General features: G+C 35.4%; 38 protein-coding genes and 1 tRNA gene (1 of these 39 only partly in view). 12 read left to right on the top strand and 27 right to left on the bottom strand.

Annotated features, from left to right (window positions below):
* Positions 1-18: 18 nt before the first annotated feature.
* Positions 19-92: transfer RNA gene (locus tag C245_RS0113990), tRNA-Arg, on the top strand.
* A 303-nt stretch (positions 93-395) separates the two neighbouring features.
* Here C245_RS0113990 and C245_RS0113985 read toward each other — a convergent pair.
* From C245_RS0113985 to C245_RS0113955, 7 genes are all read right to left on the bottom strand, one after another.
* Positions 396-1376 carry an alpha/beta hydrolase gene (locus tag C245_RS0113985; RefSeq protein ID WP_017497228.1) on the bottom strand — a complete coding sequence of 327 codons (981 nt, stop codon included), beginning with the start codon at positions 1374-1376 and terminating at the stop codon, positions 396-398.
* Between the two features lie 176 nt (positions 1377-1552).
* The gene (locus tag C245_RS0113980; RefSeq protein ID WP_017497227.1) at positions 1553-2281 is read right to left on the bottom strand and encodes a nitroreductase family protein; all 729 of its coding nucleotides are present in this window, start codon (positions 2279-2281) and stop codon (positions 1553-1555) included.
* 17 nt (positions 2282-2298) lie between these two features.
* The gene (locus tag C245_RS0113975) at positions 2299-3210 is read right to left on the bottom strand and encodes an AraC family transcriptional regulator (protein ID WP_017497226.1); all 912 of its coding nucleotides are present in this window, start codon (positions 3208-3210) and stop codon (positions 2299-2301) included.
* Between the two features lie 41 nt (positions 3211-3251).
* Positions 3252-4184 (bottom strand): NAD-dependent epimerase/dehydratase family protein, encoded by a 933-nt coding sequence (locus C245_RS0113970; protein WP_017497225.1) that lies wholly within the window; start codon positions 4182-4184, stop codon positions 3252-3254.
* Between the two features lie 87 nt (positions 4185-4271).
* Positions 4272-5633 carry an aldehyde dehydrogenase gene (locus tag C245_RS0113965; RefSeq protein ID WP_017497224.1) on the bottom strand — a complete coding sequence of 454 codons (1362 nt, stop codon included), beginning with the start codon at positions 5631-5633 and terminating at the stop codon, positions 4272-4274.
* A 26-nt stretch (positions 5634-5659) separates the two neighbouring features.
* Positions 5660-6709 (bottom strand): hypothetical protein, encoded by a 1050-nt coding sequence (locus tag C245_RS0113960; protein WP_017497223.1) that lies wholly within the window; start codon positions 6707-6709, stop codon positions 5660-5662.
* Between the two features lie 12 nt (positions 6710-6721).
* Complete coding sequence (locus tag C245_RS0113955; RefSeq protein WP_017497222.1) at positions 6722-7438, bottom strand: type 1 glutamine amidotransferase domain-containing protein; 717 nt, start codon at positions 7436-7438, stop codon at positions 6722-6724.
* Positions 7439-8194: 756 nt separating this feature from the next.
* Here C245_RS0113955 and C245_RS0113950 point away from each other — a divergent pair.
* The 3 genes from C245_RS0113950 to C245_RS0113940 all read left to right on the top strand — a co-directional run bounded on the left by C245_RS0113950 (position 8195) and on the right by C245_RS0113940 (position 13400).
* Positions 8195-12436, top strand: a complete 4242-nt coding sequence (locus tag C245_RS0113950; RefSeq protein ID WP_017497221.1) for a DUF6531 domain-containing protein — start codon at positions 8195-8197, stop codon at positions 12434-12436.
* 2 nt (positions 12437-12438) lie between these two features.
* Positions 12439-12783, top strand: a complete 345-nt coding sequence (locus tag C245_RS0113945; protein WP_017497220.1) for a hypothetical protein — start codon at positions 12439-12441, stop codon at positions 12781-12783.
* Positions 12784-12932: 149 nt separating this feature from the next.
* A complete protein-coding gene (locus C245_RS0113940) occupies positions 12933-13400 on the top strand; it encodes a hypothetical protein (protein WP_017497219.1) in 468 nt (155 codons plus the stop codon).
* A gap of 272 nt (positions 13401-13672) precedes the next feature.
* On the opposite strand, the gene C245_RS0113935 is transcribed toward C245_RS0113940, so the two are convergent.
* Positions 13673-14086, bottom strand: a complete 414-nt coding sequence (locus C245_RS0113935; protein ID WP_017497218.1) for a 3-hydroxyacyl-ACP dehydratase FabZ family protein — start codon at positions 14084-14086, stop codon at positions 13673-13675.
* A gap of 347 nt (positions 14087-14433) precedes the next feature.
* Complete coding sequence (locus tag C245_RS0113930; protein ID WP_017497217.1) at positions 14434-14979, bottom strand: hypothetical protein; 546 nt, start codon at positions 14977-14979, stop codon at positions 14434-14436.
* A gap of 204 nt (positions 14980-15183) precedes the next feature.
* Between C245_RS0113930 and C245_RS0113925 the strand changes: the two genes are divergently transcribed.
* Positions 15184-15588, top strand: coding sequence for a helix-turn-helix transcriptional regulator (locus tag C245_RS0113925; protein WP_017497216.1), 405 nt, complete (start codon positions 15184-15186; stop codon positions 15586-15588).
* Positions 15589-15641: 53 nt separating this feature from the next.
* Here C245_RS0113925 and C245_RS0113920 read toward each other — a convergent pair whose 3' ends face one another.
* The 7 genes from C245_RS0113920 to C245_RS0113890 form a co-directional block, all read right to left on the bottom strand.
* Complete coding sequence (locus C245_RS0113920) at positions 15642-16223, bottom strand: YkgJ family cysteine cluster protein (RefSeq protein ID WP_017497215.1); 582 nt, start codon at positions 16221-16223, stop codon at positions 15642-15644.
* A gap of 165 nt (positions 16224-16388) precedes the next feature.
* Entirely contained in the window at positions 16389-16880 is a 492-nt protein-coding gene (locus C245_RS23100) for a hypothetical protein (protein WP_051041446.1), read from the bottom strand.
* A gap of 10 nt (positions 16881-16890) precedes the next feature.
* Positions 16891-18066 (bottom strand): ImmA/IrrE family metallo-endopeptidase, encoded by a 1176-nt coding sequence (locus C245_RS0113910; protein ID WP_017497213.1) that lies wholly within the window; start codon positions 18064-18066, stop codon positions 16891-16893.
* A gap of 291 nt (positions 18067-18357) precedes the next feature.
* Complete coding sequence (locus C245_RS0113905) at positions 18358-19380, bottom strand: META domain-containing protein (protein ID WP_017497212.1); 1023 nt, start codon at positions 19378-19380, stop codon at positions 18358-18360.
* Positions 19381-19597: 217 nt separating this feature from the next.
* Positions 19598-19963 carry a Dabb family protein gene (locus C245_RS0113900; RefSeq protein WP_017497211.1) on the bottom strand — a complete coding sequence of 122 codons (366 nt, stop codon included), beginning with the start codon at positions 19961-19963 and terminating at the stop codon, positions 19598-19600.
* A gap of 2 nt (positions 19964-19965) precedes the next feature.
* Positions 19966-20421, bottom strand: coding sequence for a VOC family protein (locus C245_RS0113895; protein ID WP_017497210.1), 456 nt, complete (start codon positions 20419-20421; stop codon positions 19966-19968).
* Positions 20422-20490: 69 nt separating this feature from the next.
* Complete coding sequence (locus C245_RS0113890; protein WP_017497209.1) at positions 20491-21060, bottom strand: Crp/Fnr family transcriptional regulator; 570 nt, start codon at positions 21058-21060, stop codon at positions 20491-20493.
* Positions 21061-21341: 281 nt separating this feature from the next.
* On the opposite strand from C245_RS0113890, the gene C245_RS0113885 reads away from it, so the two are divergent.
* Positions 21342-21971, top strand: a complete 630-nt coding sequence (locus tag C245_RS0113885) for a DUF6506 family protein (protein ID WP_017497208.1) — start codon at positions 21342-21344, stop codon at positions 21969-21971.
* Positions 21972-22293: 322 nt separating this feature from the next.
* On the opposite strand, the gene C245_RS0113880 is transcribed toward C245_RS0113885, so the two are convergent.
* The 8 genes from C245_RS0113880 to C245_RS0113840 all read right to left on the bottom strand — a co-directional run bounded on the left by C245_RS0113880 (position 22294) and on the right by C245_RS0113840 (position 33076).
* On the bottom strand, positions 22294-22842 hold the full coding sequence (locus C245_RS0113880) for a hypothetical protein (protein ID WP_017497207.1): 549 nt from the start codon (positions 22840-22842) through the stop codon (positions 22294-22296).
* 351 nt (positions 22843-23193) lie between these two features.
* Positions 23194-24945, bottom strand: coding sequence for an alkaline phosphatase (locus tag C245_RS0113870; protein ID WP_017497205.1), 1752 nt, complete (start codon positions 24943-24945; stop codon positions 23194-23196).
* A 259-nt stretch (positions 24946-25204) separates the two neighbouring features.
* Complete coding sequence (locus C245_RS23095) at positions 25205-25612, bottom strand: hypothetical protein (protein WP_017497204.1); 408 nt, start codon at positions 25610-25612, stop codon at positions 25205-25207.
* A 9-nt stretch (positions 25613-25621) separates the two neighbouring features.
* Complete coding sequence (locus tag C245_RS0113860; protein ID WP_017497203.1) at positions 25622-26005, bottom strand: hypothetical protein; 384 nt, start codon at positions 26003-26005, stop codon at positions 25622-25624.
* Positions 26006-26095: 90 nt separating this feature from the next.
* Complete coding sequence (locus C245_RS0113855) at positions 26096-26794, bottom strand: hypothetical protein (RefSeq protein WP_017497202.1); 699 nt, start codon at positions 26792-26794, stop codon at positions 26096-26098.
* 203 nt (positions 26795-26997) lie between these two features.
* The gene (locus C245_RS0113850; RefSeq protein ID WP_017497201.1) at positions 26998-28422 is read right to left on the bottom strand and encodes an amino acid permease; all 1425 of its coding nucleotides are present in this window, start codon (positions 28420-28422) and stop codon (positions 26998-27000) included.
* 229 nt (positions 28423-28651) lie between these two features.
* Positions 28652-31969, bottom strand: coding sequence for a carboxypeptidase-like regulatory domain-containing protein (locus tag C245_RS0113845; protein ID WP_017497200.1), 3318 nt, complete (start codon positions 31967-31969; stop codon positions 28652-28654).
* A gap of 276 nt (positions 31970-32245) precedes the next feature.
* Complete coding sequence (locus C245_RS0113840; RefSeq protein ID WP_017497199.1) at positions 32246-33076, bottom strand: Sir2 family NAD-dependent protein deacetylase; 831 nt, start codon at positions 33074-33076, stop codon at positions 32246-32248.
* 380 nt (positions 33077-33456) lie between these two features.
* Here C245_RS0113840 and C245_RS0113835 point away from each other — a divergent pair, with 380 nt between their 5' ends.
* Both C245_RS0113835 and C245_RS0113830 read left to right on the top strand, forming a co-directional pair.
* Positions 33457-34218, top strand: a complete 762-nt coding sequence (locus C245_RS0113835; protein ID WP_157495869.1) for a hypothetical protein — start codon at positions 33457-33459, stop codon at positions 34216-34218.
* Between the two features lie 152 nt (positions 34219-34370).
* Positions 34371-35402, top strand: a complete 1032-nt coding sequence (locus C245_RS0113830) for a hypothetical protein (protein WP_017497197.1) — start codon at positions 34371-34373, stop codon at positions 35400-35402.
* A gap of 28 nt (positions 35403-35430) precedes the next feature.
* Here the strand turns inward: C245_RS0113830 and C245_RS0113825 are convergent, their stop codons facing one another.
* Positions 35431-36786 (bottom strand): MBL fold metallo-hydrolase, encoded by a 1356-nt coding sequence (locus C245_RS0113825; protein WP_017497196.1) that lies wholly within the window; start codon positions 36784-36786, stop codon positions 35431-35433.
* Position 36787: 1 nt separating this feature from the next.
* The gene (locus tag C245_RS0113820; protein ID WP_017497195.1) at positions 36788-37618 is read right to left on the bottom strand and encodes a restriction endonuclease; all 831 of its coding nucleotides are present in this window, start codon (positions 37616-37618) and stop codon (positions 36788-36790) included.
* Positions 37619-38090: 472 nt separating this feature from the next.
* Between C245_RS0113820 and C245_RS0113815 the strand changes: the two genes are divergently transcribed.
* Genes C245_RS0113815 through C245_RS0113800 form a run of 4 tightly spaced genes read left to right on the top strand, consistent with a single transcriptional unit; the run spans position 38091 to position 44836 of the window.
* Entirely contained in the window at positions 38091-40913 is a 2823-nt protein-coding gene (locus C245_RS0113815) for a TonB-dependent receptor (RefSeq protein ID WP_017497194.1), read from the top strand.
* A 27-nt stretch (positions 40914-40940) separates the two neighbouring features.
* Positions 40941-42143, top strand: a complete 1203-nt coding sequence (locus C245_RS0113810) for a DUF4876 domain-containing protein (RefSeq protein WP_017497193.1) — start codon at positions 40941-40943, stop codon at positions 42141-42143.
* An 11-nt stretch (positions 42144-42154) separates the two neighbouring features.
* Complete coding sequence (locus tag C245_RS0113805; protein WP_157495867.1) at positions 42155-43663, top strand: DUF6850 family outer membrane beta-barrel protein; 1509 nt, start codon at positions 42155-42157, stop codon at positions 43661-43663.
* 30 nt (positions 43664-43693) lie between these two features.
* A complete protein-coding gene (locus C245_RS0113800) occupies positions 43694-44836 on the top strand; it encodes a cytochrome-c peroxidase (RefSeq protein WP_017497191.1) in 1143 nt (380 codons plus the stop codon).
* 113 nt (positions 44837-44949) lie between these two features.
* Here C245_RS0113800 and C245_RS0113795 read toward each other — a convergent pair whose 3' ends face one another.
* On the bottom strand, positions 44950-46088 hold the 3' portion of the coding sequence (locus tag C245_RS0113795) for a SusD/RagB family nutrient-binding outer membrane lipoprotein (RefSeq protein ID WP_017497190.1). Its footprint extends 286 nt past the window's final position; the window shows 1139 of its 1425 coding nt (coding positions 287-1425); its start codon lies off the right edge, out of view; its stop codon occupies positions 44950-44952.

Here is a 46088-nt window from a genome sequence, read left to right as displayed (position 1 = left end):
CAATTGAAAAAACAAAAAGGCCTCGTGGCGCAACTGAATAGCGCATCTGATTACGGCTCAGAAGGTTACTGGTTTGAATCCAGTCGAGGTCACTTCTTAAAAAAAAGTTAAAACGAAAGTTTTAGCTTTTTTTTATGTCTTCTCTACACTATTTAACCATCTTTTACATCTAAAAATGAGAGATTTGTAAATCCTATCAAGTTAACTCCACTGGACACAAACCACCAGTAAAACATTGTAAACACTATATTTGCAACAAATCCATTATCTCTATATTAACAATAATTTAAGTTTGTGGAAATTGAAGAAGAGAAGTATTGAGGAAAATATCCGACTAATCATAAAAAAAAGAGGCCAGCAACTATGAGCTGACCTCTACACATTTTTAAGTTTTACTAACTAAATAAAGCCTTTTTTAAGCCCAAGGCAGCTTGTTCAGATGAAAATTTAACCGCATCAATATGATCTAATGGGTTTAACAAACCATAATCATGGATAAATCCGTTAAAGGTTTGAATTGTTGTAGGAACACCAGCCTCATCTAACTTACGGGCATAAGCTAATCCTTCATCAAAAAGAATATCATTCTCGGCTAATTGTACTAATGCAGGTGGCAATCCTTTCAATTTTTCAATTGAAGCACTGAACGGGGTAGCATAGTATTCTTTTCTTTGCTCTAAATCTGTAGTATAGTTATCCCACATCCATTTCATTAAGCTTGCTGTTAAGAATCTGCCTTCAGCATATTTTTGCCAAGATTCACGTGTAAAATCAGCATCTGTTACTGGCCATAAAAGTAATTGGAATTTTATTTCAGGGCCACCTTTATCTTTTGCCATAAGACAAAGTACAGCAGTCATATTTCCGCCAACGCTGTTTCCGGCGGCCGCCATATTTTTACCATCTACTCCTATCTGGTCTCCATTTTCTGAAACCCATTTTGTAGCCGCATAAATTTGATTAATAGCGGTTGGATATTTAGCTTCAGGCGATGGTGTATAGTCTGTAAAAACTGCTGCTGCCCCACTATTTACGACTAAGTCCCGTACCAATCTCCTGTGGGTAGGATAATCCCCTAATATCCATCCACCACCATGTGTAAACATAAATACTGGTAGTTTTTCAGAAACTGCATCGGCAGGTTTTACAATATGAATATTTACTGTATAACCATCTTGTGTAATTTCTCTTTCGGATTCAACAATATCTGAATAATCAAATTCTACTGACTTTTGAGCATCTATCAGTACTTGTCTTGCGTCTTGAGGCGTCATTGTTTCCAATGGTCTGCCACCACTGTTATTTAGAGCATTTAAAAAATCTCTAATTTGTAAGAGGATTTGAGGGTCTTTTTCTGCTGGAATTGGTTGTGCCATAAAAGTAAATTTTAATGATTAATATTTTTAAACAAAGTGCTCTAAGTAATTTTTATTCTTGACTTAGATTTTGATGAAACTTATCACTAACAAATTTCCTGATAAATTGGCAAGATTGTGTAACTGAATCAATTAAGTGTGTAACCAAATCTCTGGTTGAAATATATATATGAAAATTAATTTCTTATATATACTTCTTCAAAAGGAACTCTGTATCTTTCTCCCCAGATGCCTTCATTTTCTTTTCTAATTCCACATGAAACTACCATATTAATTTCGGCACTTTGAGGCAATTTTAAAATGCCCTTTAAAACTTTACTGTCAAAACCTTCTAAAGGACAGGTATCATACCCTTCGTTAGCCATTGCAATCATAAAAGTTTGAGCTGCCAAAGCACATGATTTATGAACAACTACTCTCATATCATTCTCAGAGACTTCTCTTGTAATAGTCCTGAATAATCCAATAATCTTTGTTAAAATTATCCTGAAAATTCCAAGTAACCCAAAAAAACGCGAATAGAGTAAAGGCATTATTTTACCATAGTATAATTCACGATCCTTAATTCTTTTCTCTTGACGTTCTTGCGGGCTATTCCGGCGAATATTCCCTTTTTCAAAATCTAAAACAAATTTCGCTCTCTTTCGAAATAAATCTCTTCTGGTTACAAAAATTACAATTTGTGAAGCTGTTGAAGTTGCAGTTTGGTCTAGACAAGCCTTAGATACTTGTTTTAATAATTCTGGTTTTGTTATATGATGAAACTCCCATAATTGCATATTGGAACTATTTGGAGCCAAAGTTGCCAATTCTAAGCATTCTTTTACCTTTTCTTCATCAATAGGTTTTTCTTTATCATAAACCCGAACGGAACGTCTAAAATTTAATATTTCAGTTAAATTCATCGTTATTTTAAATAGCATTAATTAAATGATTGTCTGAACTCTAAAGGCGAAATAGAGGTTCTGTTTTTAAACAAGCGGTGAAAAGACTGCGGGTGTTCAAAACCTAAATGATAAGCAATTTCAGAAACTGACAAAGAAGTGGTAGAGAGCAGTTCTTTTGATTTTTCGATAATTCTATTCTGAATATGCTGTTGAGTTGTTTGTCCTGTGTGAACTCTTAACATATCGCTTAAATAATTAGGACTTAGGTGTAATTCGTTAGCAACATATTGAACCGTAGGAATGCCATCTTTCTCCAATTTGTCATTTTTGAAATAACCATCAAGTACATTTTCCAATTTACTAAGTAAATCGTTATTGGCTTTTTTTCTTGTCAAAAACTGACGGTTGTAAAAACGATTGCAATACTTCAGAAGCAAATCGATATTAGACACTAATAAATCCTGAGTAAATGAATCCATGTTGGCATCAATCTCACTACTGATATTTTCAATTATGTCCATTATCGATTTTTCTTCCTTTTCAGATAGAAATAAAGCTTCACTGGTTGAATATGAAAAGTAGCCATAGTCTCTAACTATGGCAGCCAAGTTGTATCCCTGCAAAAAATCGGGATGTATTACCGCAACAAATCCTTTAACACCATTAAGAAGAACATCTTCAAACTGCAATACTTGATGCGGAGCTATAAAGTACATTATGCCCTCATCAAAATCATAATATTGCTGGCCATATTTACATTTGCCTCCTGCACACTCTTTTTTAAGAGCAACCACATAAAAATCAGTTGTTATTGTGCTTAAAATTGTTTCAGGCTCCAACTTTACATCATCAAAATTAAATACACTGATCAACGGATTAGAAGGGCTTTTTAATCCTAAAAATTGATGTAATGCACTTATTGATGAAACTTTTGAAGGAGTTTTCATTTGTTGAAATTCTGACTTATACATCACTAAGTTACAATTTTTTATTTTAATAATTGTTCATTCTTAATTTGTTCGATACCTTGTTTATATGTTGTCACCTGAAAATCAGGAAAACGCTTTTTAAACTTTGAATCGTCGAATAAATTATCATATTTATATCTTGGAAGTAATTCCTGCAATTCTTTCACTCTTTCATTAAATTTTGCGCCAATTTTAAAAACAAATTTTGGTACAACTGAATATTGCAATTTTTTCCCATAAATTTTTGATGCCAGATTGATAAACTGATTATAATTTAACATGTTATCATCAATCGGCAAATGCCAAGTTTGACCGAAAGCATCAGGTGTATTACCAATTAAAGCTGTTGCCCTACTTGCATCTGGTGTCCAAATTAAACTTCTCAATTTATCATCTCTCAAAGGCACCTTCAATTTTTTATTTTCTTTTATACTATTAAAAATCAAAGTGTTGGTTATACTCTGTGTTTTACCAGGTCCATAAAATTCTGGTGCACGACAAATAACCGCTTCGAGTTCACCTGATTCTATTTCTTTCAAAACCATTTCAGCCATTTCTCTTCTTACTTTTCCTTTTCTTCCAACTGGATCGAAAAGGGTTTCTTCAGTGAGCAAACGACCATCCTGCGGGTACATATAAGTATTGTCAAAAAAAACCAATTTTGTTCCGTTGATTTTACAGGCATCAATGACATTTCGCAGAATGAGAGGAAATTGTTTTTCCCATAAGGCAGAACTAATAGGAAGCCCTAAAGTAAAATAAGCAATCTCACTTTCTTTTACAGCTTCAATAGCACTTTTTTTATTAGATAAATCAGCAGAAAATACTATATCTGTATCATTAACTTTCTTTGCTTCTCTGCTTACGATTCTTATCTCTGAAGTATAATTTCTCTTCAATTCTCTTGCTAATTCTTCGCCAATTTGACCATTGGCTCCTAATATTACCTGCATTTTTTAGTTTTAAATTCTACTGCAAAGTTCAGTATTATCATAGTGATAGACGTAACTCTGTTATGGGTTGTTGTAACATTATCTCTGTTACATTACCCTTTTTAGCCACTTCATTTTTTTATCTGAATAAGGCGGATATTTCCAATCGGGTTCGCCCCAAGTTGTTTTCTCTATTACTGATTTTTGATGTGAGAATGTCAAAAATCCGAATTCACCGTGATAATGACCAATCCCGGAATTTCCAACCCCGCCAAAAGGAAGATAATCACTTGTAATCTGCATCAATGTATCATTGATGCAACCACCACCAAAGGAAACTCTGTTTAGTAGTTTATCTTTCTCATCATCATTATTTGTAAAAAGATAGGCTGCCAAAGGTTTTTCTCCGTCAATGATTTTTTCAAGAGCTTCATCGTAATTTTTAAATGAAAGCACAGGTAAAACAGGACCAAAAATTTCTTCCTGCATTACAGTATCATCATGCGTCACATTGGCTAAAACTGTAGGTTCTATGTAAAGCGTTTCCTCATTGTGTTTTCCTCCGTAAAATATTTTATCAGGATTAATCAAACCTAATATCCTATCATAATTCCTTTTGTTGATAATGCTTGTATAGTGTTCTGCACCATCACTATAGTCAATTTCTGCAATCTTATCTTTTAACAATTTTAGAAATTTGTCTTTAATTGATTCTTCGACCAATAAATAATCCGGTGCAATACATGTTTGACCACCGTTTAAAAATTTACCCCAAACTATACGTTTTGCGGCTACTTCTAAATTGGCTGTTTTGGTTACAATTGCAGGCGATTTTCCACCTAATTCCAAAGTAACCGGAACAAGATTTTTTGCTGCTGCTTCATATACAATCTGTCCTACTTTCGGGCTTCCTGTAAAGAAAATTTTATCCCAACGTAATTTCAATAATTCTGTAGTTTCAGGTATTCTACCTTCAGCTACATATAAATAATGAGAAGGAAAATTGGTGTTGATTAATTCTGCCAAAAGGTGCATTGTATTTTCGGGAAGTTCACTTGGTTTTACAACACAAGTATTACCTGCTGCAATGGCAGTCACCATCGGAACTAATGTTAATTGATAAGGATAGTTCCACGCGCCAATCACCAACGTTACACCCAAAGGATCTGCATAAATACGACTGTGTCCGGGTTGTAAACTCAAAGCCGTATTTACTTTTTTGGGTTTAGTAAGCTTATCTAAGTTCTTTATAAAATAATTGATTTCTTTATAAACTAAATTGAGTTCGGTTAAAAAAGTATCGAAAGAACCTTTACGAAAATCTTTATAAATTGCTTCATATAGGCGTTGTTCGTTTCCTCTCAAAATATCTTTCAACTTTAGTAAAGTTTCCTTTCTAAACGCCACATCTTTTGTTTGATGAGTGTTGAAAAACTCCTTCTGGGATAGAAATATTTTAGCGAATTCCATTTCCTTAATTTTTAAAATGAGTTGAATTATCTGTTGCTTTCGGTCACTAATTCGGGTGTGTGTAACGCTGCTTGAAATTCAGGTTGGTAATCGTAACGAACTAATTTTTTTAAGCTCAAAGATTTTATAAATACTGATATCGGGCCATCTGAAAGATTCAATTGAATATCTTCTGCTTTTTTACTTGATGCTTTTTTTAGTCCTCTTACATCACTGTAACCGTGTGTTAACTGACCTTTACTATTTAGATTGATAAAATTTGAACGGATAACTTCAGGTGTTGAATTGGTAACTTCTAATTTTTTACCTGTCATTGAAAAATCCAAATTTCCTTTTTCATCATAATAAGTGAAAGTTACATTGTTTCCATCAGTGTTATAATCAATGGGGATTAACCATTTCGGTAAATTATATCCAACTTTTCCACGAACTCTTGCTAATTCAGTATTAACAGGTAATTTTAATACATAGCCCCATAAACTTTTATCATTCACTTCACCCATTAAAGAAATTAGTCCCCAATTACTTTTATTTGGTTTAGTGGTTACAATAGAGATAGAGAGTTCATTGTATGAATCATTATCACAAAAATGGTAAGCATAGGAAGTAATAGCGATCAATCCTCTACCGGGTGTATAAGAAATCGGTTTGACCAATTCGTTTACTTCCGCAGGAAGTAGCTCTTTTATTTTGCTCATATCTGCTGTATAAATAGCAGTAATACTACTATTGCTGTAATAAAAGTTTGGTGAATATGTGATAAAGCCAACATCTTTTTTTTCTTTGTGAAGGGTTTTGAACCAGCTTAAATCTATATCAGGTCTTTCCTCTGCGACTACGGAAAGGGGTGAGTTGGAATGGAATCTGTCAAACATACCGCCCTTTAAAACAGGTAGTTGATGACCTGCCAATTCAATAATGGTATCGTTTTTAGCTATTGAATCGTTGTTTATTGCTTTCAGATTTGAATTTGCTGATGCTGTATTAATGATGGCACTGCTTAGAAAGAAGCCTGGTATAAAAAGTAGAATTGCTCCTAGGGCTACTACAAAAAATATGATTTTTATTTTTTTCACTGTGTTATAGTTTTATTTAGTATCTGAGTTTGTTTTAATTTTTTCAAGTTCTTTCATTACTACTCTTGCCATTTCTTTAGAGCTAAAAGGATTTTGACCAGTAATTAAATTACTGTCAACAACTACTTTTGAAGTCATAGGAATGAAAGCTTTTTTATAATCGGAGTTTCTTTCCTTTAATGCTGCTTCAAGATTAAATGGAACTTTCTTTTTTCGTCCGGCAAGACTTTCTTCAAACCAATTAAATCCAGTTATCTTTTTGTCTTTTATCAAATAATCGCCATTGGAAAGTTTAACATTCAACAATCCGCCTACACCGTGACAAATCGCAGCCACTTTTTTATTGTTCTCATAATGATCTTTAATGATTTTTTGTAGAATAGTATCATTTGGAAAATCATACATAGTCCCATGTCCACCTGCTAAATAAACACAATCAAATTCTTGTTTTGATACTTCTTTTAAACTTTTGGTGTGCTTTAATTCTTCTCTAAATTGAATATTATTCCAATATCCTTTAGATACTTTATCCAAAACTAAAGGTCTTAAACTTTCAGGATCAATCGGTGTATCTCCACCGTTTGGACTTGCTATGGTAATTTCAAACCCTTGCTCTTTAGCTTTATCATAGATATGGGTAAGTTCACTGAGCCATAGACCAGTTGGCAATTGTCCATCGTCATACATATTAATCCCAGTAACAATAATTAATAATTTCAATGTGTTCATAATATCTCTTTTTGATGATACAAAGTTCCGTCTTAAATGCAAAGCAGAAGTAACCTAATCAACTGAAATTATAACATAATCTCTGTTGTTGTTGAAATTTTAATTATAAAAAACGAGTCAGAAAGTAATTTGCTTGTAATATGAGGAACATTAATATTTGCATATGCAAACGAAAATTGCAGATAATGATAAGGGCATATTTTTAAATCCGTAACTTTTTTAAATGCCGTTTACGAATTCAAGAATTTCACAAAAGAATGTTACGACTTAATAACTTTAAAAATGTATGTGTATTAAAATGTTTTATTTTTTTTAACGTTTAACCCCTACATTACATACAAACCATCTCCTATTTAGATATCAGATTAATTATCTTACAAAATAACCTCAAAATAAGCCAATTTCTTTAAATCATTCATAAAATGGTTTGTAAATTGTTCAGTAAGGGTCACAGAAATCCCATTTCGTATGAAATGGGATTTTTTTATGCTTTTTTTCTAATTCCTTAAACTAACAAATTAGAGTCTTTTCTTTATAATAAATCTTACAAATTAGTTTGTGTATCCAAAATACTGTTGTATTTTCGTTCATAACTGTATTTCGATATTCTTCTTCTTCCTACAAGAAATATAGTGAACGTAATGTATTTACAAAAAGCTATAGCTATATCATTCTTTTAGTAATGACATTGGATAGCAAATAAATAAGCCTCCAATATAATAGAAGCACCCAATAATTAAGCGACACCTACTAAACATGCTATTAACCGATAACCATTTAACCATTGTAGTGGGGATAGACATCCATTTTACTACCCTGCCCCCTTTTAACCCTTTTCATCCTTATATAGGCATTGTCATTGATCCATTTGATTATATTCCGTTTTTAGGTGCCACGGTGCATGTAAATGGATTTAAACGTGGAAACTCAGACACCAGCGGTATTATAATTCCACTGATGCACATTCCTCTTTTTACACCGCCCTGGCTTATGACACCTATCATAGGCCATGAAAGCATGAACTTTTTTGCTTCTAAAACTGTATTCTCAGACGGTACCCGAATGAGCCCCAAAGGACATATGCTAATGACCTGTAATGATATTGGGATTCCGCTCTCGATGTCTTTAGGGAAAACCAAAATAGGTAAGAAAATGCTGCCGTTTGCCCCAACTCTTTTTGCCCCGACCTCCTTTTCATTGCCTATCCCAACGGGGAAACCTGTTATGGTTGGTGGACCCTATCCTCCCGATTGGGGTGGGGTTCTTACAGGTTTACTAGCTAGTATTGGCTTTAGTACTCTAATGAAAAAAGTTAGAGGTCTTGTTAAAAAGATTAACCTTAAGGGATCAAAAGGTCCTAAAGGGCTTAAAGATGGGCTCCGAAAATGTGTTAACGACCCCGTAAATGTGATCAATGGCGTGGTGATTTATGAAGGCAGTGATTTTGATTTGACCAGCCCGGTTCCTCTAAATTGGAAACGCAGCTGGTATTCAGATTCCAAATATGTAGGATGGCTCGGTCATGGAGTACATTGTGTATACGACAGAGCAGTAGAATTGTACCCTGAAGACGATGCCTTAGGGCTTCGTATGGATGACGGACGACTTGTTGCTTTTCCTATCCTGATGCCTGAAGAAGAGTTTTACTTACGCGAAGAAAAAACTACCCTCAAAAAAACTCAGGATGGTTATCAGGCTTACGATCATCAAAGCAAGCTTTTTTATGAGTTTACCCTTTTTGATGGTAAAAAATACCAACTTACCAAAATTAGTAATGCTAATGGACTTAGCGTCGTTTTTGAATTTACAGCCAATCATCTGAAAAAAATCATCGATGCTGCAGGCAGAGAAATCAAAGTAAGCACTAAGGATGGATTTATTCAAAAGCTGGAGCTTGTTGGACCGGAACAGGACGAACTTTTAGTAGCCTACGAGTACGATAAGCAAGGTAACATAAGTGCTATTATTGATGCACTGCAAAAAACAACTGCCATTGAATATGAAAATCATTTAATGGTCAAAAAAACTGACCGTAACGGACAAGCTTTTTATTGGGAATACGATCCTCAAAACCGCTGTATCCACACCTGGGGTGACGGCGGCTGGCAGGAAGGCTGGATGGAATACCATCCTGAGAAAGGTTACAATCTGATAACAGACTCTAATCTGGCCGTAACCACCTATTATTACGAGCCAAGCCAGCTCATCACACAAGTGAAAGACCCAATGGGTAACAGTACCTATTATGATTATACGGAGTTTATGGAACTCCATCGCGAGATTGATCCCGAAGGACGCATTCTGGGCTTTAACTACGATGACAGAGGTAACAAAACTGGCACTGTTTATCCGGATGGTACCGAAGAAATCATGATTTATGATGAGGAGAATCGTCCATCGATTGCCATAGATCCTGAAGGGAATAAAACGGTTTATCTGTACAAAGAAGATAGAGAAGATCAGCTCAAAACGATTATTGCTCCCGATAAAACCACTACTCACTTTAGTTATCACGATAATGGACTATTGGCGACAGTGGCCAAAAACAACAACAAACTAGAACTGATTTATGACGATCAATTCAACCTGATAGAATGGCGTGAGAACAACCAAAAACTAAAATCATGGGAGTACGACCATCGCGGGCGCGTACAAGCGATCTACACCCCAATGCAGATGGCTGATTATTTTAGTTACGATGCATTAGACCGGGTAAGACAAATTGTTGAAAAAGACAGTAATGTCATACAGTTCACGTATAACAATTATGACGAGATAATAGCTTTAAAAGATAATAAAAACAACATTAAGTTCAGTTATACCCCAATGGGAAGCCTTGCCACACGCGAGCAAAATGGTGTAAAAGTGCGTTTTGATTACGACAAGACGGAACAGTTGCAAGCCATCAAAAACGAAGACAACGAAGTCTACTATTTTAGCCGCAACAAAGCCGGACAAATAATCAAAGAAACTGCCTTTGATGGTATGGTCAAAAAATACCAGCGCAATCTCGCAGGTGAAGTGACCAGAATAGACCATGGCAACGGCAGATTTACTGAATACGAGCAGGATGCACTGGGACGCATCACCAGAGCCGACTATCATGACGGTACCTGGGAAACCTACAGCTACAACAAAAACGGACTTTTAACAGAGGCCGTAAATCAAAACGTAAGTATCCTTTTGGAACGTGATGAAATGGGGCGTATCATAAAGGAAACCCAGCAACAACAGCTCGACAAAAATGATAATGCCATTACCCTTACTTCCATTTACAACAAACTGGGACAACGCACCCATATAAACACTAGTTTAGGAGCAGAGATCAGTACACACTACGACTCAAAAGGACAGTTGGAACGCATCGAGGCACAAAGCAACGAACTCAAAGAACAGCACCAGAAGTGGGAAACTACCCTGAAACGCGACGAACTGGGAAGAGAAATAGAACGCTTTACCACAGGTGGACTCCACATTAAAACCAGTTACAACAATAGCGGAAAACAAAAAGAACGGGAAGTATTTGCCAATGACAAACGCACCGGATCACGCTTTTACAACTGGGATACCAACCAGCAATTGCGCAGTGCCATAAATCAAATGACTTCCAATATCGCCTATTTTGATTATGATGACTTTGGTAATCTGGCCAAAGCCGATTATAATGGTAAAGAACAGCTGTACAAAACCCCGGATGCAGTAGGAAATCTTTACAAAACTCCGGATCGCAGCGATCGTAAGTATGGTAAAGGTGGAAAATTATTGAAAGATGAAAAGTACCATTACAAGTACGATGAACTGGGTAATCTGATACACAAAAGTTCCAGAAACATCAACGAAGAACTAAAATTCGAAGAACCAACCAACTGGATCGATAAACTGGCGGGCAACAGAACCGAAGAAACCAGATTACAGCAAGAACATAAGCAGTGGCAGGACGGCGACACCACCTACAGCTGGCTGGCTAACGGCATGCTCGAGAGCATCACCAACCCTGATGGAAAAACAATACAATTTGAGTACGATGCCCTGGGCAGACGTACTGCAAAAATTGCAAACCAAAAAATAAATCGTTATGTTTGGGATGGAAACGTTCTTATTCACGAATGGAAATACGATTTAAAAGATCGTCCTAAATTAGTTGCTACCGAGGATGACTTGGTCTATAACAAACCGGAACCTGTTGAGAACCTCTTAACTTGGATATATCAAGAAGGAAGCTTTGTACCAAGTGCCAAAATTGTTGGAGAAGAAAAGTTCTCGATTATCAACGATTATATAGGTCGTCCTATTCAAGCTTATTCAGAAGTAGGTGAGCTCGTTTGGGAGACTGATTATGATATTTATGGAGATTTACGCAATGTAAAAGGTGATAGGAATTTTGTGCCTTTTAGGCAGTTAGGACAATATGAGGATATAGAGACAGGGTTATACTATAATAGATATCGTTATTATTCTCCTGAATTTGGAGGATATATTTCTCAGGATCCAATTAGACTCGCTGGGAATAACCCTAATTTTTATGCATATACATTTGATAGTAATTCTCAAATTGATTTGTTCGGACTTGAGATTCCCTTTGGTTTTAAAAGTTACGGACAATTAAAACAGTTTGCTACAGAAGTACAGTCAGGAATAGCAAAGGGGGGACATGGAAGTGGATCACCTATTTTATTACAAGGAAGCTCTGTCACTGGACGTAGCTTTAAAACAGGCGAGCTTTTTGATGTAGGTAGGACAAGTGATTTTGACGTTGCCATTGTCAATCCTGAATTGTTGAAAAAGGCTGAACAATTAGGATTGTCAAAACCTGGATCTGGAAGATCTTTTCCTTTAGATCTAGATAATCCTGAAAGAGCGAAAGCTTTAGGTCTTGATAAACTTCAAGAAAAATTATCCGCGAGAATGGGTCGAGATGTAAATTTTAGAATTTTTGATAGTGTAGAATCTGCCAGAAATTCAAGTGCTACAAAAAGTTTAATGATAAAATGTAACTAATAATGATAAAATCATATTATATAACTTTTGGTTATATAGGGGATAACAAAGAGAAAATAGCAACTATAATTTCTGAAAAACTAAATATAAAATTATCCCCCACATCTGGGGGTAATTTTGGTTATCGATTTGGAGAAATAGCAGAAACCATATCAGTTATAGATAATTATCTTGAATATGATGATTGGTGGCAAGAAGAGAATTATAAAAATTACCCGATACTTATAAAAGTATCTCTTACAAAAGGTAAAAACAAAGAAAAAGAAGAAAAAGCCAAACATCTAAGAGAGATACTAAAGCATGTCAATAATTTGACAGAGATAAAGTATGAAATAATCGAAGATTAGATTCTTTTGAATTGGTGCAAGCTCCCCGCTCTGCGAAGTCTACCACACAAGCGCTGCGCATTCTATGATAAAAAACAAATAATATCATAGAATGCGCAGCTTTTCAGTTGCACACTTCAGAGAGCTGAGAGTCATTAAAAGTTAAAAATATGAAAAACATAAAAATATTGGAGCATTGGTTAAATGAAGAGTTAGTTGGAATAAATTCTTTGCAAAAAAATAATGGTGAAATTATAATTTTAAATTGTTACAATGTGAGTGGTGCAAATAATGTTTCACATTATTCAACGCCTCTTTGCGAAACAACTATAGAAAGTTTGGAAAAATTTAATCCTGATATTTGGACAACTTTTGAAGTTTTTTCAAATAGATTGGAAATTAATAATGAATATGTTGTTTTTGGAGGTGAAGGAGGAATGGGAAATGAAGGATTTATAGCTTGCACAGATAAGTCTAATGATTTTTTATGGGCTCTTTTTTTTACAAATTCGAATCAATTTTATAAAATCGAATTTAATAACAATGAAATTCATGCCTATTCGTCAAGTAATTTAAAATATAGAATTAATTTGATTAACCCTGAAATTATTGTAATTGAACAAAAAGACTGGGAATAACTGAGATAGTGGTAAGAGTTTATTACCCCCCCGCTCTGCAAACTGTACCTCACAAGCGCTGCGCAAACGTCTCTGACTTTGCGCCAACTTGCAAACGTCTAATTTCTAGACAAGAAAGAATCAAAATAATATTAAGAAATAAATATAAAAAGTCGGGAGACTTTTACGGACTTTAATAATTCAATAAGCATAAAAAAAGCGCAAAGTCAGAGACATTTGCGCAGCTTTTCAGTTGAGTACTTCGGAAAGCTGGGGTGCTTTGATGAATTGCATTATTGCAATTTTACACACATCCAGGTTGCTTTAAGTATCTCTTTATCTCCTACATAAGCAATTCCGGACTGCTTAATTATCTTTTCACTTAAACGAATATTTTGTATTACAAATTTAATATCATCTGTAAACTTTGCAGTTGCAAAAAATTCAGCATCTTCAATACTGACAAGTCCAAAAATTCCATTTGTAATTCCTAAAAGTTTAACTCCTGCACCGCCACATTGCGCCATTGATTCTATCAATATTGTTCCAGGTATATACTCAGACATAGGAACGCTTCCTTTTAACCAAAGATCCCTTTCATCAAATGTCTTAATACCAACAATGGTTTCATTTGAAAATGACACTATTTTATCTACAAATAAAAAAGGATTCCTATGCGGAATTAAACTTTCAATTTCTTTTAACATGTTGCTTTTTTTTAAGGTTTAATACTTTATTTTGTTTTTTTCTTCACTAGGATATCGTAAAACATTTCATTAGCTCTACTACAAATTATGACACAATTTAGAACGTTTTTGGTAGAGTAAAAGTATAGATTAACAAATTATTATGTAAAAAGCCCGACTATTGTAAACGGGTAGCAGTAATAAAATAGGAATGCAAATCTATTTTAGGATTTAAGTGTAAGTATGTAACCTTTTTTCAGTACGAGACAACATCGATCGCACGAGCAAGACACCTGCACCAGCGAAGAGATTTTTCTACGCCCTATTCTTATTTTTTAAGTTTGAATAAGGACTATCCCGTTACAGCATCAGGCAGTTTCGTTTTTTCTGATTTTCTCAATACCTCTTTCTTTCATTAGCGCTGTGGCATCGAGCATTTTGATTAAATAGATATAAGGTGTTGTGAGATCAGAGTACGGATCTTGGGCATTGGGAGACGTTGAAAGCTCCAGGATCAGACACAGAAACGATTCAAATTCTTCAGGTGTTTTTTCATCAAATGCTTTTTGAAACACGATAAAAGGATCCTCGTATTCTTCCTTTGTCAGCGAAGAAAGATGAAAAACCGTTTCATAGTGCAAAGATGCCATAACTTGCCATTTTTTGCTTTTCTCTTGCAGGCAGTAACACAATTTGAGAAAATTGTTCATAGCCGTATAAAAAACAAAAGCATTCGAGGGATTGTTTGCTTCATAAACGTCACTCTTATAACTGTAAACTACCGCTTCGGTTAAATTTTGTTTGTAATAATCCAGATCTGCATAGGCAAAAAAAGCATCAATGGCTTTCATTGGGTTTCCCGACACCTCCCCTGCCCAAGAGCTGGTTTCGAAGGATATTTTACTTGTTTTCATACTAAAGAGATTTAAAATTCAAAAACGAAGTTCTGTTCTTTCAAAAGGATAATCTATTCGAATAGCGGATATTATACCTGAATAAAAATTGGTATAATATCTGACAAAACAGCTGTTTTATACGATATTTTTTTATCTTTGAAATTCAGGGATTTTTAACCCAAATGAGGTTATCTTTGAGCTTTTAGAAAATTGATATTCGTTATGGAACAGAAAATACATCAGGGAAGAAACGTAAAACGTTTTAGAGAAATGCTTAACATCAAACAGGAAGCATTGGCTTATGATCTGGGCGAAGACTGGAACCAAAAGAAAATTTCGATGCTGGAGCAAAAAGATGTCATTGAAGATAAATTGCTGAAACAAATTTCAGCTGTATTAAAAATTCCGGTTGAAGCTTTTCAGAATTTTGATGAAGAACAGGCAATAAATTTTATTTCTAATAAATTTGACAATGGGGCAATTGGTTATCAAAATTATGACAATTGTACATTTAATCCTATTGATAAAATTATACAATTATACGATGAAAAAATTGCGTTGTACGAGCGTATGTTGAAAGAGAAAGATGAAATGATGGTTAGGCTTGAGAAATTGATTGGTAAGTGATTATTTATTGAAGATATAATAATTTTGGGAAGAGACTTTAAAAGTCTCTTTTTTTATCGGGAGGCAAAAACCTCTACCCCCTTAATTTTTATCACTACGCCAAAATAGTCTCTAAAAACGTATGGTAATAATCTAATAGTATTGTTTGGAGCAGATTTTAAAAGTTCTATTGCTTTAAAATCTCTAAAATGTTTGGTATATGGATTGCCATCTCTCATTATATTTTTATCACATGCCTCAGGATGAGAATCAACAATATGTGTGCGACATGTTAGAGGGCGTACAGGATATATTGAACAATTACCCTCAATTAAAAATGGACATGGTATCCTATCTGCAGAAATTTGTTTTTCGAACCGAACAATGTCACTTTGTTCCAGTATTCTGTCCGGGGTATTTAGATTGAAATATTCAAGCCATTTTGTAAGTTGAACTTTTATTTTAGCTTTTATTTCATTTGACACTTTGTACTCTAGATACTCAGTAATTACAAGTTCTTCTGAGTGGATAATTTGAATGTTTTGATGGCAGCAAAAAGAGCATCCTTTTTTGCAACAATTAGGGAATCGATTTACAAAATCATCAGTTTCCTTATAGATCTCTAATGTTTTATTTTTTATTTGAGTAATATCCATTTGCGAAGTTTAATATTGTTTTAATACGCATAACCCCCGCTCTGCGAAGCGTTAATAAGCAGATAATTACTTGCTCGGTTATTTGGTATCTTTATCATTTATGTTACTTTATAAATTTTAGTATGAAGCATAACGTTTGGTACTACAGCGGGCTATTTTCTTTATTTAATCTTGATGACCATATTCTAACTCTTCATTTTTGTCCCAAAATGCCATAAAAAGTTCAGCAGGAGATCCTTTTCTACTTGTCCAGTCTGCAACTATTTTGATAGCTTCTTCTAAATCTTCGATGTATGCCATTCTTCCATCACTCCCTCTAATTCCTTTTTCATCTTTCTTCGCACCTCTATTTATTAGTATATTTTTTTCATCATAAACAATTCTTCGTACATCTTCAAATTCTTTACCTTTTGGCAAATTATCTTTTAATAGCTTTGTTAGTCCGTGATAATACAGTTGAAACTTTTGTACAGGATCATCAATTCTCTGCCCAAGCAAAAGCTCTGCTTGATTTTCAATTCTAAGCTCTGAATCAAGATTAATAATAAGCTGTTCGCCTTTAACATCTTCTGACTTTTGCAATATTTCTAATCTTTCCAAATCTTCTTTGGAGAGTTTTCGTTCAATCTTATTTTTATCAATATTTTTATCACTCATCTCACTCATGTTATACCGTTAATAATTCTTTAATTTTTAATGCCGTTTCTTTTATTGACTCAATATCCCAATTAGAAACATTTAGTTTTTTCGTAATACCTTTAATGTTTGGAAAATGTTCCTTAAACGCGCCCCAATAATCATTTCCTTTTTCAAATTGTCTCCATTGATATTGAGAATAAATTATGCAGGGATGGATTTGACATTCCTTTGCAAATTTTTCAACCATAAACTTATTATGAATCATCTTTTCGATGTATCTCATTTTCTCTGATGATAATAAGTATTCAGAAGCAAATTCATTTGCCTTATCTTCTTGAATTAAGAATAAATCAGGCTCACCAGATAAATGATATTTTGTTTTACTAATTGTCTCTAAATCGAATAAAACATGATGAAGTTCATGAATAAGTGAAAACCAAATCGTCGAATAATTTTTATTGAAATCAGTAATAACGATACAGGGTTTATCTTTTACTAACAGGGTCGCACCACGAATTTGTGTCTTAGGTAATGATGGCTGAAAAACGATAGTAACCCCAATATTAAACAACGCTTGAAAAACCGTAAGTAATCCTGTCTCCACGTTTTGAGTATAAGGTTTTATTTTAGGAATTAACTCAACAAGATTCTCTCTTCTGTATTCATTAGGATTGTCAATTAACTCGAAGTACTTATAGCTGGATTTAATCCAAAAATCTTTCATTTTATCACTGAATGACCTCTTGGTTTTGCTGTAAAAAGCATCACTTAATTCGCGATCATATTCATAAATACTATTGATATCAAAGAATTTACAGATCCTTTCCTTTAATACTTCTAATGAATCATTTTTACCAATAAACCCTAAGCTTGTTAAAGTTTTAAGGTCAAAGAATTTATTTATAAATGTAATGTCCATTGAAGACTGAAGTTCTTTTATTTCCTCAACAGGTCGATCTTTAAAATGTATAACTAAAGCTTCATTAAAATCTAATTCTAAAAATTCGGCAAGTTTTAACAGTTTAATAATATCAGTTTGTTTAGAAGTTTTGTCAAGAATAGCATCTAAACTTCTTCTCTCCATACCTGATAACTTTTCAAATTGAGTTTTAGTCAATCCTGAATTATCAAGTTTCTCCTTAAACAAATCTTCAAGAGATGGACCATTGTATTGAAAACTTTTATTTAAAATATCGTCTATCATATTATAAAGGTAAATATACCGCAAATATAATTAAAAATTTAAAAAACAAACAAAAATAGAGGTAAATTTACCTTTTAAAATACAATATTGTTTTCTAAGTATCTAACAATTCTGTCCCTGCTTTGCAAAACATAACCTCATAAACATTACACAAACGTCTCCGACTTCACGCCAATTTGCAAATATGTAATCTAAAACATAAAGCTAAAAAAAACCAGTGAATTTACTTCACTGGTTTTGCTATTATTTTTATAAATCATCCGTTATTTTAAGATGACTTGTAGAACAAATTTATCTTGTAGTGCCAAACATCATGACCAATTTATCGTTAAGATAAAAATTAAGAGTTTGATCGGCTACATCAAAACGCAGGTCTTTGTTGTTTAAATAAGATAGCATTTTTTGTTCTGTTTTGTTTCCTTCTTCACCTATACATGCCATAGCTGTAGCTGCTACTCTATCAAAAGAAATACGATCACCGGTAGTTGCATAAGTTCCGGCGAAGTTGTTGCAACCTGTACTTCCGCTCACTCTCTTTTCTGCCGGATTAAACTTAATAGAAGCCTTTCCGTAATCCTGTCCAACATTTTCAAGTGCAATTAGTTTCCAATTGTTTTTTGCAATAAAACTCCACAGTTGGTTTTGAGTGGGTATCGAAAATTCCATCACCACTTTGTTCTTAGCATTTCTAAACTGTACTTTATTGTTTTTCTTTACAATTTTAAACTTTTTCTTTGTGATCGCAGCGCTAAAATCTTGTTCTAATTTCATGCCTTCGCCTTCACAAGCCATTAAAGTTCCAAAAGGAGAATCGGTCTTAATTTGATTTTTTGCAGAAAGCTTTGTATACTTTACATTGAAGATATTACATCCGTTGTTACCGTTTATTGTTCCGGTTTCATCATTAATCGTAATAAATGCTTTCCCGTTAGTTATCTTTTTTCCGTTTAACTGGGTCAAGATCATTTTGGTATTGTAAATTCCTTTTTCGGCATTTACAGGAGTTTTCGAAACAATGCTTTTCAGTTTGTACTGGTATGCAGAAGCATCGGCAGGAATAGGCTCTTGTCTTTTTGTTCTTGTAACCAATATCTCATATCGATTTCCTTTTTCAAAATTAAAACCTTCAATATGATCGTAAAATAGCTGCCATTCTTTGTCCTTGTCATACTTTACCTGCAGACATTCCATAGGGCCAACACCCATACAGGACACTTTACTTTCTTTTACAAACATTTTTAAACTTTCCTGGCCATATGTAATTGTTGATAATAATACCGCTACAAAAACATAAATACATTTAAATCTTTTCATTATTTTAATTTTTTAGAATACCGATTAAGCATTCAGATTATTCAATGATTTCCTTTCAAGCACGAACTGTGCCACTTTAAAATATAGAATGTTTTTAACATTTTTTTATCATCCCTCCTGCTCTGTGAAGTGCTCAGCAAGCATCGAATCATTCTACTCAAATGTCTCCAGCTTTGCATTCTCTATTCAATTTTACACCAGTATTGCTTTTACTAAGTTAAGAAAAAGAATTGAATACCAGAATCTCTTGCAAAACCGGTTTGATATAACTGGTATTTAGCTCTTCAACAGGATCTGATTTACTGAATACTTTTAACGATTTCTGGTCCTTAAACCGGGCTGCTTCTGCACGGGTAAATCCTTTTGCTATATCTGTAACGTTTTCTCCAAAAGAAATATCTATAAGTCCTGAAACCGTACTGTGCTTTTTCAGCATTTCACTTTTAAAGTTTTGCTCCTGCTCCAATGATGCTTCCGATTTGAATTTGAATAACACCACATTTACCGCTTTTGGGTTGTTCGATTTGCATTGGTTTTGCCCTGGCTCTGCGCAAATGGCTAAGCCTAAAAATAAATACTTCATCTTTAGTTCGCTTTTTCTGCCAAATCCCAGATGTAACCAAACGGATCCTGAATTCTTGCTTTTAAATCTCCCAAAAACTGCATTTCCGGCTCAGCAATAATTTTAGCATCTTTATCTTTTCTAATTTCGGCAACCAATGTTTTTACATCGTCTACATACAAGTAAAAAACAAAAGGAGATACTTGCCTTGAAGTAATTGGAGCTACTGCCTGAAAATCCCAATGTTCTTTATTGAGTACAAAATTGTTTCCGCGATAACGAATTCTTGCAAACAATAGTTCTCCATTGTTTTGATCTTCCAACTCAGAAATGGAAACCATTTCCATTACTCCGGTATAAAAATCTATTGCTCTGGCTACGTCCGGAACGCTTAGAGTGGCTGTTAACCAGTTTAATCCGGGATGTGGATGAGTACGATGTTCTACATTCTTAAACCAATTTAATTTATCTTTTTGCATGTCTTAATTATTTAGTACTGCAAAGATCGTAAGCAAAAAGATTCTATTTTTTGATGTAGGTCAAAATCGTCAGCGTTTGCGTATTCTGCTTAAAGTTTCCTGTGTTACACGCAAAAAAGAAGCAATATGCCCCAGATTAATACGCTGTACTAAACTAGGCTGTTGTTCCATAAGTGATTGATAACGCTCTGTAGCGCTTTCGGTATGCAACGAAGTAATTCTATCCTCGAGAATAACACACAGCTCTTCGGCTATTTTTCTGCCAATAAGATTTAACTCCGGATACTGTTCGTATAAAATCTCTAAATCATCTACTGCAATGGCATATACTTCTGAATCTTCTAAAAATTGTATGTACTCTGGTGAAGGTTTATTGGCATACATAGGCATTATGGCCCCAAAAATTTGGTTTTCTTCTCCAAACCATACGTTTATTTCTTTTTCATTCCGATTAATATAAGCTCTGAAAACACCTTTCTTTACCACAAAATAACTTGTTAGTAGCTGTCCCTGCTTCAAAAAATGATCGTTTTTTTTCTTTATAAATATTTTGGTTTTTTGATCAATAGCCGTTTCGGCGATTGAACTCAGCGTTCCATATTTCTTAAATTGTTGAATTAATGGATTTGTATTATTCATAGCTCTTGGGAAACGCGATTGCATAAGTTCTTAAATAAACACCCGCCGATTTGTATCATTTGATTTAAAATCAAATTTACTAAATTAAAATTTGCTTTAAAAAATACCAATAAATAAAACCTGTTGTATTTCTGCCCTGTTCTGATTGCTTGTTTTTAAAACATACCTCAAGAAGCTTTAAGTGGCATTCCGATACTAGAAACGATTTTGATCTACATCAAAAAAAGTGCTCGAATTTCGAAAGATCTTTGCCTTATTAAATAATAAAACAAAAAACAATCATGGAAAAAACAGTAAAACAAGTAGATTTCAAAGAAAACCAACGTCCTCTCGACAAGGCTATTATATATGAAGGTTATGGTGCAGTACCTAATACAACCAAGTTTGTTCGTGAAAGTGCATCTGGTAAGTTGACAATTGTAGCCATCGGTGACCCTTCTGAATCTCTGGCAGCTGCCATTACACTTGCAGACGATGGTGCAGAATTAATCGAGCTGTGTGGTGCTATTTCACCTGTCTGGAGAGCAAAGGTTAGTGAAGCAATTGGAAGTCGAGCCAAAGTGAGTTCGGTTACTTTTGGGTTCGAATCGCTGGCTTTGGCAGCTGCTTTTAGTTTATCCTTTCACGATGGCCACCCACCTCGCGAAGCCTTCATTATTCTTGAGAGTGGTAGTGACCCAATACGAGACCGTTTCGAACAAGTATTTCATCCGCAACATACCACATTTATTCCGGTACCGGATGAAGCTATGGGAGCTAAGATTGCTGCAGAACTTGTAGAATCTGGTTTTGGGTTGATTGAACTTTACGGAGGATTCACTGCTTCTGGAGCAGCCAAAGTAATTGAAGCAGTCAACGGCCGTGCTCCAGTTGGAATAGGAAGCTTCACTTTAGAAGTAACAAATCAATAATCAATACTTGATTTGAGAATATTCAAATCAATACGATAAAAAAAATCGGAACAAGAGTACTCCAGTTCCGATTTAGTTTCATCTTTTTCTTTGGCACTTTCGAGAAAAATTCGATCCGTTTCAAATAAAATTCCTATGCTATCGAATAACTTTTCTGTAACAGTAGCGGTCGCGTTTCAGTTGTGATATTGTCTATAAATCTCTAGCTCTCTACAGTGTTCTTTTCTAGAGCTGCGCAAATGTCTCTGACTTTTAATCAAAAATTTAATATTTACTCTGCTCTGCAAGGTGTACCTCACAGCTGCTGTGTAAAGATCATAATCTACTTACTCCATAATCGTTCTCTCAAGACTACTTCTTCTTGCTGTAGTACCAGTAGTTTTATGGTATATTGCTCTTGTATCAGTACGCTGTTTTTCTTCAGGACATCTTGGGCGGTTCTTTTTATAATGGGTAAAAGTTCCTTCTGCCAGGTATAGGTTTGTTGTTCTCTGGCGATTAAGGCATTAGCAATTTTCATCGCATTTTGCGCCGATTGGTACTTTTTCCTGCATCTCTCGAGTTGGTTCAAGGCAAGCTGCTGTTTGTTTAGGTTGATGATGATCTCCTTTTCTAAATATTTAGTTATTTGTGCCTGCTTCTCCTTTATGGCTTCATCATCCGGGGCTTCATTATCCGGTTCCTTTAAAATAGTAAGCATCTCGCTTAATTTCAGCAGTGCGGTTGGTGGCAGACCACGCTTTCCTGTTAGGAACAACGCCCATTGAACGCGCTTTACCTCCAGCAACATTGCCATTTCTTCCTGTGGTATTCCTATCAACGCTCCAATATTTTCCTCTTTTTCCATCACTCCTGCTTTTGGTTGTTCCATAATTTATTTGATGAACAAATTTAATTTATTTTTGAATTTGTTTCAAAAACTGTAACAAATTTTTATTTTTTCTTTTTTTGTTACAACTTTTGAAACAAAATTTTTTTTTGTTGATTTTGTTACAGCAGAATAAAACCTCCTTCGCAGCCAAATATCATTTCTTATTTTGCAAACATTTAAATCGATAAAATAAAAAAACGGACCACGATTACTCCTGTTCCGTTTTAATTCAATCTAGCTCAACAAAGATTGGTGATTTACATTGTCGAAATTAGCTTGCGATTTGCTTCACCTATTCGCTATCGCTCGAGTCTCCCTTCGGTCGAAATGACAAACTGGAGAGCGTAAATTCTAGGCTATAGTATATTTCTTTTCTGTAACCGTATTGGTGGTTTCAGTGGTTACACTGTCTACAAATCGCCATTCGGCTTCAGAACCGGATGCTGTAAATTTAAGATAGGTATATCCTCGTTTGTACAAATTGGCATATTCTAAATCATCGATCAGCACGGTAAAGGCTTGTGCTAATTCTATCGCTTTTGTAGGGTCTGAAGTAATTCCGAAATACGATTCTAATCCCGGTGATGAAACTGAACTGCATGCTATCTCGGTTCCTATTCGTTTCCCTTGCATATCGGTAAGTTTACCCATCCATGCATTGTGTGTGTCTCCGGCCAAAACCACTACATTTTTACCCGAAAGCATCGCATACAACTGTTCTCTTTCGGCAAAATAGCCGTCCCAGGCATCCAGATTATAAGGTAAAGTCGTTGTAACTCTCGCAATTTCCTGAGCCGTTAAGGTAGGATCACCTTGTTTATGTCTCATTTTAATCACCACAAGTTGGGAGATTGTTGCCGTAAGCGCTTTCATAGTCGCCGGCGTTGCGCTTCCTAATTTAGAGACTTCTCCTAAAATTTGGTTCAAAAGCATCAATAACTCAGCAGGAATCAGCATTTTGGTCATCAGGATTTGCTGGCCGAGTACTTTCCATTTAGCGGTATCTGCATTGATCTGCGATCCCAGCCATGCCATTTGTTCGGTTCCAATTAGTTTTCTGTTGGTACTTAACAGATCGGTTTTGAATTTAGTCTGGTCAAAATTTCCGCTATTATCGATATAATCACCATAACTTAGCTGCTTATCTCTCGCAATCACTCTGGTATCCATCATGTAAAGGGACAGAATAGTACCGAAATTGAAGCTTCTGTAAATTCTAAAATCTTTTCCTGTCTTAAGCGGAATATACTCGCTATAAGCTTGGAAAGCGGCCATTTTTCTCACCTGAAAATCACCTTCGGAAGGCTGATGGTTCTCGGCACCGGATTTATAGGTATCGTTGGCAAATTCATGGTCGTCCCAAACGCATATAAAAGGTTTTTTCTGATGCAGCAATTGAAGGTTTTTATCTCCTCTATATTGTCTGTATCGTTCTCTGTAATCGCTAAGACTTGTAATCTCTCTGGCGGGTTTATGTTCTCTGCCCAGCGGGTTGGTAAAAGGATTTGTCCCGTACTGTCCCGGCGCGTATTCGTAAATATAATCTCCCAAATGCACCACTACATCGGCATCTGAAGAGGCAATCGCTCCGTACACATTGAAAAGTCCGGCCGGAAAATTAGAACAGGAAACAACAGCCATTTTCACGTCATTTACACTGTCTGTTTTAGAGGGTAATGTGCGAGTTTCTCCGGTAACTGTAACTTGTTTGGTTTTGGCATTATAAAATCTATAATAATATTTTGTATTCGATGGAATATTCTGAACATCTACCGCTATTGTAAAATCATTTGTAGAAGATGCTGCTGCCTGCCCTTTTCTGGTTATTTCAGTAAACGAGGCATTCTTACTTATTTCCCAATTAATTTCGGCATCGGAGCCTGCTGAATATCTTGTCCAGATAATCACTCCGGTTTCAGTAGGGTCAAAACTGGCTACTCCTGTTTCAAAACCTTCGTTTTTCATTCCATCCGGAGCACCATCATGGTCTGGTTTGTCATCGTTACTACAGCTTTCAATCAATGGGGCGATGAAAACTCCTCCGGCAACCAATAAAGAATTTCTAAGAAACCTTCTTCTGCCTAAATCCTTGTTCTTTTCCATAAAAAAATTTTTATGTCAAAAAAACAATTTAATCTTAAGGCCAAAGTTATGGCATATTTAAAATTACATTACTATTAAGAATTCATTTACTAAAATAAAGTAAGAAGTAACATTTAAAGTCAGGAGACTTTTATAAAATTTAATAACTCGTAAGTATAAAAAATACACAAAGTCGGAGACATTTGCGCAGCTTACAATTCAACACTTCGGAGATTCGAAAACTCAATTTGCCGCGAATACTAGCAATTATCAACCACTTTTACTCGTAAATTAATTTTTCTAAATACTCGTCCATTTTACTTTTCCATTCTATATCTTGGTTTTCTTCCGAAATTTCAAACATTTTTAGAATCCCGTCGATCTCATTTTTTTTTCTTTTGAAATATTCAGTGGCAATTTCTATTTCGCTAAAGAATTCTGTGTGAACCATTAATCCATAAATTCCGAATGTAATAGCAAATGGAATACTTCCGGCGTTGGCTTCAATTGTTATTCTGGAACCATTTATATTCTCCTGATCATTTAAAATCTTACCCCTTTCAGAACCTTTCTTTCCAATTGAATTTCCGTTGTTGTATCTGACCCAATTTTCGGTTAATTCAATTTCGACATTTACAAATACTTCCGGCGCTGATTTTCTAAATATTCTTTTGATAAATTCTTTCACTTTAGTTTTTTAAATATCTTTAAAAGTTACTTTTCCAAAATTTATTTTTTCCATCTCATACATAAAAGGCATATGCGAGCCGGCTATCCATTCTTCATTTTTAAAAATAAAAGATAAATGTCTTCTCATAGAGTTTTCGGGAGCAAAAACTTGAAGATTATCCCCTTCACCAGGTTGATAATCAAAATCGAAACAGTTACTAGTATTAAGTACCATAAGCATTCTCTCGTTTGTCAAATCTTCTGTTAAAACTTCCTCCGGCCTGTACCCCATTCCATCCATTGTCGTTTTACTGTAGCCCATGCATTTTTCTAACGTCCAGGTAAAGTCGACACGTCCTTTTTTTTCTGTTTTTTCGGGAATTCTTGTGGTGAATAATGGTATCCATTCCATTTGGAACACAGGTACAAAGTTTAATTTCTTTTCCGTTTACGCACATATATTTTGAGACTAGAAATGGTTATTCAAATACAATTATTTCCTTTAACAAATCAACAACAATCGGTACTCCCCATCGTTTTCTATGGGTGCTCTGTGAATACATGGCAGTACTTCTTGTTTGGGATGGTCTACAGCCAGACGCCAAAGATGCCCTAAGCCTAAATTAACAGGTGCTGCATTGGGATCTAACTGATAATGCAAATCGAAATAATTTTCCTCTAAAAAACTCTCGAACTCTTCCGGCGGTCCATCGTGCAGCTCTTGTAACTTTGCACGGATTTCCGGAATCAGAATTTTTTGTTCTGCCTGCGAATTAGCAACAATATCACTTGCTGCTCCGTGGTAGGTACATAAAAAAGTATCGGTTGCAATGGGCGAACGATCTACATGAAACGAGTACACATCTGTCGAGATGAAATCAAATTCGTCATCACGTTCATAACACTTTAGTAAATTAAGCGAGGGCGAAGCTCCAAAATCAGTTAATAATTGTAAATCGTTTAAGATAACTTCTCTGGCTATACTTCCCTTTTCGGTGAGTTCGAGTGCGATTAGATCTTCGGGATAAACTACTGTAATGTTTTCTTCTAAAGATAATTTAGCTACAATTTCGTTAAAATCGCCGTCCAAATTTCTGTACCAGCACAGTGCATTCCTTTCTCCTTTAAAATGAGTCTGTACCAATTCAGAGAAAGTAGCGACTATTCCAATTTGATTGTTGTTCAAAAATGTGTTGCTCATCTATTACAAAATATTCTATTTAAAGACATAGAAACATAGTTTTGTTACCGCGCTAAAGCATTTCAATTGCATAAATAAACATAGCAAACCCTATGCTTTTTAACTAAGTGAAACGTCTTTCGAGAAATCAGAGTCTATGTTTCTATGTGTTTAAAAATTATTATACTTAACGGATAATAGCAGACTAATCTGATAAAAGTTGCTTATTTTTTTGTCTTATAAACTTTGTAAAATATAAAAAGAATACCCAACCAAATAGGAATTAATTCTACGGATAACTTCATATCGGTCATCCACATGATGGATAAAATTCCCAACAAAAATACCAAACAGATATAATTACTTACCGGATAAAATATCGATGGAAACATCGTTTTAGTGCTTTCCTGCTCTTTCGTACGTCTGAATCTAAGATGCGTGTACGAAATCATTCCCCAGTTGATAATTAAAGAAGATACCACTAAAGACATTAAAATACTAAAAGCTTCTTCAGGAATTACTTTATTGATTAAAATACAGATCGCTGCAAAACAGGAAGAAATTAAAATCGCATTAATAGGCACTGATTTATTGTTTAACTTCTTTAAAAACTTAGGCGCATTACCCTGATCTGCTAAACCGTATAACATACGTGAGTTACTATATACACTACTATTGTATACTGATAAAGCTGCGGTTAAAACAATTAAATTAAGCACATTGGCAATCAGTCGGGTAAAGTATATTTTAGTACCAAACAACTCAAACTCCATTCCGTTTAAATTTTGAAAAACCATTACAAACGGACTACTGTCTGTCGTTATTTGTCGCCAGGGAGACAAAGCAAATAAAATAACCAATGCACCTACATAAAAGATAAGGATTCTATAGATCACCTGATTGGTTGCTTTTGGAATGTTTTTCTCCGGATTTTCTGCCTCGGCAGCGGTAATTCCAATTAGCTCTAAACCACCAAAAGAGAACATAATCAGTGCCATTGCAGATAACAAGCCCTGAAAACTACCCGATGCCGTTTTTTCAAAGAAACCTTTTGGAAAAAAACCTCCATCGTTGTATAAATTATGAATGGTAGCTTGCTCTCCTCCTGTACCACTTATCAGCAGGTAAGTACCAAAAAGGATCATAGCGATAATGGCAACTACTTTTATGATTGAAAACCAAAATTCGGTTTCTCCGTATACTTTTACCGAAGCGAAATTTAAAGCATTTATAACCAGGAAGAAAAATAAACTGGATGCCCACAGCGGAATTTCGGGCCACCAAAACTGTACATAAACTCCAATGGCTGTAAGTTCGGCCATACTCACCAGAATGTATAAAATCCAATAATTCCAACCTGATGCAAAACCCGCAAAAGAACCACAATATTTATAAGCAAAGTGACTAAAGCTTCCTGAAACAGGCTCTTCGACAACCATTTCGCCCAATTGTCTCATGATAAAAAAAGCAATAATACCGGCAACTGCATATCCCAGAATAACAGATGGTCCTGCTAATACAGCTGCTGGGCCAATACCGAGAAAAAGACCGGTTCCTATCGATCCTCCTAAAGCAATTAATTGAATGTGACGGTTGGTCAGCCCACGTTTAAGCTGATTCTCTTCTACGACTTCCTGATTATTTTTCACAAATTAGATTTTTAAATGAGTTGACAGCGAAGATAAGTTAAAAAAGGAATCGTACAAAGTATGTTCTGCACTAAAACTTTTATGAGATCGCCTTACGTTTGAGCGCTTTCTGAAAGCATGCCAATGACAACCCCAAATTCTTATTTTAAATCCGAAGATTAAAAAGAAAAACGGCATTGAATTTTGTTTCAATGCCGTTTTTAAAATTTATTTGAAAGAAATTCTCAGGTTATTTTCCAAAAATATATCGAATTGAAAATTGAGCCTGCCAAACATCAAATGTTGATGCATTTTTCTGGAATGTATCTTTAATTAAATATCGGTTTCCGTCAGGATCTGTTTGCGTAGCCAAGGTATAAACCGGAACGTTGCCTGCGGTTGTAGAAGAGTAAGCCAATACATTAGGATTAGTAGCTCTTTGTGTCACTCCCCAGTTTTTGTTGATCATGTTTGTAAAATTCAGAATGTCTGCTCTAAATTGGAAAGAGTTCTTTTTACCTGCGATTTTGATATAAACGTCTTGCGAAATAGACAAATCTAATCGGTGCAACATTGGCAGGATAGCAGCATTTCTTTCTGCATACTGACCTCTTCTAGTACGAAGATATTTGTCCTGATCAATGTAGGCATCGAACGCCGTTCTTTGTTCTGCCTCTGTATAAGTTCTGGTTGTTGTAACGCCATTTACAGTACTTGATACTGCCAAAGGAGCAAAACTAAGTTGAGATGCGCTGTTTGGTACGTATAACAGATCGTTTCCGTTTACTCTGTCGCCATTCATATCACCACTATAAGCATAAGTAAATGGATTCGCTGTTTCTCCGATATACCCCAGATTGATGGAAGTAGCACCGCCCAAACCTTTTCCGTATTCAATTCTGTATCCCAGAACACCAACTAAACGGTGTGGTGTATTATTATTGGATAAGGATACGTCTAAATCATTATTTCCGTTTACAGATCTGGCACTTGTCCATGATCCTGAAGCAATAGATCCCGGAGAAATTAAATCGGCAGCTTGAGAATGTGTGTAGGCGAAAGATCCCCAAAGTCCTTTTTGGTATGGATATTCTAATTTAAAGGTTGTAGAATAAAAATATCCTTTATCAGAATTGGTTAAAACAATCCCATTTGAAACATTATCATTTATTCTCGTTCCGTTATCATTTCTTGAATATCTTGGACGGTTATCTGCTCCTGTAAAAGTTCCGACTGGTGCGTCAAAATTGGCGTTATAATAATTGATTGCATTGATATTTTTTTGGATTACTCCTTCAATCGTACCTACAAATCCAAATGGAAGTTTTTGGTCGACTGCCATCGTAGTTTTCCACACTTGCGGATATTTAAACTTTTTATCTGTAAAGGCTAAATCAAAAGTGGAAGGAAGCGTTGGAGTTGACGGGGTGAAATATTGTGCAGGTCTTGGTGTAAAACCATAACCTCCAGTGGCTAAAGCAGCACCACTTGCATCGATAAAACCAGTAAGCACACCATTATTTCCAATTTGGTTTGACAAATATACGGCAGGAGCTCTTCCGGTAAATACTCCTGAACCTCCTCTTACTATGGTTGAAGCGTCTCCATTAAAATCTAAATTGAAACCTACTCTTGGTTCAAATAAATATTGTGCATCGGGCATTTCTCCTGTATTGAATTTTTCTCCGTTTGCAAAAGTCATCGCCGTTACTGTCGGGTTCTCTAACGCAGTGTCGGCAAACCATACTCTGGATGCTCTAAGTCCTACTGACAGTTTGAATCTGTCGCTTAGTTTAATTTCATCCTGAGCATATAAATCCAGTTTGTTTGTTTTCAGGACCTGTAAAGGTTCAACTGCACCCGGTAAAGCGGAGTATCTGTACTGAAAACGTGCAGGTGAAGTAGCCGTTGCTGTGGAAGGTGCTCCTCCATTTGCTGCTGATTGATCTGCTGCTGCATAAAAATCTGCTAAAGAATTGAATATATAAACACCATTTGATCCGGAAAAGAATAAATTGCTTGATTTGAAGTATTCAAAATTAGCTCCTAAAACAATGGAATGTTTACCGATAGTTTTGGTTAAGTTGTCTGTAAAATGCAGCGTTGAATAGCTAAGTTTGTTTCCTTGCGTAAATGGATCTAAACCTACAGATATATAATTTGCAGTACCCTTCTTGATATCAATTGTAGGGAACAATCCTCCTCCCTGAAGCCCTCTGTCTTCAATTTGTTTATCGTAACCAGCGATAAAATTGTTGTACCATGAATTGCCTAATTTACTGTTCAATTCCAATACAATAGATCTGGTATTGTCTAAGATTGTATAACCACTGTTCTTGAATGACATTGCTAAGGTACTTGTTCTTCTGTTTCCAAAACCTAATGAGTTGGAATTTGAAGTTAGCTCGTCTGACGATGAATCATGATGTACATAACGTGCTGTAAGTTTATGATTATCATTAATATTCCAGTCTATTCTCGCTAAGAATTTTTTAGATGTTTTAGTAGCATCATAATTTTCCCACGGACCTGTTTCATAACCAAACTTATCTCTCATATAATTAGAAAGAGTCTGCATTTCCTGATAAGTCGGTTCTGATATCTGAGCCCCGCCTTGTGGTGATCCTGTTGAAGTCCATGTTGTTGCCGGACTTGTATTTTCGATGGTTTCGAAGTTTCCAAAGAAAAATAATTTGTCTTTAATAATGGGTGCTCCAATACGTGCTCCCCATATTTTTTCATCAAATTTTCCGGGTTTGATGGTCACATCTTTTCCAGGATATGTTCCAATAAAACTGGATTTATTGCTTCTGAAAGAGTTATAAACCGATCCTTCGATTTCGTTTGTTCCACTTCTGGTTACAGCGTTAATTCCTGACCCAAGAAATCCCGACTGACGGATATCGTAAGGGGCAATATTAACCTGTAGCTGCTCTATAGCGTCAAGTGAAATAGCTGTCGATCCTGTTCTTCCCCCCGCCTGAGATTCACTCCCAAGGCCAAAACCATTATTAAATACAGATCCGTCAATAGTAAAATTATTCAATCTTGAATCCTGACCGCCAAAAGTACCATTAGCACCGGCGTTTGCATTGTATTTAGTGATAGAGTTTACAGAACGTGCTCCTAGTACGGGAACTGCGACAATTTCTCTGTTTGTAAATTGCTGTGACGCTCCTGTTTTTCCTTTGTTAAAATTTCCATTGGATTTGGTTGTCACTACGACTTCCTGTAAAGCGTTTGGTTCTTCGTCGATTTTAACGTTTACGGTTAGATTGTTTCCTAAACCAACATTAATATCTGTGATTTCTGTTGTTTTGTAACCTATGTAAGTTACCTTTAAAGTATATGGGCCTCCCGGTCTCAAACCCTGTGCTGCATATCCGCCATCAAAACCTGTTGTCGAATAGTATTTAGTTCCGGTAGGTTTGTGAATTATTTCCACAGTAGCTCCAGGCAGGGGCTCTCCTTTGTTTGATCTAATCGTTCCAGACATTGCCGAACTTGTAACTTGAGCATGACCATAGGCCGATAGAAGAATAATCAAAATAAAAATAACTTTTCTCATTGTATTGTTCAATATTTAAGTTTTTAGGAGACAAAACTACAGCACCTAAAAACAATAATGTTAAAGCAATGTTAAATATACCGCGACTATGATTATTATACAGTTTCCCAGTTTTCTTCAAAGTAAAGAACTTGACGTTTATTCGTCCTAAGCTATGTTTAACGTGTTGAAAGGCATTTCTTTTACGCATAGGAATGCCGCCTTTTTAAGGTTAAAAAAGGCATTTCATAAATTACATTGCACGCTGTGACGGATGTGGATGAAATATAAAATAATCTATTTCCCGATTATATTCTGCACTATCTCTCGTATTGTTTTTAAGGTCTCTGTAGAAGTTTCGCGAATGATTATTTTATTTTTCTTCTCTTTAATACGTTCCGTGAATAAATTATCCTCGGTATTAATATCGACTATTGTTCCTCCGTACTTCAAGGTAGTTTCTGCAATAGCCATCGGCAGATTTGTTGCTCCGGATGTTCCAACGATAAAGAGAATACCGGAATTCTTGGCAATTTTTAAGGAACTGAATTTTTTGTTTGTTTTTTCGTCGTAATACTCATCAAACCACAAAATATTGGGTCTCATCCAGCTGCCGCATTGTTTGCATTTAAGCAATTCTATATCTTCTTTTGTCAAATCCTCGTCTATATCTTTTCCTTTGACTTCTATAGGCAATTTTTCTATTTCCTTACAGCCGTTCGAACATTTAATTTCTCTGGTTTTTCCGTGTATTTCATAGATTCTTTCTGTACCGGCACGTCTGTGCAGGTTGTCTATATTTTGTGTTATCAAATGGAATCTGTCTTGCAGGAGGTTTTCAATTTTTACTATTTCATGGTGACTCTCATTGGTCTGAGCGTTTTCAAACATCTTTTTTCTAAACAGTGAATACTGCCAAACCTCTTCAGGATTTTCCTTGAAGTATTTAAAAGTTCCAAACTCTTCCGGTTTATGAAATTGAGTTCCTTTTACCCATATCCCGTCTGCTCCTCTGTAAGTTGGTATTCCACTTTCAGCGGAAATTCCTGCACCTGTTAAAAATGTAAATCCATTTCTATTTCTTTTATGATAAACCTGACTTATGATTTCAGTAAGTTGTTCTTTCATTTTTTAATTTCTTTCAATACTTATTTTACTTTTTTTTTATGTTATATTCAATAACACTTTGACATGAGAACTTTAGAATCTTTTTATCTAAAACTATTTACCTTATGCCCTGATTGTTTAAAAAAGCCAATTTAAAGAATAATTTAAGTTCGAAGTGATATATATTACATTTTCGTAATTTTTTCATGGAATATGGAGATTTACTTTTCTTACCTACTAAACTTAGTTTTCTTTTTTTCTAAATACTGATGTACATTTGGCTTGACTATAATTCAATATAATTTCCACACATGTTTAAAAATACACTTCTCTGTTTAGCTTCAATTATATGTTTTTATGCCTGCAACCGTTTTGAAAAGGAGAAAGCTCAAAAAACTGTAATGGCAAACGATAGTTTAAGAAATGTAATCCTTAATGCAGCAAAAATCGAATCAGAAATAAGGGATAATACTATTTATCCGGTTTATAATCTCACGAATAGTACGACAGCTATAGTTATTGAAATCTTTAATTCTGACAAAATATCCGAATATGAAAAAATCTACCGGAAAATAAATGAAACAGATTCATTAGAAACTTATTTTTACAATCCCTTAACTGCAAAGAATAGAAAATTCGAATATTATGACACTTTAGGGATCGTTCAACTTGTTAAAAGTAACATCTTAGAAAAAGAAATCAAGAAAATTATACAGCCAAAATACTATGTGTATGGAACCAAAGGATTCTCAGAAATGGCTATTGATGAAGTACTTTGCAGAATTGATGATTGTCGGGAGAATTTTATAGCTTTAACTCTCAAAAACTATGATACTGCCAAAAATGGCAAACCTCTCATCTGTAGTGTCAAACCCTTAAAACTTAATTACGGAGAAAATTACTTCGCCGTTCAAAGAAAAATTCAAAAAATGGATGACAGTATCGTATACCGATATAGTGATGCTGACAGCACCAAAACAAAAGTTTTTGCTAATATAGGACCTGCTTATTTTGTTTACAATGACGATTTTTTATGGGGAAAAAATGCAAACCTGTCCAAATGTAAATTTCCAGAAAGGAGAATTCTTATCCAGGAGAAAAACAATACTTTTAAAACCATACTTCTTGGCGGATTGGATTTGTATGGATTAAGTTGTGATTAGCAGGTGATATAGAAAAATGAATGTTTAGCGTAATACCTGTTGTGTAGTAAACGAATAATCTAAAAAGATCAAATTAGAAAAGAATTTTGAACCTGTAAATTAAATTGACAAAATAAATTTTATCTTTCCTGTAAACTAAAACTTAAAATTAATTGAATACCATTAAGAGCAAACTGACTTTAATTCTTTTGTCTTTTGTCCTTTTTTATTCTTGTAAGAAAGAGGATAAGAGTTCTAATAACAATAGTAACCTAAAGAATCTACAATCTGATAGTAAGGAAAAAAAAATTGATGGAGAAAAAACCACAACTCTATTTTCCTTTAATACTACTGAGAATACGGAGATAGTAAAAATATCCGGGAGTGAAGTTAGCGAAGATGACAACTTTTTACTAGTTGGAGATAAAAACATACTGTTAGTTTCAAAGTATAAAAAAAATAAGCCACAACAATTAATTCAAAGTGACACCTTATTAATAAGTGATTATAATCATGTTACTATAGACAGACAACTCTTTTTAAGAAAAAAAGTGAAAAATGCAGATTATTTTCTATTTGCCTTAATGGAGTCTCCTTTAGGTAATGGAGATCATAGCTTATATTTGAGTTTTATAATGTTGAACTTAAATACTCTCAAGTATTATACCTTAAAATATGAAGGCGAACCTACTCTAAGATCTGATAATGCGGTTGATGGAAATTTTTTAGAAAATACAGAATTAGATCACAACACCGCGATCAAAAATGAACTATATCGCTTCGCAAATAAGAGTAAATGGATTTATAGTCCATCAGAAGAAGAAAAGGATATTAACTTTTATAAGAATTTTGAACAAAAATGGTACGAAGACAATTATACTGAAGATGGAAAATCATCTTATCCAGCTGTTGTGAAAAGTACTTATTATTCGGAGGATTTATTTCAATTTAACGGAAGAGGTAATGACGATGAAGCCATTGAAAATGCAGATTTTAAAATTGTTCCCTACTTTCGTCATAACCTCATTGGATATGATAAGAATAAAAGATTATACTTCCCAATTAAGGTCGAATCATGCGCTCACGGATGTGCTAAAACTATAGAATTTCTGTCTGAACATGAAATAGAAGTATCATACGAAATGAATGTACAACAGCCTGATACTATAGATCTGAGTAAAATAATATTTACCAATAGACCCTAGCTTTTTTTGAAGAAGTTACAAACCTATCCTAAATTTCCATTTCATTCCCCATTAACGGAACGGTACATTTAAAGTGGTACTGCTTCTGGATTTTAACACGCAATTCATCGGCAGGCAGGTTTTCACCGTGTACAAGAAAAACGCATTTCGGAGTGTTTTCGAGAGCAGAAAGCCAGTTTAACAGGTCTTTTTGATCTCCATGTGCGGAGAGTCCTTCGATCTGAAAGATTTTTGCTCTTACGGAATAATAGTTCCCATATATTTTGATTTCTTTGGCGCCTTCAAGCAATTTTCGTCCCCGAGTACCTTCTGCCTGATACCCCACAAAAATCACTGTAGTTTTTTCGAGACTTATATAATGTTCAAAATACGACAATACCCTTCCTCCTGTTGCCATACCACTAGCGGCGAGAACCACCTTAGGCTGGGGATTTTCTATAATCCGCATGGTTTCTTCGTACTCTGAAACTATAGTGAACATTTTAGACATTTCGTGGCAATCCTCGACGGATAGTTTATGCCATTGCAGGTTTTCTAAGAATACATGCAGCGCATTACTCCCCATTGGAGTATCGAGAATATAGGGAACGTCCGGAATTCTGCCTTCTTTTTTGAGCTTCCACAATAAAAACATAACCGATTGTACCCGCTCTACAGCAAAACCGGGTATGATTACCGTCTCTTTTTTTGCTATGGCTGTATTGATAAGTGTTTCCAGTTCTTTCTTTACGTCCAACTCTGCATGCAGTTTGTTTCCATAGGTACTTTCCAGAAAAATATAATCGGCCTTTACGGGTTTGGTTGGCGGAAACATCAATACATCATCATCACGTCCAATATCACCCGAAAATACTAACGTTTTAGTTTCGGCATTTACAGTAATACTGCACGCTCCAATAATATGTCCTGCATTTTGAAAAACGGCGGTGGTACCATCTGTAATCTCTACTATTATATTTGGTGCTATTATTTTAAAAAACGGAGTAACAGCTTCTGCCTGCTCTACGGTATAAAGCGGTTCTGCCTGTTCATGTTTAGAGTATTCTTCTTTGTTGGCTCTTTCGGCTTCTTCTTCCTGAATTTTGGCACTGTCTAAAAGCACTAGTCTGGCTATAGCTTTGGTTGGCGCGGTACAGTATATTTTACCTTTAAAACCCTGTGCTACTAATCGGGGCAACCAGCCGCAATGATCCAGATGACCGTGCGTAAGAAGCACAAAATCTATTGTGGAAGGTAAAACAGGTAACGGATCCCAGTTAAGTTCTCTCAATGCTTTTATACCCTGAAAAAGTCCGCAATCAATTAATATCCTGCTGTTTTGTGTTTCTATGAGTGTTTTTGAACCTGTAACGGTTCCTGCACCTCCTATAAATTTTACTTTCATCTTAGATAAGTTTACAGATTTGTGAAGCTTCGTGTACTATATTCTTGATTCGGTTTGGACTCAGTCCAATTTTTTTTAGTCCTTCCTGATCGTCAAGAAGGTCTTTTACCAGTATCTGATCGAGGAAAAGCAATTTTTCTTTTTCGACCATTGATAGTGTTGTCAGGCAGGTAATAGGATAAAGCGCTCCCCTATCAATTTTATTTTTAAGATTTTTATCTGGCGGATAATCCCAGCTTAAAAGAGAAATTCCGCTACAGTTGGCAAAATCCTGCGCGTCTTTGGTAAAACGATTGTTGGTTACGATGATACAGGATGTGAAAGTTTCATTATTAGAAAAAATAATATGTCGTTTTTCTCTTAGATCATTAAAACGAGAAAGAATATACATGGGGACTTTTACATCTGAAGCCCCATCTTTGCTTCCGTGAAACTTGCATTCTATCATCGTTATCGCATCGTCTTTCATGATAGCAACGTCTACTTCATGCGAGACGCATTTACCCTGAAGCGTTAGATTTATTTTGGCTTTAAACCCTTCTGCGGCATATAATCTTGCAATGAATTTCTCAAAATAAAACCCCGCAGGACCAAGCATCTGTAAAGCCTGTCTGATATTGTAACGAGCGGCATATCCATTTGCGGTTTTCTTTAAAATTGCAAATGCCATCTTATAGATTTCTTTGGTGGTAATACCATCATACATCTGCTTTTCGATCTGAATCATAGATTCTGTTATAACATCGGGAGCAGCTCCTGATTTTTTAAGGGAAAGCTTCAGTTTTTCTTTGTCGAAAGGAACTTTGTGTCCCGAGTGCTTCGTGATTTTCATGGCAGATAATGAGTTTTAAGAACTGTTTTTATTTGAATACAAAAGAACAGTAAGCAATTAGCTGTGGTTCAATTCTAACTTTTTGTATTGGCTTCTACCGCCAGTTTCCGGGGCTGGAAACCTCTATTTTGAGCATTATTTATTCATAATTCTTACGAAATACAGCTCTTGAAGATTTGGTCTTTTTAAACTAAACAACCATTTTTACTCACGTTTTTTCTGTTTATAAAACTCAACAAAAACCCTATAAACAGTTGATTTACTAAACGATATAAAAAGTTGTTATAGTAACAAATTTCGGGAAATATTTTTGATAATCGGCATTTTCGCTCTAATTTTTAAATCGTGAGCAAACGTCGTAAAAATATTTTTTATCAACAATTATTTTTATCCAGTCTAAATTAAGTTACATTTGCAACGATTAACCGCCTTTTTGTTATATAGCTTATTCAGCTAACAGATATTTAATACAATGACTTCTTTTAATAGCCTTATTACATTCCTGCTAAAAAGGATTGTATCCGTTCTGTTTTTATTATTCTCTCTTTTTTCTAACCTTAGTTTTTCTCAAAACACTGCTAAAATTACTCTTCAGATTACCGTTTACGATGCTGAAAGTAAAATTCCTTTAAAAGGTGTTTTACTTTCTGTAGAAGGAATTCATCAATATAAAGCGCATTCAGACGATTTTGGGAGTATAGTTTTAAACTCCATTCAAAGTGGCAGTTACATACTTAAACTTTCTCATTTAGGCTACGAAACGATCGAGAAAAATTTCGAGTTTAAAACAGGACAAAGTCTTTCTTTCGGATTAGTCCCATCAAGTGTACAGCTAAACGAAGTAGTCATTACAGCCGTAGAATCTCGTGGTATGACCAGTACCTCTGTTATCGATAAAAAAGCCATGCAGCATTTACAGCCTTCAAGTTTCACCGATTTGCTGGAGTTACTCCCTGGCGGACGCTCAAAAGATCCTGTATTTAATGCTTCGAATCATATTAAATTAAGAGAGGTTGGAACAGCTGATTCTAATTATGATGTTTCTTCACTTGGAACTTCTTTTGTAATTGACGGGATTCCAATAAATACCGATGCAAATCTACAGTATACCACCGGACTCAATATGTCTATCACACCGGGTTCAGGATATGCCAATACACGCCGCAATACAACTTCTAAAGGAGTAGATATGCGCTCTATTTCGACAGATCAGATTGAAAGAGTCGAAATTGTGAGGGGAATTCCTTCGGTAGAATATGGTGATTTGACGAGCGGGCTTATTAAAATTCAGCGAAAAAGAGGGCGTACCAATTGGGAATCTCGTTTTAAGGCTGATGAGTTTAGCAAATTGTATTATTTAGGAAAAGGTTTTGAATCTGAAGAAAAAAAATTGATTCTGAATGTGGGAATTGATTATTTAAATGCAAAATCAGATCCGCGTAACAGTTTTGAAAACTACAAAAGAATTACATCCTCTATACGGGCACAAAAAATTTGGGAGAATGATTCGCATCAGCTTCAATGGGATTCGAGTTTAGATTATAGCGGTTCTATAGACAATGAAAGAGCAGATCCGGATGTGGGTTATACCAAAATTGACCGATATGCTTCAAGCTATAATCGGTTCTCATTGGCAAACTCTTTTGATTTAAAGTTTAAAATGGCACCGTTTTTAAAAGCAATTCATTCGTCGGCAGCAATAAATCAGCAATTCGATAAAATTGAGCAAACCAAATGGGTTCAGGTCTCAAGTGCAACAGCTATTCCTAATACTACCGAACAAGGTGAATCTGACGGAATTTTTCTAACGCCACAGTACATTTCTAATCTTACTGTTGATGGAAAACCTTTTGATGCCTTTTTTAAAACCATGGGAGATTTCGAAATTCATTTATTTGGAATAACGCATGCTTTAAAAGCGGGTTCGGAATGGACTTATTCAAAAAATAACGGAAAAGGACAGGTTTACGATACTACTCATCCCCCATCTCCAGAAATGTCCACACGTCCCAGATCGTATAAAGACATTCCGGCGAGTACTGATCTTTCTTTTTTTGTCGAAGATGTCCTGTCCATTCCAATTGGTAAACACCAATTAAATCTCGCAGGAGGTCTTCGGGCGATGTCGTTGTTGAATGTGCCATCGGCTTATAGCATTTCGGGAAAATACTATTTTGACCCCCGAATTAATACGCAATGGGTGTTTCCATCTTTTAAAATGGGGAAACATTTCCTAAAAACAGAACTTACGGCCGGTTTCGGACAGTATACCAAATTTCCAACACTCGCTCAACTTTACCCGGATTTTATCTATAATGATCTGGTACAATTGAACTATTATCATAATACACCGGAGTACCGAAGAATTAATTTAATGACTTATAAAACATCTGCTGTATATTACAATCTAACACCGGCTATAAATAAAAAATGGGAGGTTCGAGCGGATTTCTCTTATGACAATAATCGTTTTTCGATTACTTTTTTCAATGAACGTATGGATTCCGGATTTAGAAATAATTCTCAATATCAGGCGCTATCGTATAAAAAGTATGACAACAATTCTATTGATCCTTTAACCTTAACCTCACAACCAAATTTAGCTGATATGCGTTTTGTTAGAGACACACTATTAACGTCATACAACACAACTAATAATGGAAGTAAGCTACTCAAAAGCGGGGTTGAATTTCAATTTTCCTCCAAACGTTTTACGGCAATTAATACCCGATTTACTCTAAATGGAGCCTGGTTTAAAACCACTTATACCAATAGCAGTCCGGTTTACAAAAGAGGACAGAAAGATATTATCATTGATGGAAAGAGGCTTCCTTATTTAGGACTGTATCAGTTTGATGATGGTTCTGAAAAACAGCAGTTCAATACCAATTTGATTGTAGATACCTACGTTCCTCCTCTTGGCTTAGAATTCTCGGGATCTTTTCAGTTTTTATGGTTTAGAAGTGATCAGTCGCTTCCTATGAACGGAACACCAATTGCTTATATTGATCCTTCTGGAAAACAGCATCCTTATCTCGAAAAAGACCTATCAGATCCTATTCTGCAATGGCTTGATATTAAATACAATGATGCTCTTTTTCAAAAAAAATCAATCCCAATGTCGATGAATATGAATCTGAAAGTATCTAAAGATTTTTACAAGAGATTTAGAATTTCCATGTTCGTTAACCGACTCTTCAGTTACTATCAAAACTATGAAATTAATGGTCAGAAGATCGAGCGACGCGGTCTTACTTCACCTTATTTCGGGATGGAATTAAACTTGAATTTTTAACTTTTAATATTAAATAAATACCCAATTATGAAAATCAGATTACTACCCATTTATCTAACAATAGCCATAATGGCACTATTACCATCCTGTTCTAAAGATGATGACAACAGCAATAAAGAAACGGCTTTAACTTTAACACTTGTAAATCCGGAAGATCTAAGCAGTGTTACCTTTTCTGATGTTTCCGTTTCTTTTAAAGAGCGTAATACCGGTAAAGTAACCCAAAGTAAAGCTTTAAATAATAATATCTCTGTCTCTTTAAGTGAAGGTTCTTACGAAATATCTATTGACGGAAAAATCAACTATACAATAGACGGTAACATTATCGAAGCTTCGGTAAGCAGCTATAAAGAAGCGGTCGTGATTACTGGTGGAAGTGCCTCCGTTTCTTTAAATCTTTTCCTCAAAACAACACAATCTGATTTTGTGATTGAAGAGGTATTTTTTACAGGAACCAAAACGCCACAGGGAAAACAATATTCAGGTGACAAATACTTTAAAATTCATAATAATACGGATAAAGTATTGTATGCAGATGGATTAATGATCGCGCAATCGGAATTCATGACAACTGACAAACAAGACTATACCCCGAATATCATGGCGCAGTCGTTTGCGGTATCAGCTGTTGCAATTGTTCCCGGTAACGGAACTACTTATCCAATCGCCCCGGGTGAGTTTTTTGTAATTGCCGAAGATGCAATCGACCATAAAGAATACAATTCAGCTTCGTTGGATTTAAGAAAAGCTACTTTTGAATTTTATACAGAAGACGCTGATGATGTTGATAATCCTTCTGTTCCAAATATGGAGAATTTATTCTCTTCTATGGTAATTCATAACAGAGGTTTTAAAAGTTTTGTTATCGCTCGTATGCCTATAACCAAAGCAAAATATCTAACGGATTATACCTATAACTACGAATACAATCTGGTATTTGGCGGAGAAAGTTATCCAATGGGCGAAAACGTGTATTCAATTCCAAATTCATGGATTGTAGACGCTGTTAATTTAAGTGTTGAATCTGAATTTAAATGGATTGTTACTGCTCCATCGCTGGACAAAGGGTGGACTTATTGCGGAAAAGTAGATTCAGATGCAACGCGTTATGGAAAAAGTGTTCGTCGTAAAACGCTGTCCACTAATTCAAACGGCAAAAAAATACTAAAAGACACTAATAATTCGACATTAGATTTTTCCCCTGAGGTTAAACCTTCTTTAATGAATTAATGAATTTAATCATGAGCTTTCGTTCCCTATTTCTATTTATTATTTTGAGTTGCAGTTTGCTGCAGGCACAGGACAGTACTTCTGTACTCCTTCGCATTCAAGAAGACTTGTCTCCCGAGAATACTTTTGCCCGAAGATTTTATACCAATCCTGCAAATCAGCATTATGCCCGCCGTTATTCTTTATCAGAATTGAGCGCGGGTTATAGTTCGGCAGCACAGCAAACCAATATTCAACAGTTGGGAAATGGAATTCGTCAATTTCTTATTAAAGCACAATCGTATTATAAGATTAATTCTGAAAATACTGTTTTTGGAAACGCTCATTACAAGAATGGTAAACGCAAAAATGTGCGTTGGAACGAAAGCTCAGATTATCAAATAATCTATCCTTATGTAACGGCAGATTCTATAGGAGGTGATCTTTCGTATGAAGAGTACTCCTTTAGTGGCGGTTATGCTAAAGCATTTAATAAAATAACCCTGGGTATTAGTGCTGATTACAGGGCATTAATGGAATATCGGGATATTGATCCAAGACCTAAAAATACGGTTTCAGATCTTAATGTTTCTACCGGTATTTCCTTAAACATTAGCGATCATTATGTATTAGGTTCTGCTTTAAATCTGCAAAAATATACACAATCTAATAATCTAAAATTCTTTAGCGAATTAGGGGCTCCCGCAGTTTATCATATGGTAGGACTTGGCGTGTACAATAAATTACTGACCGGAAATAAACTGAGTTCGTATTATGACGGAAGAGGCTATGGCGCCAATATGCAGTTTTTTCCAAAAGACCGAAATGGATTTGGTTTACTACTGGGATACCATCAATTTGGTTATGAAAAAATCATGACCGAATTCCAAAACCTTGTCGCGTCTACAATTTTAGAGAATCAGTATGATGGAGAGGTTTCTTATTTCAAAAAATCAAAAGAAAAGTTTTGGGGTGCAAAAATTGGACTTTTTTACACAGACCGAACTGGAAAAGAAAATATATTTGACAATCAAAGTACCACATCTTACATCAAAATAGCCGAGCATACCAAATACACCAATCAGGTTACATCTATTGTGTTTTCAGGATTGTACTACGTTCCAAATCCTGAATTATCATGGTCGATTGCGCCAAGCTTTACCTTAAAAAATACTGCGGAAAAATATCTCGATCCTCTTCGAACTATTGACCTACAGCAAGGTATCGGCCGATTGGATTTTGCCATTTCTAAACTTTTATCTCCATCCTTACTTAATGTTTCGGCTTCACTCGAACACAACTGGATTTTAAGTTCAGAAATGGAATTAAGCGATCGCAAAGCCAATTTAATTTTTAATATGCTCGATTATAACTTTACTTTTTTGTCCTCTTCCTACACTAAAATAAATCTCGCTGCAAGATGGGATTACAAGTACCAACCTGATCTTAACTTTTTCGTTAAGACAAGTCTGGATTACTACCGTTTTCCTCAAAAACAAAACAACACTTTTTTTCAAATGTCAATAGGTTTGACATTTTAATTTTAATTATAACATCACTATCCGCTTATAATGAAGTCCCTTTTATTAAAAACCTCTTTTTCTATTCTTTTCATAGGCCTAATTTATGTATTGTTAAGTTTCAGCGCTGCCTTTAGTGAGAAACTTGCAAGTACAAATTGGCGTGAAATCTATAGTAAACCAACCAGTCAATGGCCAAAACCTACTATTGATGACGGTGTGCAATGGCAGGAATTCGAATCTCTTGCGATCGATACGAGTTACTACGATACCATGGAAAATCCTAAAGTAATTTTAGGACAGCTGCTTTTTTTCGATCCCAAACTTTCGGGGTCTAATCAGGTATCCTGTAGCAGTTGCCACGATCCGGAACTGGCTTGGGGAGATGCGCGTGAAGTATCTTTAGGGAATGATCATTTGCAAGGAAAAAGAAATACACCTTCGTTATACAACATCGGAGCCCGAAAATCATTCTTTTGGGACGGACGGGCTGCCACTTTAGAAGAGCAAGCTCAAGGGCCCATTACGGCGCATCATGAAATGAATATGGAACCTAAAAATCTGGCTAAAAAATTGAGAAAAATTAAAGGTTATCCTGTTTTATTCCAAAATGCTTATGGAAATTCCGAGATTACTTATGAAAAAATCCTGCAGTCACTGGCCGTATTCCAAAAAACAATTTTAAGCAAACGAAGCCGTTTTGACGCCTTTATGGATGGCGATTACACGCAATTATCAGATCAGGAAATCTATGGTCTGCACCTTTTCCGAACCAAAGCAAGATGTATGAATTGTCACTCCGGAAAATACATGACCGATGAGTCATTCCATAATATTGGGCTTACTTATTACAAAAGAGAATATGAAGATTTAGGACTTTATACGGTTACTAAAAAAGCGGAAGACGTTGGGAAATTCCGAACTCCTTCTCTTCGTGATGTAATGCATACAGGCCCCTGGATGCACAATGGCTTATTTGATAATATCACCGGAATTGTGAATATGTATAACAGCGGCATGCACATGATTGATCCTGATGCAACCGAAAAAATAGCAGATCCGCTATTTCCTAAGACAGATGTTTTAATGAAGCCGTTAAATCTTACTGATGACGAGATTGTGGCTTTGGTTTCCTTTATTAAAACGTTATCCGGAAGACAGTATAAGATGGAAAGACCACAAATACCAAGATAACTTTGGTCTTTAAATGAATAATACTTCAGAGAAAATTTTCTCTGAAGTATTATCTGTTATAATTGATTACGGACTGGTTTAAGCCGTTTGCTTTCTCCTTTTTAAATTAAGGTTTACTTTGCGTCAAACCATAGTTTTGTAGTCAGCAAATCTTTTCCCTGAGCAGATACAGCTGTCTGATAACTGGCTCCATTCAGTGATTGTTCTGTTCCCGGATAAAAGAAACGTGAAGGAATCTGTCCGTTCAAAACGGTAGCCGGACCTGCTTTCAATACCGGATAGTCCAATCTTCTCCATTCTGCAAAAGCATCAAGACCCTGCCCGAAAAATGCGATCCATTTTTGTGTACCAATCGATTTAGCATAATTCGCTGCATCATACTTTACCGCTGCCTGATTAAGATAATTTGAAATTGTAGTGGCATCAGTAATTCCAAACTGATTGAACGATGCTGTAATGGCATTTTTATACAACTGCTCTGCATCTCCGGCAATATAACCGCGAGCCACCGCTTCTGAAAGATTAAACAATACTTCAGAATAAGAAACGATTACCGCTGGTGATGACGAAGTTAAAAAATAAGCTCCCGGCTTTGATGTTTTAGCAAACCCCTGGCTGTTAGCATCACTGTTTGATAATCCGTTAGCACCTCCTACATATTTTCCAACGCTTGCATCTGTTGGCAACTGGGCATAAACTGGCAAACGCGGATCGGAGAATTCATTTAACTTATCCACCAATGTTTTCGAAATACGAAAGTCATCACGGGTTTCAAACCAGGCCGAAGCAGGATTTTGCTGAGGTGAACTCGTGAAAGTAAACTTAAAAGTTTCGTTGTTGTTACTAATTACTCCCGCAGCATCAGTAGTTGCATCGATCGCCGCTTGTTTGGCTAAGGCAGGTTCTCTATCAGAAATTCTCAATGCGATTCGCAAGCGAAGTGAGTTTACCAATTTTTTCCATTTCGAGATATCGCCTTTATAAGCCAAATCTCCCGTTACACTTCCACTAGTTGGATTTAGTAAAGACTGCGCTTGTTTTAAATCTTCCAATAAACCGGTGTACACTTCTTTTTGTGTGTTGTATGCCGGAGTTACTTTTAGGCCTGCTTCTTTATACGGAATGCTCCCGTAAGCGTCTGTAAGCAATAAAAATGCCCATGAACGTAAGGTTAACGCAATTCCTTTGTAATTTGGATTTGCCTGCTGATCCGGAAATTTCAGAATGGTGTTTAAATCTGTAATCAAAGTGG

Source organism: Flavobacterium sp. WG21, from assembly GCF_000335775.1.
GTDB lineage: Bacteria > Bacteroidota > Bacteroidia > Flavobacteriales > Flavobacteriaceae > Flavobacterium > Flavobacterium tructae.
Note: the sequence above shows the minus strand (reverse complement) of the source record. Positions and strands in the feature narration are given on the sequence as shown.

Excerpts from the sequence above, each read along its gene's own strand:
- C245_RS0113905 (WP_017497212.1), bottom strand. The coding sequence starts at position 19,380 with ATGAAAAGATTTAAATGTATTTATGTTTTTGTAGCGGTATTATTATCA.
- C245_RS0113870 (WP_017497205.1), bottom strand. The coding sequence starts at position 24,945 with ATGGAAAAGAACAAGGATTTAGGCAGAAGAAGGTTTCTTAGAAATTCT.
- C245_RS0113880 (WP_017497207.1), bottom strand. The coding sequence starts at position 22,842 with ATGGAACAACCAAAAGCAGGAGTGATGGAAAAAGAGGAAAATATTGGA.
- C245_RS0113885 (WP_017497208.1), top strand. The coding sequence starts at position 21,342 with ATGGAAAAAACAGTAAAACAAGTAGATTTCAAAGAAAACCAACGTCCT.
- C245_RS0113820 (WP_017497195.1), bottom strand. The coding sequence starts at position 37,618 with ATGAAAATCACGAAGCACTCGGGACACAAAGTTCCTTTCGACAAAGAA.
- C245_RS23100 (WP_051041446.1), bottom strand. The coding sequence starts at position 16,880 with ATGAGTGATAAAAATATTGATAAAAATAAGATTGAACGAAAACTCTCC.
- C245_RS0113970 (WP_017497225.1), bottom strand. The coding sequence starts at position 4,184 with ATGCAGGTAATATTAGGAGCCAATGGTCAAATTGGCGAAGAATTAGCA.
- C245_RS0113810 (WP_017497193.1), top strand. The coding sequence starts at position 40,941 with ATGAAAATCAGATTACTACCCATTTATCTAACAATAGCCATAATGGCA.
- C245_RS0113900 (WP_017497211.1), bottom strand. The coding sequence starts at position 19,963 with ATGAAGTATTTATTTTTAGGCTTAGCCATTTGCGCAGAGCCAGGGCAA.
- C245_RS0113800 (WP_017497191.1), top strand. The coding sequence starts at position 43,694 with ATGAAGTCCCTTTTATTAAAAACCTCTTTTTCTATTCTTTTCATAGGC.
- C245_RS0113975 (WP_017497226.1), bottom strand. The coding sequence starts at position 3,210 with ATGAAAACTCCTTCAAAAGTTTCATCAATAAGTGCATTACATCAATTT.
- C245_RS0113895 (WP_017497210.1), bottom strand. The coding sequence starts at position 20,421 with ATGCAAAAAGATAAATTAAATTGGTTTAAGAATGTAGAACATCGTACT.
- C245_RS0113935 (WP_017497218.1), bottom strand. The coding sequence starts at position 14,086 with ATGTTAAAAGAAATTGAAAGTTTAATTCCGCATAGGAATCCTTTTTTA.
- C245_RS0113940 (WP_017497219.1), top strand. The coding sequence starts at position 12,933 with ATGAAAAACATAAAAATATTGGAGCATTGGTTAAATGAAGAGTTAGTT.
- C245_RS0113825 (WP_017497196.1), bottom strand. The coding sequence starts at position 36,786 with ATGAAAGTAAAATTTATAGGAGGTGCAGGAACCGTTACAGGTTCAAAA.
- C245_RS0113840 (WP_017497199.1), bottom strand. The coding sequence starts at position 33,076 with ATGAAAGAACAACTTACTGAAATCATAAGTCAGGTTTATCATAAAAGA.
- C245_RS0113930 (WP_017497217.1), bottom strand. The coding sequence starts at position 14,979 with ATGAAAACAAGTAAAATATCCTTCGAAACCAGCTCTTGGGCAGGGGAG.
- C245_RS0113920 (WP_017497215.1), bottom strand. The coding sequence starts at position 16,223 with ATGGATATTACTCAAATAAAAAATAAAACATTAGAGATCTATAAGGAA.
- C245_RS0113835 (WP_157495869.1), top strand. The coding sequence starts at position 33,457 with ATGGCAAACGATAGTTTAAGAAATGTAATCCTTAATGCAGCAAAAATC.
- C245_RS0113985 (WP_017497228.1), bottom strand. The coding sequence starts at position 1,376 with ATGGCACAACCAATTCCAGCAGAAAAAGACCCTCAAATCCTCTTACAA.
- C245_RS0113925 (WP_017497216.1), top strand. The coding sequence starts at position 15,184 with ATGGAACAGAAAATACATCAGGGAAGAAACGTAAAACGTTTTAGAGAA.
- C245_RS0113980 (WP_017497227.1), bottom strand. The coding sequence starts at position 2,281 with ATGAATTTAACTGAAATATTAAATTTTAGACGTTCCGTTCGGGTTTAT.
- C245_RS0113910 (WP_017497213.1), bottom strand. The coding sequence starts at position 18,066 with ATGATAGACGATATTTTAAATAAAAGTTTTCAATACAATGGTCCATCT.
- C245_RS0113815 (WP_017497194.1), top strand. The coding sequence starts at position 38,091 with ATGACTTCTTTTAATAGCCTTATTACATTCCTGCTAAAAAGGATTGTA.
- C245_RS0113945 (WP_017497220.1), top strand. The coding sequence starts at position 12,439 with ATGATAAAATCATATTATATAACTTTTGGTTATATAGGGGATAACAAA.
- C245_RS0113805 (WP_157495867.1), top strand. The coding sequence starts at position 42,155 with ATGAGCTTTCGTTCCCTATTTCTATTTATTATTTTGAGTTGCAGTTTG.
- C245_RS0113955 (WP_017497222.1), bottom strand. The coding sequence starts at position 7,438 with ATGAACACATTGAAATTATTAATTATTGTTACTGGGATTAATATGTAT.
- C245_RS0113890 (WP_017497209.1), bottom strand. The coding sequence starts at position 21,060 with ATGAATAATACAAATCCATTAATTCAACAATTTAAGAAATATGGAACG.
- C245_RS0113950 (WP_017497221.1), top strand. The coding sequence starts at position 8,195 with ATGCTATTAACCGATAACCATTTAACCATTGTAGTGGGGATAGACATC.
- C245_RS0113855 (WP_017497202.1), bottom strand. The coding sequence starts at position 26,794 with ATGAGCAACACATTTTTGAACAACAATCAAATTGGAATAGTCGCTACT.
- C245_RS0113965 (WP_017497224.1), bottom strand. The coding sequence starts at position 5,633 with ATGGAATTCGCTAAAATATTTCTATCCCAGAAGGAGTTTTTCAACACT.
- C245_RS0113860 (WP_017497203.1), bottom strand. The coding sequence starts at position 26,005 with ATGGAATGGATACCATTATTCACCACAAGAATTCCCGAAAAAACAGAA.
- C245_RS0113845 (WP_017497200.1), bottom strand. The coding sequence starts at position 31,969 with ATGAGAAAAGTTATTTTTATTTTGATTATTCTTCTATCGGCCTATGGT.